The 57671-nt window shown below is 41.2% G+C and carries 42 protein-coding genes (2 of these 42 running past the window's edge); 8 read left to right on the top strand and 34 right to left on the bottom strand.

Annotated elements, in window-relative coordinates:
• From FCN25_RS11250 to FCN25_RS11115, 28 genes are all read right to left on the bottom strand, one after another.
• Positions 1-2226, bottom strand: the 5' portion of a protein-coding gene (locus FCN25_RS11250) for a YhdP family protein (protein WP_137224795.1). It extends 2064 nt beyond the left edge of the window; the window shows 2226 of its 4290 coding nt (coding positions 1-2226); the start codon lies at positions 2224-2226; its stop codon lies beyond the left edge, outside the window.
• Complete coding sequence (gene rng / locus FCN25_RS11245; RefSeq protein ID WP_137224793.1) at positions 2226-3716, bottom strand: ribonuclease G; 1491 nt, start codon at positions 3714-3716, stop codon at positions 2226-2228. The genes FCN25_RS11250 and rng overlap by 1 nt, the downstream gene beginning before the upstream one ends.
• Positions 3717-3798: 82 nt before the next feature.
• The gene (locus FCN25_RS11240) at positions 3799-4389 is read right to left on the bottom strand and encodes a nucleoside triphosphate pyrophosphatase (protein ID WP_137224791.1); all 591 of its coding nucleotides are present in this window, start codon (positions 4387-4389) and stop codon (positions 3799-3801) included.
• 55 nt (positions 4390-4444) lie between these two features.
• The gene (gene mreD / locus FCN25_RS11235; RefSeq protein ID WP_137224789.1) at positions 4445-4936 is read right to left on the bottom strand and encodes a rod shape-determining protein MreD; all 492 of its coding nucleotides are present in this window, start codon (positions 4934-4936) and stop codon (positions 4445-4447) included.
• Positions 4933-5850 carry a rod shape-determining protein MreC gene (mreC, locus tag FCN25_RS11230; RefSeq protein ID WP_137224787.1) on the bottom strand — a complete coding sequence of 306 codons (918 nt, stop codon included), beginning with the start codon at positions 5848-5850 and terminating at the stop codon, positions 4933-4935. The genes mreD and mreC overlap by 4 nt, the downstream gene beginning before the upstream one ends.
• A gap of 63 nt (positions 5851-5913) precedes the next feature.
• Positions 5914-6963, bottom strand: a complete 1050-nt coding sequence (locus FCN25_RS11225; protein ID WP_137224785.1) for a rod shape-determining protein — start codon at positions 6961-6963, stop codon at positions 5914-5916.
• 192 nt (positions 6964-7155) lie between these two features.
• Positions 7156-11748: a DUF6701 domain-containing protein gene (locus tag FCN25_RS11220; protein ID WP_137224783.1), complete on the bottom strand. Its 4593-nt coding sequence runs from the start codon at positions 11746-11748 to the stop codon at positions 7156-7158.
• Positions 11738-12193, bottom strand: coding sequence for an MSHA biogenesis protein MshP (locus FCN25_RS11215; RefSeq protein ID WP_137224781.1), 456 nt, complete (start codon positions 12191-12193; stop codon positions 11738-11740). Before FCN25_RS11215 ends, FCN25_RS11220 begins: the two co-directional genes overlap by 11 nt.
• Complete coding sequence (locus FCN25_RS11210) at positions 12183-13007, bottom strand: type II secretion system protein (RefSeq protein WP_137224779.1); 825 nt, start codon at positions 13005-13007, stop codon at positions 12183-12185. Before FCN25_RS11210 ends, FCN25_RS11215 begins: the two co-directional genes overlap by 11 nt.
• Positions 13007-13543 (bottom strand): prepilin-type N-terminal cleavage/methylation domain-containing protein, encoded by a 537-nt coding sequence (locus FCN25_RS11205; protein ID WP_137224777.1) that lies wholly within the window; start codon positions 13541-13543, stop codon positions 13007-13009. The genes FCN25_RS11210 and FCN25_RS11205 overlap by 1 nt, the downstream gene beginning before the upstream one ends.
• Positions 13533-14012 (bottom strand): Tfp pilus assembly protein FimT/FimU, encoded by a 480-nt coding sequence (locus tag FCN25_RS11200; protein WP_137224775.1) that lies wholly within the window; start codon positions 14010-14012, stop codon positions 13533-13535. Before FCN25_RS11200 ends, FCN25_RS11205 begins: the two co-directional genes overlap by 11 nt.
• A 210-nt stretch (positions 14013-14222) precedes the next feature.
• Positions 14223-14729 (bottom strand): type II secretion system protein, encoded by a 507-nt coding sequence (locus FCN25_RS11195; protein ID WP_137224773.1) that lies wholly within the window; start codon positions 14727-14729, stop codon positions 14223-14225.
• Positions 14730-14801: 72 nt separating this feature from the next.
• A complete protein-coding gene (locus FCN25_RS11190; RefSeq protein ID WP_137224771.1) occupies positions 14802-15407 on the bottom strand; it encodes a prepilin-type N-terminal cleavage/methylation domain-containing protein in 606 nt (201 codons plus the stop codon).
• A gap of 120 nt (positions 15408-15527) precedes the next feature.
• A complete protein-coding gene (locus FCN25_RS11185; protein WP_137224769.1) occupies positions 15528-16115 on the bottom strand; it encodes a hypothetical protein in 588 nt (195 codons plus the stop codon).
• Between the two features lie 33 nt (positions 16116-16148).
• The gene (locus tag FCN25_RS11180; RefSeq protein WP_137224767.1) at positions 16149-17363 is read right to left on the bottom strand and encodes a type II secretion system F family protein; all 1215 of its coding nucleotides are present in this window, start codon (positions 17361-17363) and stop codon (positions 16149-16151) included.
• Positions 17364-17365: 2 nt separating this feature from the next.
• Positions 17366-19126 (bottom strand): GspE/PulE family protein, encoded by a 1761-nt coding sequence (locus FCN25_RS11175; RefSeq protein ID WP_137224765.1) that lies wholly within the window; start codon positions 19124-19126, stop codon positions 17366-17368.
• Complete coding sequence (locus FCN25_RS11170) at positions 19123-20490, bottom strand: tetratricopeptide repeat protein (protein ID WP_175405854.1); 1368 nt, start codon at positions 20488-20490, stop codon at positions 19123-19125. Before FCN25_RS11170 ends, FCN25_RS11175 begins: the two co-directional genes overlap by 4 nt.
• Complete coding sequence (locus FCN25_RS11165) at positions 20487-21431, bottom strand: ExeA family protein (protein WP_137224761.1); 945 nt, start codon at positions 21429-21431, stop codon at positions 20487-20489. Before FCN25_RS11165 ends, FCN25_RS11170 begins: the two co-directional genes overlap by 4 nt.
• A gap of 68 nt (positions 21432-21499) precedes the next feature.
• On the bottom strand, positions 21500-23167 hold the full coding sequence (gene mshL, locus FCN25_RS11160; protein WP_137224759.1) for a pilus (MSHA type) biogenesis protein MshL: 1668 nt from the start codon (positions 23165-23167) through the stop codon (positions 21500-21502).
• A 17-nt stretch (positions 23168-23184) separates the two neighbouring features.
• The gene (locus FCN25_RS11155) at positions 23185-23463 is read right to left on the bottom strand and encodes an MSHA biogenesis protein MshK (RefSeq protein WP_175405941.1); all 279 of its coding nucleotides are present in this window, start codon (positions 23461-23463) and stop codon (positions 23185-23187) included.
• A 25-nt stretch (positions 23464-23488) separates the two neighbouring features.
• Positions 23489-24145, bottom strand: coding sequence for an MSHA biogenesis protein MshJ (locus tag FCN25_RS11150; protein WP_137224756.1), 657 nt, complete (start codon positions 24143-24145; stop codon positions 23489-23491).
• Entirely contained in the window at positions 24142-24762 is a 621-nt protein-coding gene (locus tag FCN25_RS11145) for a fimbrial assembly protein (protein WP_137224754.1), read from the bottom strand. Before FCN25_RS11145 ends, FCN25_RS11150 begins: the two co-directional genes overlap by 4 nt.
• Positions 24759-25640, bottom strand: a complete 882-nt coding sequence (locus FCN25_RS11140) for a biogenesis protein MshI (protein ID WP_175405853.1) — start codon at positions 25638-25640, stop codon at positions 24759-24761. Before FCN25_RS11140 ends, FCN25_RS11145 begins: the two co-directional genes overlap by 4 nt.
• A gap of 290 nt (positions 25641-25930) precedes the next feature.
• Complete coding sequence (csrD, locus tag FCN25_RS11135) at positions 25931-27841, bottom strand: RNase E specificity factor CsrD (RefSeq protein ID WP_137224751.1); 1911 nt, start codon at positions 27839-27841, stop codon at positions 25931-25933.
• 209 nt (positions 27842-28050) lie between these two features.
• On the bottom strand, positions 28051-29298 hold the full coding sequence (locus tag FCN25_RS11130; RefSeq protein WP_137224749.1) for a malic enzyme-like NAD(P)-binding protein: 1248 nt from the start codon (positions 29296-29298) through the stop codon (positions 28051-28053).
• Positions 29299-29854: 556 nt separating this feature from the next.
• Positions 29855-30067: a 50S ribosomal protein L31 gene (gene rpmE / locus FCN25_RS11125; protein ID WP_137224746.1), complete on the bottom strand. Its 213-nt coding sequence runs from the start codon at positions 30065-30067 to the stop codon at positions 29855-29857.
• Positions 30068-30206: 139 nt separating this feature from the next.
• Positions 30207-31463, bottom strand: a complete 1257-nt coding sequence (locus FCN25_RS11120) for a FimV/HubP family polar landmark protein (RefSeq protein WP_137224744.1) — start codon at positions 31461-31463, stop codon at positions 30207-30209.
• Between the two features lie 288 nt (positions 31464-31751).
• Positions 31752-32585: a FimV/HubP family polar landmark protein gene (locus tag FCN25_RS11115; RefSeq protein WP_137224742.1), complete on the bottom strand. Its 834-nt coding sequence runs from the start codon at positions 32583-32585 to the stop codon at positions 31752-31754.
• Between the two features lie 81 nt (positions 32586-32666).
• Here FCN25_RS11115 and priA point away from each other — a divergent pair, with 81 nt between their 5' ends.
• The 7 genes from priA to FCN25_RS11080 all read left to right on the top strand — a co-directional run bounded on the left by priA (position 32667) and on the right by FCN25_RS11080 (position 40316).
• Positions 32667-34862 carry a primosomal protein N' gene (gene priA, locus FCN25_RS11110; protein WP_137224740.1) on the top strand — a complete coding sequence of 732 codons (2196 nt, stop codon included), beginning with the start codon at positions 32667-32669 and terminating at the stop codon, positions 34860-34862.
• Positions 34863-35043: 181 nt separating this feature from the next.
• The gene (gene argS, locus FCN25_RS11105; protein ID WP_137224738.1) at positions 35044-36789 is read left to right on the top strand and encodes an arginine--tRNA ligase; all 1746 of its coding nucleotides are present in this window, start codon (positions 35044-35046) and stop codon (positions 36787-36789) included.
• On the top strand, positions 36789-37391 hold the full coding sequence (locus FCN25_RS11100) for an SPOR domain-containing protein (protein ID WP_254693775.1): 603 nt from the start codon (positions 36789-36791) through the stop codon (positions 37389-37391). The genes argS and FCN25_RS11100 overlap by 1 nt, the downstream gene beginning before the upstream one ends.
• Before the next feature lie 170 nt (positions 37392-37561).
• Complete coding sequence (gene hslV, locus FCN25_RS11095; RefSeq protein ID WP_137224734.1) at positions 37562-38086, top strand: ATP-dependent protease subunit HslV; 525 nt, start codon at positions 37562-37564, stop codon at positions 38084-38086.
• A gap of 25 nt (positions 38087-38111) precedes the next feature.
• Positions 38112-39437, top strand: a complete 1326-nt coding sequence (gene hslU / locus FCN25_RS11090; RefSeq protein WP_137224732.1) for an HslU--HslV peptidase ATPase subunit — start codon at positions 38112-38114, stop codon at positions 39435-39437.
• A gap of 144 nt (positions 39438-39581) precedes the next feature.
• Positions 39582-39968, top strand: coding sequence for a gamma-butyrobetaine hydroxylase-like domain-containing protein (locus tag FCN25_RS11085; RefSeq protein ID WP_137224730.1), 387 nt, complete (start codon positions 39582-39584; stop codon positions 39966-39968).
• A gap of 126 nt (positions 39969-40094) precedes the next feature.
• Positions 40095-40316 carry a hypothetical protein gene (locus FCN25_RS11080; RefSeq protein WP_137224727.1) on the top strand — a complete coding sequence of 74 codons (222 nt, stop codon included), beginning with the start codon at positions 40095-40097 and terminating at the stop codon, positions 40314-40316.
• Between the two features lie 315 nt (positions 40317-40631).
• Here FCN25_RS11080 and acnB read toward each other — a convergent pair whose 3' ends face one another.
• Positions 40632-43229 (bottom strand): bifunctional aconitate hydratase 2/2-methylisocitrate dehydratase, encoded by a 2598-nt coding sequence (gene acnB, locus FCN25_RS11075; protein WP_137224725.1) that lies wholly within the window; start codon positions 43227-43229, stop codon positions 40632-40634.
• A 403-nt stretch (positions 43230-43632) separates the two neighbouring features.
• Here acnB and hxpB point away from each other — a divergent pair, with 403 nt between their 5' ends.
• Entirely contained in the window at positions 43633-44325 is a 693-nt protein-coding gene (gene hxpB, locus FCN25_RS11070) for a hexitol phosphatase HxpB (protein WP_254693774.1), read from the top strand.
• A 151-nt stretch (positions 44326-44476) separates the two neighbouring features.
• Here hxpB and FCN25_RS11065 read toward each other — a convergent pair whose 3' ends face one another.
• The 5 genes from FCN25_RS11065 to aceE form a co-directional block, all read right to left on the bottom strand.
• Positions 44477-46741, bottom strand: coding sequence for a patatin-like phospholipase family protein (locus FCN25_RS11065; RefSeq protein ID WP_137224720.1), 2265 nt, complete (start codon positions 46739-46741; stop codon positions 44477-44479).
• 97 nt (positions 46742-46838) lie between these two features.
• Positions 46839-51314, bottom strand: a complete 4476-nt coding sequence (locus tag FCN25_RS11060) for an EAL domain-containing protein (RefSeq protein WP_137224718.1) — start codon at positions 51312-51314, stop codon at positions 46839-46841.
• A 327-nt stretch (positions 51315-51641) separates the two neighbouring features.
• A complete protein-coding gene (gene lpdA, locus FCN25_RS11055) occupies positions 51642-53072 on the bottom strand; it encodes a dihydrolipoyl dehydrogenase (protein WP_137224716.1) in 1431 nt (476 codons plus the stop codon).
• A gap of 172 nt (positions 53073-53244) precedes the next feature.
• Positions 53245-55254, bottom strand: a complete 2010-nt coding sequence (gene aceF, locus FCN25_RS11050; RefSeq protein WP_137224714.1) for a pyruvate dehydrogenase complex dihydrolipoyllysine-residue acetyltransferase — start codon at positions 55252-55254, stop codon at positions 53245-53247.
• 11 nt (positions 55255-55265) lie between these two features.
• Positions 55266-57671, bottom strand: the 3' portion of a protein-coding gene (gene aceE / locus FCN25_RS11045) for a pyruvate dehydrogenase (acetyl-transferring), homodimeric type (RefSeq protein ID WP_137224712.1). The gene runs 261 nt beyond the window's last position; only the last 2406 of its 2667 coding nucleotides appear in the window; its start codon lies off the right edge, out of view; the stop codon is at positions 55266-55268.

The following is a 57671-nucleotide window of genomic DNA, read 5'->3' as shown; positions in this document are numbered from 1 at the left end:
GGCTAAATTACCTTTTTTATCAGCCGTCGCCACACTAAATGTTAACGGCTGATTAAACAGCTGTGCCTTGATATTTTTAGCATTAATCAATTGATTATTAAAAGTCACTTGGCCAGTCACTTTTTGTAAATCGAGTCCTGGAGTCGTAATAAAAATCGGATTGTTAGTTAAATTAACTTGGCCCTTTATTAGTTGTTCACCGCCTTGGTATAAAGGGATAGCAAGATCCAAGGTAGTATTAATTTGCTGTTGAATTTGCACCACATCTAACGTTGCACCAACGGAGTCTTGCAACGAAGAGGCATTAATCACTTTAGTGGCGGCTTGTGCATCTGTGGTGATATCCGCTACCACTTTTAATAAAGAGTCTTTACCTAAATGCGCAATAGACACTCGGGCCCCGTTAACAGCGACTTTGTCGAGTTTCCCCTGCTCAATAAGCAAATCCATCATGTCATTTTCGAACAGTGCAGAAAGGGTTAAATCACTCACAGCTGGCCAATTCGGTTGAAACTTAAAGATGCCGCTATCAAGGGTAAAACCCGCTTGGAATATTCCGCTATGATCTTGATAAGGATATCCGCTTAATTCACCCTGCCACACAAGCTGTGCATTATTGATTTTCCCAGCAACCAAACCATCATTAAGATAATCGACTAAATGGGGGCTCATGGCCATTAGAGGAAAATAATGTCCCACATGGGCAACGTCATTAATAGTTAGATTCGCCGCTAACGCCATAAAAGGCTGCTCAGAAAATGCTAAATTCAAGCCCGCTTGCAGTGTAATATCATCATTGACCAATTCAATATTAGGGATGGCTAGTCGATGCAGATCAAAATCATAACGGCCCATAATAGCACTGCCATTAAGTGTTAATGGTTGGCTAAAATCATCACTGAAGTCGAGTTTGTATTCCTGCTCTGGCAAGCTAAATTCAAGCTGATTATTGGCCCACGTTAAGTTGGCATCAATAGGGCTTATTCCTGGTATCGACTGATAGGGTTGCCACTGTAATTGTTGAATGTCGACTTTGGCTATCATCGATTTATCTGCGGGCTTATAGAGCCTAATTGGGCCGATTTCCCCTTGAGGATTGAGATGCTGCCAATTGCTCACTTGTTGCTTACCTAATCCAGGAACTAACGGCAACATAGGCTTGAGGTATGACGGAATGATTTGATTAACATAACCAAAAAAATCACCCGCATGAGTGCCAACCGCTATCTTCAACGATGGCCAAGTTTGATCGTTAGTTGATAAATCGAGATCCTGACTCTCAATTTTCCAACCACTAGGTTGTGGGGTCCACCGCAATGCACCTGAATTAATAGCGAACTTTTGTTGGGTGTCACTATCACTCCACTGTAACCAGCTAGGTTTAAAAACTAAGATGCCATCACTAATTTCGCGCTGCTTGAATGTCATCCATGCATCGAGATTTATCACGCCTTGGAATTCAATATTATCAGTATCTTGCTGCGCAGTATGTTGTCTGGAAGCCCATTCGCCCAAATCCAATGAATCAGCAGTAACATAAAGTTGGCCTTCTACAGTATCAGGTTGATAGCCATCGCCTTTAAGATCAATGCGTAAAGTTAGTTGCTCTTGCTGCGACTCAAGCTGATCAACATGGATCATGCCTTGTGCTTGGTGATGATTTTCAGTGTTTAGCCACAACAGGTTATCGATAAAAATCGGTCGATAATCATGTTGTGAACTAATCAGTTGGAGTGATGCATCTGTGATCAAAAAATGTCCCAACTGTTCTAATAATAGGCCATACAACCAATCTAGATTTACATTGTTATCCGTTTCAGCATGTTCATCTGTGGTGGATAATTGATCGAGATTTAACGCTACTTTAACCCCATCAAATACCACGGTTTCAATCTGTGGACGTAAGGAAATAAGCGACTGCCAAAAATCGAGTTTAATGTGTACATTTTCGCTAATAACAGTAATAGGTAGATTATCTTGCGGCGGTATGACTAAATTTTTAACGGTCAGTGCTGGGCCAAATGCTTGCCATTCAGCACTGAGCTCATCCATTTGTACATTTAGGTGATATTCGCTTTTGAGGTAATTAACTAATTCGGTGCGTATTTCAGGAATATGAGGCAATAACCCGCGAATAAGGCTAACAACCAATGCAAATAACACTAGCGTGATAGCCAAAATTTGCCAAGATAATCTATTAATAGTTGCAGCCCGGTTTATAGACACTACATCATCACCACATCATATTTACTTTGAATGTATAAGGGTTCATTTTGCAAACGTATACGCTTACCTATGTAGACTTCTAACTCTGCCAACAAATGAGACTCATCACCGCTAAAGCTCATATACACAGCTGGTGAGCAATACAGTAAAAATTCATCGGCTTTATAAGCACGATTTAAACGAATAATCTCGCGAAAAATTTCATATGACACGGTTTCAATGGTTTTCATGGTGCCGGTGCCTTTACAAGACGGACACTCACCACACACCACGTGCTCTAAACTTTCGCGGGTACGTTTACGAGTCATTTCGACTAAACCTAGACCGGAAAAACCACTAACACTGGTTTTAACGCGGTCTAACGCTAATGCGGCATTTAAGCTTTCGAGCACTCGCTTTTGGTGTTCATTATTGAGCATATCGATAAAGTCGATAATAATAATTCCGCCCAAATTACGCAACCGCAGTTGTCTCGCAATCGCTTGCGTGGCTTCAAGATTAGTATTGAAAATGGTTTCTTCTAAATTACGATGGCCAACAAACGCTCCGGTATTAATGTCAACTGTGGTCATGGCTTCGGTTTGATCAATAATCAAATAACCGCCAGATTTAAGTTCCACTTTGCGGCCTAAAGCCCGCTGAATTTCGTTTTCGACATCATACAATTCAAAGATAGGTGCTGGGCCTGCATAATGCTCAATTTTATCCGCAATTTCAGGCATGAACTCTTGAGCAAACTGTTGTAATTCTGCATAGGTACGACGTGAATCAACTTGAATATGATCAAGTTCTTCCCCCACAAAATCACGAATAATCCGCACCGGCAATGCCAAGTCTTGATACAGTAAAATAACGCCTTTGCGCTTACGACGTTCGCTAACCTTTGACCACACTCGCCTTAAAAAAGCCGCATCTTGGGCGAGTTCGCCTTCACCCACATTTTCAGCCGCAGTGCGTATAATAAAACCGCCGTCATCATCAACATAAGGCAAGGTAATATTTTTAAGACGTTGACGCTCTTCTTCGAGCTCAATGCGTTGTGATACGCCCACATGGCTAGAACCAGGCATAAAGACTAAATATCGTGAAGGTAAGGTAATGTCGGTTGTTAGACGGGCACCTTTGGTACCGAGTGGATCTTTAACCACTTGCACCATGATGTCTTGGCCCTGGCGCACGAGCTCGGCAATATCACGTACAACAAAGTTGCCTTTCTCGACATCGGCAACACATTCGGTATGAGGAACAATATCGGAAGCATGTAAAAAAGCGGCTTTATCTAAGCCAATATCAACAAACGCAGCTTGCATGCCAGGAAGTACACGGCTGATTTTACCTTTATAGATATTGCCGACTAAACCTCGCTTCATACGACGTTCAATATGCACCTCTTGCAACACACCATGCTCGACTAATGCAACACGCGCTTCTGTTGGCGTGACATTGATAAGTAATTCTGTGCCTTTTTTACGTTGTGCTTTTATATTCATAAGCCACCAGTATTCAGGTCATGCTCCAATGATAATAGTGACAGTAGTTGCGCCACCTGTAGTTAACCGTCGAAGCAATATCTTATTGAGAGTACTGCATCATGCAGGCTAATAATTCACGAGTATCAACTAAGGGCAAACCGACAACGGCAGAATAACTGCCTATAATTGATTTAACAAAGCAGCCACCCAGAGCTTGTATACCGTAAGCACCCGCTTTATCCATAGGCTCACCAGAAGCAACATAAGCCTCTATATCGGCTACAGATAAGTCACAGAATGTCACTTGAGTCCGACACAATCGACTAAACGTTTGCTCGCCATCAGTTAATGCTACTGCAGTCATCACCTCGTGAGTTTGACCGGACAGCAATCTCAACATGCGTTTGGCATCATCTTGGTCGACGGGTTTTCCTAATATCTGGTCATTCAGTACTACTATCGTATCCGAGCCCAACACTTTAGGTGCAAAAAAATGCTTACTAAGTGCTAAACCAGCTTGGGCTTTTTCGAGCGCTAAACGGGATACATATTGGGTGGCAGTTTCGGTCGATTGAGGTGTTTCATCTATATCGGGTGCAACTAACTCGAACGAAAAACCCGGATGGCTAAAGCCTGCTTGAAGTAATAATTCTTTTCTTCTTGGTGAGGTAGAAGCCAGTACCCATGTCATCTGATATTTACTCTAGTTAGTGTACATTAAAACCATACTCAGGTTTTGCGTTAGATTAACGAACTTTATAATGACGGCGCATGTTACGTAACACCCAAAAGACCCACCACCAAATAAATAAACTTGAAATAGCAGGCAAAAACATTTCAACATCAAATGGCGTAGACTCGACCACCACAAACTGAGTCACAAATATAACCACATGATAAATACAGATAAAACAAGCCACTAAGATTGATTGTTGCCAGCGTGGATAATTTCGCAATCGCTGACATAACAACACCACAATATAGATAACCAACGACAATGCTAATGATCGGATCCCCAAATGGGCTCCTAATAACACATCAAGCATTACCCCTAAAATCCACGCGGTAAGAATGTTGTAACGATGCGGTAACGCCATCGCCCAATACATCATCACCATTAATAGCCAGTCAGGTCGCCAAGCTTCTACCATTTTAGGTAGCGGCATAATCTGAAACATCATCCCAATAAATAATGTCAGCCAGACCACTAAACGGCCATTGGCAATATGCGAACTCATTGGTTTACCTCACTGATAGCAGGTTTTGTTTCAGTGACAATAGCCTTATCGGCGGTATTCTCGAGCGCCCCTTGTACATCAGCAGGAAGCGTAAAAGGCTTGGTTTCATCAGGCCAAATAAGTAATACATAACGAATACGGTCAAGCGCAGCTAAGGGCTGGGCGGTAATCACTGCATAGTTCTGGCCGTCATCACGCGATACGCTGATAACCCGAGCAACGGGATAGCCTTCAGGAAAACGATTGCCCAACCCTGAGGTCACTAATAAATCACCTACGATGATATCCGTGCTTTTAGCCACATGACGTAATTCAATTTGATCAATGTCACCGGTACCGTTAGCAATAGCGCGCACGTCATTGCGCGTCACTCGTACAGGAATACCATGGCTAGTATCTGAGACCATCAACACCCGACTAGTCAACTCACTCACTTCAACGACTTGTCCCACAACACCTTTAGCATCTACAACAGGCTGACCAACATAGACACCCGTTTGTAAACCGTGATTTAACACCACAAATTGTCGAAAAGGATCGCTGGCAACTTCCATGACTTCGGCCACCATTTTACGAGAATCCATATACACAGGCGAACCGAGCAATGCACGTAAACGTTCATTCTCTTGGCGAACATACTCAAAACGTTGTAACCGCTCAGATATGACCAGTTGTTGGCGTAACAGCTCTTTATTTTGTATTTCGAGCATATTGCGAGTCGCAAATGCTTCTGCGGACCAGTCAAGCATCACACCTGGAACATTGGCTAAATACTGCAGGGGACTTAACACCGAGGATAAGGATTGGCGGATAGGATCTAGGCGTTGATTAGTGATAAGTAATACCACCGACAAAATAATTGCCAGTGTTAGTCTAAATTGAATGGAAACGCCACGAACGAAAATTGGTTTCATAAATTGTTCGCAACTTTGTTAACCCAGTGAATAACGTTAACAAAGCCGCTCAGCTAATAATAATTAGTTCTCTTCGGAGAACAAATCACCACCATGCATATCAATCATTTCAAGCGCTTTACCACCGCCACGAGCAACACAAGTCAGTGGGTCGTCAGCGACCATCACCGGAATACCCGTCTCTTGCATTAATAAGCGGTCTAAATCACGCAATAAAGCACCACCACCTGTTAATACCATGCCTCGCTCAGAAATATCTGAAGCTAGCTCTGGAGGCGACTGCTCAAGAGCAACCATAACCGCACTCACAATACCCGATAACGGTTCTTGTAATGCTTCTAAGATTTCATTGCTGTTTAACGTAAAGCTTCTTGGTACACCTTCTGCAAGGTTACGACCACGCACTTCAATTTCAAGCACTTCGTCACCAGGATATGCGGTACCAATAGTATGCTTAATACGTTCAGCAGTTGCTTCACCAATTAAGCTACCGTAGTTACGGCGAACATAATTAATAATCGCATCGTCAAACTTATCGCCACCGATACGTACAGATGAAGAATACACCACACCATTTAACGAAATAATCGCGACTTCAGTGGTACCACCACCGATATCAACAACCATAGAACCTGTTGCTTCAGATACCGGTAAACCAGCACCAATAGCCGCCGCCATAGGTTCCTCAATAAGATACACTTCACGCGCTCCAGCACCCATAGCCGACTCACGAATAGCACGACGTTCCACTTGAGTTGCGCCTACTGGCACGCAGACTAATACTCGTGGACTTGGGCGAAAGAAACTGTTGTTGTGTACTTGTTTAATAAAGTGCTGAAGCATTTTTTCGGTCACATAGAAATCAGCAATAACGCCATCTTTCATCGGACGAATAGCTTGAATATTACCTGGTGTTCGACCTAGCATTTGTTTAGCATCAGTCCCCACAGCAGCAACTGATTTTGGACCATTACTATTGCGTTCGCCGCGAATGGCAACCACAGAGGGTTCGTTCAGTACGATGCCTTCATCGCGAACATAAATAAGAGTGTTTGCCGTACCTAAATCGATGGATAGGTCGTTAGAAAAAATGCCACGCAACTTTTTGAACATGTATCAGGCCTGTATTCTGTGAAGTCAGAAGAATAAAAATCAGCTAACTCTATCAATGACACCCCCATTCTACAATACCGAACAGGTTAACAATTGCTAATCTGGCATTTTTTTTTCTAAAAATGCTTAAATAAATCCCAATCGTTCAAATTTAATCCTAAAAACCATAAAACCGCTGCTTTTTTATTCAGTTTATTGACTCACTTCGCGCCAATAAATAATTCTATCATGGCCTCGGTAGCGACCAAGGAACGCACTTGCTCTTGGGTCATAAAGTGTTGTGGGGCTTACTTGCTCCCAATTCCAATACCATTTTAACCAATCATCAACTTGTAGCGGTGCTGTCACTTGGCCTCGATATGCTTTAGAACCGGTGTTTTGCCATAATAAGTTCAATTGACCAGCACTAACAATGCTGCCACCGTCACTTCGGGTAACGGTTTGATTGGTTGTTAATGACGGATCATAACTTTCAGAACCATCCAGCGCTGCGGTAACTTGAGTGCAACTATCATTGAAATTGGTCACCCAGTTACTGCCATTCCAATATTGTGCATACATTGGCATGCGTAATATTTCGCTTTCAGGGCCATAGGTATTGTCCATCACCACCCTGCCATGACGTAAATCTTGAGTAGATAAACGTTTTGCCGTGCAATCATTAGTATCAACACAGTTATCAGTGGTGTCGGGACGCATATCTGCTGAAGCAACAAATGAAACACTTGTTGCTTCATTATCAAAAACTTGTACGCCAATATCTAATTGATTAAAGGGTCCATCTGCATTTGGGGCAACAGTGCGATTAAAGTTTGCTTGGTAAGTTAACCCTACACTCGCCTTACCCAAAACCCAATAACTCGCATCAATAGGTAAAGCACTTAATCGGCTGCTTAACTCAATACCATCATTGGCATTTTCGCCCACCAAACTAGCGGTGGCTTTAGCAAAATCACCTTGATAATTTTGAGTGACATAAGTACCGGTATTCAGCGCGCTTAATGTTAATGTTAAATCAAAAGGTTGGTCCATATAGGTAATGCTACCGCAAGATTGCAGCACACTTGAACTACTCACAACAAAACGATCTGGCACAAAACGACCTATGCTAGGAGATTCAGCCAATGGAATATCATAGAAACTCGAACCTAAATAAAGATTTGGCGGATTGGCGCTAAATTTAAATACCCCCACTTCGGTAACTGACTGTGACACAGTATTGGTGTTTGTGGTTTGCGCAATGTGATCATACTCACTAACCCCAACCGCGCCTAACACACCGCCCGATGGCGCTATTAATTGATGTCCTAATACTATATCGTCATGAGCATAATTGGGCGTATTGATGTTATCGCAAAAATTGGTATCGCCGTCAGACTCCCAAGCTTTTCCTTGAATAATTAAGTTAAATGACTCGCCAGCTTTTTTGTACACATCACAAGTACTGTTATCCGCAGCGCATTTTGCATTACTATCTTCTGGTGCAATACACAAGCCCACCGGAAAGCTGACAAACTCATCAGATCCTAACATGATCAATCCCTGCTCATCACCTGTGCCAGTGTACTTCGCATCTAACTGCATTTTTCCTGCGTCAGAGTAGTTAACAATAAGCTCAGCTTTACCATCGGTATCGAATGCCAACTCAAGCGTTGTAGCTGCACTCTCTTGTTTACTCACCACCTTACTATTCACCGTTGTCGATTGACCATTAATTGGAGTAATGGGATCGATATAAGAGCTCCAAAAATCGACATTTTTAGTGGTTTGAGAAAATAGAGGTATACATTGTTGAGTAACATCTGAGGTTTTCACTGCACGGATTGTAATTTTGTCAGTTGGTTTGTTCGCTAGCTTATCTGGCACGTCAAAAATAAAACCACTGTCAGCAAACGTTAGATTACAATTTTCGCTGGCTGCACCACCATTAATACGGCACAAGGTTTTACTAAACGCAATGGTGCTAGGCGTTGAGCCTGAAACACCCAAACTAACGGTGCCAGGAGTATTGCGCCTTAATTGTAAATCCGTTTTTTCTCCGCCACTAAATGTCACCACATTGCCACCAACCCAACCACCGCCATCGGTAATGGTTTCCGGACTTAAAATTGCAGTAACAGAATCGGTTACAGTGGCAGTACAATCGGCATTAGCACAAGCTTTAATAGATAAGGTTTTAGGGGCACACGTTAATCCTACATCAGAATACGAATACTCAAAATGGTGGATTTGAACACCTATGGGACTTGAATTTAATGCACATATTTTGACCCCATCAATTTCATGTATATTCGTTGCTCCCCCCGTAGAACCTGTCAAGGACAATAAAAAATTGTCTGGTAAATCAGCTTGACTATCGAAAGACGCAGCATCAAATTCGGAAATGATTTCAACAAATCCACTACCGCTATCTCGTTCAACTTTTACTAACGATTGATTCGCAATTTGTGAGTCAACAGTGATCCTATATCGATGCGCTGGAGTGACATTATTTTTATCAATAGTTGGCGATAAGCAGTCACCACTCGTGTTAGTTGTACCGTCATTACACGAACCATGTAAATACGGATAACCTGCCGTTCCAGAACCCGACCCCCTAACCGCAACTGATTGCTTGCGACGCCCTGGCCCTGACCCAGACCCACTAGAGCCACCTTCCCTTGAGAAGTTTCCAAATTCATCTATACCAAAGCCTAACCAGCCGCCGGAAAAACCATTCTCATTTGTACGAGCACCATAGCCTAGTGGTCCACCATAAGCTCCAGCTTGAGGTGTAATAGCACTATCTGACAGCACAAAAGCAATACCATCAGCCCCACTTCCACCATAAGCATAATGATCAAATTCTATGGTGACTAAATTGTTTTTGGCTGGAAATAAGCGTTGGTAAGTTGACGAGGTTGCTTGATTTGATTTCGCTTGAGTGACTTGTAAGCGATTACTAACAATAGCGGGCGTAAAACTACCTCGACTATTTGATACAACCCAATCATCACCCAAATCAGTGCGATCAAAATCATCGAGAAAACAGGTCAAGGTGTCTGATTTTTTCTCAAAAGCCACAAAACTGTAATTCTCCCAACGATGTTTACGATCATTATCTTTATAAGTATCTTCATCTATTACCATGCTGACTTTATCGTTAGTCAACTGACAACGTCGAAGCCAGCCGCCATCGCCACCTAAGCGGCTATTTTTACCCGCGACTAATATGGGGGCATCCTTAAAACCAATTAAAGGTGTGGTATAACTACATTGATCACTTACATCTTTAGTACCACTATCAGTAAACGTTTGTGCTTGACCAAAGTGATAATTAGTGTCGACACCATTTAAGGTCATGGTACCGCTAGCCGCGGTTAACGATAAGTAACCTATGGTTTCATTTTGAATTTGATCGTTGTTCAAATTACCTGGTTGGCATTGACTATTGCTATAAACCTCAGAGGTATCCAACGCGAGTTGTAGCACTGAACCGCTGGATGTTGATGTGCTCGTAAACCAACAATCATTATTCTGAGTTTGGATCTGATTCAACACCACATTTTGGGTAGCAGGTAAAGTAACAGAGGTATAAGGGGCACTGGAACCAAATAAAGCCTGATCATAATCAATCGAACCAGCAATTAATGTGATGTCATTTGGCAGGTCATAGCTACCCGCAGTAACCGCAATCCAATGTATTTCCGGCATTTCAATAGGTTTAACATAGCGGTTACTGGGTGAAGCAGGCTCTTTTGGAGACCAAGTAAAACCTTGTGCCGATACGCTCTTAAGCAATACTGATGCGGGGCCATCACTGTTATCGTCTTCGATGGTCGGCATTAAGAAAATTAACGGGGTGACATCATCAGGAAAAGCGCTGTCAAACGTGATGTTATTTGCCGTTGCTTTACCGAATTGAATATGGAACTCCGGCTGAGGGGGTGATGATGTGTCATTGATTTGACCGCCACCGCTTATTGTTAAGTATTTAGATGTTACTCGACCATTAATGATTGAATTATTATTAAGAGTCAAAGTCTCATCGCTATATATATTGCCACCCACTACGGAATCATTATTTAACGTTAAATTTCCATAAGTTATCAATTGTAACGAGTGAGTATTTTCAACATTAATTTTGGCATTATTATTTAATTGGGCATCCTTATTAACAAATAACCTTACATCACCCTGCAATACAATTTCTGAATCTCCACCTAACTTCAAAGACTCAACCCAATAATCACCAGCTGGGAAAACTAACTTAGCCCCATTCCCTGCCTCTATTTCTTTAAAATAATATTCTGGTTGTAAGGAAGACATGGTTAAAGTACATGTAGAATATAATTTGATAGTATCAAATTGATTCAAATCACTATCACCTAAGATAATGTTTTCATTCGCTGAACAGGACCCCACTCCACCGCTTTTACCGTCACTATCTTGAAATTTATTGTTTCCGTTTAATTTTATTCCACGTATATCACTACCAGATACATTACAATAACGATCACCATTAGAAGCTGTATCACAGCTATCAGAGGGTAATCCTGAACCTTCATTATTAGAACAAAAAGCTAAATCCTCCCCCAAAGTACCATTTATTCTAGAGCCACTTTGCATGGTTAATTGAGGTTTATCAATTTGGTGGCAACTATTATTGTTATCTTGATGATGCCCTTGTGCGACATTAGGCCAAACTACAGATTCATCAATATCAAATGCGAATGCTTTAATAGAAAATAAGCTTATAATTACACAAAAATTAGTTAATAATCGAAAGACTGTTTTAATTCCCACGCGCTTCTACCTCCACTTGGCGACTGACTCGCAAACACGTTGAACTGTTAGAGTCGCCGGCACAATTACCGGTTTCGCATACCGCTAAGCTGCTAATTCGATATTGAATTTCACCATCCGCAGTAGCAGTATTACAGCTAACTGATACAGTGCAATTATGAAATCCGACTTCCCCTGTAGGCGGCGCCCATGTAGAACTCACATCAGTACAAGTTGCAGCAGATCCATCAACGGGAAACAGCTCAGCTAACGCAGCATCTGCACCACTATTTGCACTAAACAATGCTCGCGTACCCCACACTTCCATATTAACCGACTCATCAGCATCGCCAACAATACGAATTAAGCTCGCAGCAATGAGAAACATTACCGTCAGCACAAAAACACCGATAATCAGTGCGCTGCCTTGTTGCGAATGTTGGCTTAATTTCAGCTTAGGGAACATTCATCACCTGTACTTGATGGTTATATTGAAATGTTTCACCATTGACGGTAAATACTGGTTGTAAATGCACTATCGCATTGGTCACTAATGATGATGGAGTGACAATAATAGCGGGATTAACCGTTAACGTATTGGTAATGTTTTGCGCCATTAATACGCCATTGCCCATTTCGGTTGGCGACGGTTGACTAACCTTATAACCATAATCTTGGTATAAGCGCAGCTCAACATTATTAACAGTATTAATAAAACAGTAACTCAATGGACTATCGGCTACGTACAAGCGCTGCAGAGGTGATGCCTCAGTAAAGCGCCCGGTTTTAGTTAAGGTGATAGTCAGTTTATCATCAGATTCAGCAACACTTTGTACAATAAATCGTTTAGCCGTTGTCCCTTGAGGATTATAAATTTCATCGGCTGTTAATGGATAAATAACGACTGATTGATCTGCTTCAATTGAATTAATACTTTTAATCGCCGTTAAGCTGTTTTGCCCAGTTTGAGGCGAAAATGGTGCATCAAGATACGATGTACTGGTGCTAATGGGCAATAATTCCAAGCATTGGTAACTTGCATCGCTTGCGGTAAGCAGTCGCGTGCTATTTGGTATTGCGCGGCGAATATCACGCGTCATCCGTTCTATCCCAAAACGACTTTGACTTAGCACTTGATCAACCGCACTCGATTCAACAAAAATTCGGGTGCCAAAAATCACAAAACTACTCAAGCCAACGACGACAATGCCTAATATTAAAATGACCGTCACCATTTCGATCAAGGTGAAACCAGCATTTTTTACAGGGCGAAAAGGCATTAGTAATTACTCCTAATCGCATTGTAAGTGATCACTTCACCGGCAGGTGTTGTCACGGCTACAGTAATTAATTTTTGTACCTTCGTTGCTGAATCTAAATACGTTACCGACACTTGTAATTCATAATTAGGATAGGCTTGGGCATAAGTTTGGCTTGAGTCGAGCATGTTGGCGGTTTGATCTAAACCATTATAATCATCAACATCATTGAAGTTGTCACGGCTTTCACCGTCATTACCTAATGATACAGAACAAGCTAAACCAGATGGAGCATTACACGCAGGAACGCCGCCATTAGGATTGGTATTTTGATCATATCGCTTGCCCCAAATTTCATTCATTACCGAATGCGCTAACTCAGCAGAACGCACTCTATGTAGCGTGGCCGCGGCTCTGTCTGCTTGGGGAAATAACATACTGGTGAGCATGACAATCGCAATACCGATCACCATCATACCGATGACAAGTTCGATTAAGGTAAAGCCGCCATGGGAATGAGACTGCGATAAGTGAGCAGGTTGAGATTTACAGAGCATATATATACCCCTCAGATTCAACCGCAATGGCTAAGGTTTCATCTGCTACAGCATTAAAGCAATGACCTGAACACGCCGGAGATAACATGCGACCTAAGCTGTCAAAAGTAATCGAGAAGACTTGGCTGGCACTACTGGCTAGGGTGATATACGCGCCGCCGCTAAAGGTTTGGGGTTGTTCTTCGCGAAATATATTACTACAGCTATTACCGCTGCGATCACTAAAATAACGCAATGTATAACCTGCGTTATCAACATCGATTTGATAACACTGATCGGTATTTTGCATTGCTGTTAGTTGGACTTGGCGCAATTCACTAATAAATTCATTACGTAAGGTATAGGCACTGTAGGATGAATCAGACAACAGGCGTGGCAACACCGCCACGGCTATAATACCAATCACAATCATGGTGGTAACCAATTCAACCAAGGTGAAGCCGGCTTGAATATGATGTTGTCGATTCACTATGATGATGTCCTCATTCAACCTGATGAACATTAATAACGTTCAATATTCATTAAACCATAATGGTGTCAATAACTTATATTAACGCATTCAGTATCGCAAACATAGGTGATATTGTCTGTTTATTCTAATGTCAGATCTGATTGCTATAAATAAAATTTATAAAAAAACCTGCTTAAAGCAGGCTTCTTATTTTCAATAAAAAGCGCTTTAACAAAGATCAGGATCTGTTATTGCTACATAAGTTGGAATAGTTGTTGCGTTAGTAGCTTGGGTATAAATCAAGGTACAAGTATCTGGTGCACCACGTTGATAAATCGTTACTTGCCCTGCTGCAGGTGTATCTGCTTGAATAATCCAATCATTAGTACCTGTTTGTGGATCCGCTTCTACATCAAATGCAACATCAACAGCATTTTGAATATCCGCTTGATCTGCAGCCATATAACCGTAAACAATATTTATATTAGCAGCTGAACCAATATCGATAGTTGCAGTACCATCAGCAGCAGCCCCCTTTTCTTCACCAGCTAATGCGGCTTTTGAATAAACTAACGTGTTCGCACCTTGAATAGATGCCTTTAAACCTTGTAACGCTGACGCACGAGCATCGCCTTGTAAGTTAATAAACTTAGGCGCTGCTGTTACCGCTAAAATACCAAGAATTATGATCACAACCACTAATTCAATTAAAGTAAAACCTTGTTGCTTTTGCATATTAAAAAACCTCTATTAAAATAAATCTCTATCCATTACTTAATGGACTAATCGACTTGGTTGCTAAATAAATTAATCATTGGTAAAGGCAACAACTTGCCCTGTACCTGGGTTATATGTGACGCCTTTAGCACCCGATGTAGATAAATCAGGGGTGGGTGTTGCTACACCCGATGTTTGGTCTAATGTTAATGAAGCAACCTGATGATATACGCATACATCAAGGTTATTTACTGTCACACCATCAATACTCGTTGCTGTACCACCCGCGCCGTCTTGCACACTAACGATATAGCGTACATCACTTGCATCTTGGTTAATCAGAACGTTTCTTGGGGCATTTTGTAAAACGGATTCAAAGACTTCTTGGCATCTAGCGTTATTCATCGCAGTGACACTAGTATTTGTTGTACCAGTAGGAAAACCAAAACGAGTATCTAATGACACACTAGTGCCATCTAATAACACACTGTCATTACGACGCCCATCAACTTCCCACTGTGCACGCACAAAGCTTACCGCTGTTGCTAAGCCACCAGCAACACCGTCTACGCTGGCATCTTGCGCATCTTCTGTCACATTTAAAAAGCGTGGGATTGCCGTAGCGGCCAATAAGCCGAGAATAACAATTACAATGACCAACTCGATTAATGAAAAACCTTGTTGTTTAATTTTCATAATACCTCACTCTTTTTATAGTGTTTATAACAGGAAAGCTGTTAATTCTGTTATAAGCGTCTTTATATAATCTTCTGATTTTAGCAGTTTATTATAGGTTTAACATCTGTAATAAACGATTTACGTCTCACCTGTTAAAAATATTACTCGGCCAGTTTGCAACTGATAACTTAAACTGGCTTTATCATCTGAATAATAGCGGCATACCTTTGTTTCAGCTTGATATTCTATGGTCAAATCTAACTCTTCAACTTTTGATGCCAATAATTGTTGCCATAGTTTTTTGCATCCATTTACGTCATCAGTATCTAGAACCGGCCATCCATTAGATGACAATGTAATCCAGTTGTTAGCACCCATTAACTCGGCTTCAGCTTTATCTTGGGCACGATGTAAAGTACTATTTTCTAATTGGCTGCTTTTTGACGTTTCAACAGCACTAGTATCATCAAGCACATTTGGTGCCACATTGTACCAAGATAATAACATCTTGTCGGGTCTACCCGAAGTTAACCATTGACTTCGCACCATAGCTAAGACATTTAAAAGTCGATTATGTTCAAATGCTAAACCTTGTTTGGTTAAATTAGGGATAGTACTCATATAACGAGCTCCTAAAATAGCGAATACAATAAGCAGCACTAGAATAGCCATCATTTTGCCATACACTTTAAGCAAGTCATCATCTGCTTTTTGCTGGCTTTTCATTAAGTAGTCCAATTTTCCGCAAACATGATTAATTTAACCACCTTTAACGACGTTTAGCATATCCCACATCGGTAAATAAATACCTAGCGCAAGAATTAATACAATACCAGCAACAAAACCAATTAGAATAGGTTCCAGCTTTGCGGTGAGGTTTTTTAAATCGTAATCCACTTCACCTTCATAAAAATCTGCGGCATCATTTAATAACTGATCAATTTGGCCGGTCTCTTCACCGACAGCAACCATTTGCAATACCAACGGGGTAAACAGTTGGCTGCTATTGGATACCCGCAGCATTGATTCACCCGATTCGATACCACGGCGCATGCCCACTATCTTGTCATGCATATAAGCGTTGTCGACCGCATCGGCGACCAAACTTAATGCTTGTGTCATGGGCACACCCGCACTGAGCATCATCGAAAAACAGCGACAATATCGTGACAAGGTTGAGCGCTCAATAATAGATCCAATAACAGGTATGTGCAGCTTCCATAAATCCCATTGCTTCTCGCCCTTTTCAGAGTGATGCCAATAGCGAATACCGAGCACAACACCAATTAATACCACGATCATATGAGGCCAAAAATTAACAAACAGATTCGAAGTACCAATTAATATTTTTGTCGCCCACGGCAATTCAGCACCAAAACGAGAGAACATTTCGGCAAATTTAGGAATCACCATAATATTTAAAATAACCATCGCGATAGTGATGGCGATCAAAACAAACATAGGATAACGCATAGCGGCTTTTATTCGGCGTCGAGTTTCTTGCTCTCGCTCTATATAGCCGGACAATTGAATAAAGGCATCTTCCAATTTACCGGTATTTTCACCCACGTTAATCATTGAAACAAACAATGAATCAAATACATCTGGGAATTGATTCATTGACGATGATAAAGACCGACCTGACGTAAGCTGTTCTGAAATATTATCTAAAGCATTTTTCATTCGTTCAGAATGAGTGGTTTCGGACAAACCCGCTATTGCCCTTAGAATAGGGATGCCAGAGCGAGTTAATGAATACATTTGTCGGCTAAAAATTTGCAACTCTTCAAGCGACACTTTGCTTTGAAACAAACTCATCGAAAACGATTGCTTGGTTTTCACTTCACGTAATTCTAACGGAATAATGCCGCGGGATAGCAACGCATCGGCCGCAGAGCTTTCATTGGCAGACTCAAGTAGTGCACTGACAGCTTGCCCCTGTGAATTACGACCTCGATATTGATATATAGGCATGATTACAACCCAATATCTTGTTGACTAACAAGATCTTCAGACAAGGCAACTGTTGATTCGCTGACATCTTCCACCAGCTTGGACACTTCTTCTAGTGTTGTGGTGCCAAGGAATAAATACTCCATGGCAGAATGCGCGAGTGGAATAAAATGAGGGCTGCGTAGCGCTGCCCGGGCAAAGTCTTGCGGATTACCTGTACGCATGGCATCGATCATATTTTCGTCTAATTCGAGTATTTCAAAAATACCAATTCGACCACGATAACCAGAACCATTACAGGTTTGGCAACCACTACCCACTTTAAAAGTTGCGCTGTTAATATCTCTTTTAGTCACACTCGTAAGCCAACTACGTTCAGCCGCGGTTGGCTGATAATCCACTGCACAATTGTGGCAAACACGCCTAACAAGACGTTGAGCGATAATGACGCGCAATGCACTGGCAACCAAATAACTCGCCGCGCCCATATCGAGTAATCGTAGTGCACTGGTAACGGCATCATTGGTATGTAAAGTCGATAATACAAAGTGACCAGTTAATGCACCTCGTAAACCAATTTCTACGGTTTCTTGGTCACGCATCTCCCCCACCATGATAATGTCGGGATCTTGACGAAGCGTGGTACGCAGTACGTTAGAAAAGTCCAAACCAATTTTGTGATTAACCTGAACTTGGTTAATTCGCGGTAATTGATACTCTACCGGGTCTTCTACGGTAATAATCTTTCTATCCGCAGTATTAAGCTCATTTAAAATCCCGTATAGGGTTGTCGTTTTACCGCTACCGGTTGGTCCTGTCACTAACAACATACCGTGAGGACGCTTAATTTGTTTACGAATTCGCGCCACAATATTGGGTGGCATGCCAGTTTCATCTAAGGTACGCAGGCCGGTGGTTTGATCTAACAAACGCATTACCACAGATTCACCATGATAAATGGGCATGGTTGACATCCGCACGTCGATTTGATGACCTTTTATTTCTATATGAAAACGGCCATCTTGTGGCATACGTTTCTCTGATATATCCAAGCCCGCCATCAATTTAAGTCGTAATACTAATGCCGAAGCAATATTAACTTCACTTAAAATATTTTCATGTAATTGACCATCAATACGCTGGCGGATCCGCAGGACTTTCTCGCCTGGTTCAATATGAATATCTGACGCTCGCATTTGCACTGCATCTTCAAAAATAGACTGCAGTAACTTAACCACTGTGGTTTCATTATCGCTATCACTTTGAGTCAGGCTCGCTAAATCGAACATGTCATCTGCGGCATATTCTTCTTCAAGCTTGCCGGCGATTTCGGCTATTTGTCCGGTACGACGATAAAGATTATCAAATGCATCGAGTAACTGTTGCTCTGGCGCCACCGCGAGCATTAACTGCTTAGGGGCAACTAGTGCTTCTATATTATCAATCGCCTGCAAGTCTGCAGGATCGCTCATGGCAACAAGCACATGATCGGGGTGACTTTCCACCACCAAGGCTCGATAGCGTCTTGCTTGTACTTCAGGGAGAATATTCACCACGTCATCGGCTATCGGACGGCGGCTAATATCAAGATAGGGTAAATTAAGCTGATGCGACAAAAACTGAAGTAACTGATCTTCAGTAATACACTTTAAGTCAATTAAGGTGCGACCGAGTTTTCTACCTGAGTTACGTTGTTCCGTTAAGGCTTGCTTTAATTGCTCGTCGGAAATAATCAGCTCTTGAACCAGAAGATCCCCTAACCGCATTTTTAACTTAGGCTTCATCGGTTTTCCCCTAACTGAACTAAACGTTTTTCAATAAATGACATGGCGGAAGTGGATAATCCTTCATAACTTAATGCAGATCGGTAAGCTTGAGCTGCTTGGGAATATTTTTTCTGGGAATCAAGTGCATAGCCTAGGCCCATCCACCAGCGAGATTGAGTCGACTCGGAAACTAATAAGTGACGATAAGCTGATTCTGCTAAAGAGAAGTTTTTTGAGCTTTGCGCCAATTCAGTTTGAGCAACCCACTTATCTCGAGCCCACGAGGAGTTATCTGGGATCATCGCTAATGTCGACAGTGCTGCATCATAGGATTTCAATTCGGTTTGAATTCGCGCCAAAATCACATAAAACTCCCATTGTTGCGGAAACATACCAATACCACTTTCCAATAATCGCATCGCTGTAGTTGGATTGTTTTGTTTATAATAAATATCAACCAATTGTTTACGGGCTTTATGTAAACTAGGTTGTAGAATAATGGCTTCTAAAAAATATCCCGCGGCATCATCAAGGCGCTCAGCTTGCTCTGCATCTATCGCTTTACGATATTGTAACTGTGCCATTTGCGCCTTGGTCAATACCACCTCTTTTATCGACATTTCCGCAGGCTTTTGTTTAACGGCTGGAGCAGGTTCTGATTTACGCGCTATTTGTACTTTTATAGGGGCTGGTGAGGTTGAGCCTTGAATAGCTTGTGTGATCTCGGAGTTATTTGAAGCACTCGGACTTGCCAACGCGTTATTCGGCGAAGTGTTAGAAGGAGTCATCTGATTTAACGTCATACTGTTAAGACTTGCTGCTTTGGGGTTGCCTGTGGCTACTTTTGTGGTTAACAATGCTTGGGCTTGGATGGCATCAGACGTTTTATCACTCGTTTGCGTCACCATTATTTGCGACTTATCATTCGTCTCAGTATGGTTAACAGCTGTAATAGTTGTTTGTGCGGTCTCGATTGTAGATGTTTGATCCACTACTGGATTGATGTTTTGATCTGCCACAGCCGTTATCACCTCGGCGGGTATTGATTTTACATCAAAGTTAGCTTGCACAACACCTTCATGGTTTGATGATGGCTGTTTTTTCAACAACTCAATATCACCATTAGCGGAAACCTTGATTGTTGCTGGCTCACTAGCTGTTTCAATACTGGCTTGACGATACATTGATACACCAAACCACAATGTCGGGAGCAATAGCACCGCTACCACAATAATACCAATAATGGGTGAACGGGATTTAGCAACTGAGTGATATTGAATTTCAGGGCGTACAAATTCTCCCGCAAGGTTTTGTGGTGGAATTTCTGCTCCAGGCTGTTGGCGCTGCTCTAAATCTTGCAGCATTTTAATAATCACACTCATATAAGCTCGCCTATTTGCGCCATCCATTCACCACAACAGTTTTCAACGCTTAATCCAACAAACAACATCATTGCTGCCAGCAATAAAATGAGCAACATATTGACACGAGAGAACTGCACTTTATGTTGTACATTAATATCTTCTGTATCCGCTATTGCTGCCAGACAATCGCGAGTTAACACTTTCCGCCTGTTTTGGCCGTAACATAATAATAAACTCTTATGTGCCAATATATTCACTAAGCGCGGAATACCTCGAGCGGCTTTGGCAATGAGCTTAATATCTGATGCACTAAACAAATCAGGCCCTTTATAACCAGCTACCGCGAGTCGGTAATGAATATAAGCCTGTATCTCATCCCAGGTTAACGGACGTAAATTATAACTAAAGGTAATACGTTGTCTTAATTGTCTGAACTTGGGTTGTGCTAGGCGTTGATCTAATTCGGGCTGACCAAACAACACCACTTGCAATAGCTTACGGCTTTCGGTCTCTAAATTGGTAAACAATCGTAATGCTTCAATACTGTCATCTGGTAATGCTTGTGCTTCATCTAATACAAGAATCACATGAAAACCTTGATGATTAAGCTCTAGTAAACGCTCATGAATAAGCCGAGTTAACTGTTGTTGATCTATTTTATTTGGCAATGCTAAACCAAGCTCTCCCGCCACTGCCCAGCGTAATTCTTTTGGGTTTAAATATGGGTTAGGTAAATAAGCACAATGGTATTGAGTCGGTAAGTCATTCAACAGCTTGCGACAAACCAAGGTTTTACCAGTGCCCACTTCACCCGTGACCTTAATAAAACCTTCACCTGTTTGTAAGGCGGTTTGTAATACTTGCAATGCTTCCACATGCGGGGATAACCCAAAAAAGAAACCTGTATTTGGGGTAAGTGTAAAAGGCAACTGACTTAAGCCAAAATGCTCCAAATACATAATTACTGGCTATCCATTTTCAACTATCAACCGCCTATATTATCTGACAACTATCATTATCAACGGGCCTACTTAGAAGGATACCAGCGCTCAATTAAATCTTGTGAGCGTTTTAACTCGCCTTTCCATGTATCACCACCAACGACGGTTGGTTTCAACATAATAATCAATTCAGTTTTTTGCTTTGATTTAGAACGGCTAGTAAAGGCTTCGCCCAAGAAAGGAATATCACCCAACAATGGAACCTTGGAAACCGTTTCAATATTTTCGCTCTTCATTAATCCACCAATAACGACAACATCACCAGAAGCTGCACGGATCACCGTATCAGATTCACGAATTTCGCTTTGCGCTAAAGGTAATTCTAAAGTCGAATCACTTATTTTTATTTCTTTAGTTTGTTCTTTCACATCAATAACAGAAGGATGAACATGCAATATTACATTGCCATTTTCATCTATTTGAGGAGTGACATCTAATGCAATACCAGAAAAGAATGGTGTCAGTTCAACATCTGGAGTTGTTACCGTGGTCGTTGATGAAACGGTGGTCGTCGACACATCTGTCACAAAATACTCGTCAGTACCCACTTTAATAACCGCTTTTTGGTTATTTGAAGCGGTAACTCGAGGGCTTGAAAGCACATCAACATCACCTTGAGTATCGAGTAAATTAATAATGCTACTAAAATCACTTCCGCTGAAGTTAATTGAGGTTACGCCGCCAATAGCGGTTGTAATCGCATCGCTTATACCTTGTCCTGCTGATGTACTAAAATTAATATTGGTATTGCCAGCATGACCTAAGACATTCTCCCATTGAATCCCCTGTTGGTAGCCGTCTGATAAGGTGACTTCGATAATTTTAGCTTCTAAAATAACTTGGCGCTGTAAATGACTTTCCGCTATTTTTAAAAAGCTGCGAACTTGGCGTAACTCATCAGGAAAAGCGCGAATAGTGACTAAACCCGCTTGAGGCGTTACGACAACTTGGCGTCCGCCGCCCGTTTCACCCATAATAGCCATTAGTGTAGTTTGTAATTCACCCCAAAAATCTGTCTTGGTTGTTGAGCGAATAAAAGTACCATTAGTATTATCGCTGCTGTTTGAATTACTGCCACTTCCACTGTTACTCGAACTACTGCTATTGCTCGAACTATTATTGCTACTACTGCTACTTGAATTATCATTTTGATCTGAAATACGCCCAGAGTTGACTGAAGTTAATGACAAGCCTTCGCGTTGCATGTAGATATAATTCAACGGAAACGTTTCGGTTCTCATTCCCGATGGGAATACCCGTAAAATACGTCCTTCACGATTAACTTCGTAACCATAAATATCTTCAACAACTTGGATGGCCTCTGACAAGGTTACCGCTTTTAAAGATAACGAGATTTTACCTTGTACATCAGGATGTACCGCAATGCTTAACGGGGTATCTTTCACTAAACTGGGGAAAAAGACTCTGGCATCCACTTCATTTGCTGATACATCAAAACGGCGTTCCGCTGGTAACGCTCTCACGGATTGATTTAAAATACTATTACCATTTAGTTCACGCTGAACATCTTCCGGCATCGAGGCTAAAGGTGGCGTAGTAACTTGATTTTGTTCAGCTTGTTGTCTTGATTCATTCAAGGTTGTTTTAGCAATTTGTGGATCCGGTCTATCTGTTGTTTGGCAAGCAACTAAGCACAGCGACATCAAAGGAGTAACATATTTAATCACATTCATTTTTTATTCTTATCCTATCACTCTGTTATCGACTGAAAAAGCTGAAGTTTTCTTCCATCTGACAAGGTAACATAGTCTTTACTAATTTTTGATACTCGTAATCCACTACCGTTAACTGCATCACCCACCGACAGAATAATATTATTAATAATCGCATAGGCATGTTGACCGTTAACAATACTGTTTAGCACCAAAGCTTGATTATCATCAAGGGCCTTAACAGCAAGAAACCCCTGACTAGGTAGGGTAGGATCACGTAAAGTTTGTGCATTAGTCGCGGACATTAGCAGCATCATTAGGCTCACTGCAAATGCCACTGTGTTAATTTTGTTTTGCAACACTGATAAAGTCCTTATTCACACTCAGTGTGTAAAGTTCTAATTCAACTAAGGCATCCGGATGAACGTCTACAAGATAGTCCAACCGTTTCCAATACAATTTATCAGGCATACTTTCGACAGCCTTAATAAACGCTAAAATAGAAAAGTAATCACCTTTTAAGGTTAACTTAATGCCGTGACGATAGAGATTAATTTTATCAACATCTCCAACTTGCAATAAGGCTTGAGGAGCAATTGAGGCAAATGAAATGAGCGAGACTCCTTTCACATTACCTAACAAATTGGCTAATACCGTTGGCATATAATCAGCTGGCACCATATCAACCATTTGGTTGGTTAAATCAGCATCGATCAATTGCATCTGTTCAGTAATTAATTGTAATCGCTGTTGATAATCTTGATTAGGATCTAGCTGCAATCGCTCTTCATAAAGTGCCACTTGTTGCATGGAAATCGAATTTTCTTGCTGTAGCCCTTTTAATTGATTTGTCACACTTTGCTGTTGTTTCCAAAGTGATTCAAAAGGCATAAACAACAACATTCCCGCTACTACAAATAAAGCAACAGCAATCAATACTCGTTCACGCTGGCTTAATTCATTAAATTTTTCAGACCATATCAACCATTGTTGTTTCATTGTGCTAACTCCTTAGCACTAGGTTGGCTTATTAATTTAAATGCTAACGGTTGCGCTTCGCCGCGGTCCATCGTCATAGCCGAAAACGCGTACCCTTTTAATGTTGCAGTGTTTTTAAGTTTATCTATCCAAAGGGGAATACTTTGTGGGTTACGTCCATAGCCTTCAAATTCAATGCGCTGAACATCATTGCTTTGTTGTTCTATTGTAATATGGCTCAACCACAAACTATTGTCGGCAACGGCAGCTAAATCGGTCAACATTGGCGAGTAACCTTGGCTAATTAGCATATCCATTTGACTAAGTTTATCTTTTAATAATTTATTAAGGTCTAAACGTTGCTGTTCAAGTTCAACCTTTGCGACCAATTTAGCATCGGGTTTACGTTCAGCAATCTGTTGCTCTAACTGATTTTTTTGTTCAGTTAAGCTATTATTTTTGCTGTTTTCCTGCTGGTTGAGCGCCTGCAATTCATCGGTATTCCAAAGTCCTACGCAATAAAGTAGCGCACTGCATCCTATAAATAAGGCTAATGCGATTATCATTCCAGAAAACGTCAGTCTTTGCTTTTTAGGCAACAAATCTGCTGTATATAAATTAACGCCGGTTTTTATCACACTTCACCTCGCGTTAATTCTTGCAGTGCCAACTGAGCGAGTAAACTCGATACACCATCATGAGTAATCGCTGTCACTTTTTGATTAAAGTTGGCCGCTACAAGATTGGCCAATGAAGCACTATCGCCTTCAACCAAAATACTAATCGATGCTACTGGAGCTTGACGAAACTGACTTTCGAAGTAGTCCATAGACCGTTGAATCTCTAAACTGAGATTATCGGCTAAACCTAGCTTTAATTCTTCTAAAGTTGCCTGATTCAGTTGATTAAATCCTCGTACTCGACGTTGCATTAACACTTCGCCTGCTTTAACAACCAGTAACAATAATTCCTGTTGTGGTAGGTGAGCAACCAACATATGTGCCATGTTATCGTGGGCTAATAAATGACTTAACGCCAATTCTTCAATGCTTATCCCTGCAACCTCTAACCCGCTAGCATTACAAGCACCCGCTAACTGCATTAAAAATTGACGACTACTTACCACTACATTCACTTTTGAACTAGGAATAAGGCTAGACTCAAAATAATCCAGATGAATATTAGCGACAGGCTCTGACACCATGTCCTTAACAGACCAAATCAATGCTTGAGTCACTTCAGTAGGTTCAACATTCGGTTTGTCAGCTTGTACTAGCTGATAATATTGATGAGACAGTACCAATTGTACTCTAACTCGACCAAACTGATGCTTTAGTGCTTCAAAAGCTTGATCCCAATCGTTTTTATTTACTGAAAACTGACTAATAACAGCAGCCGAATGCTCTTGCTTTGGCTTGTACGCCCACAGGTAATTATCGGCGACAAATACGCCTAAATCTCCCATTGATTTGGAAGTCTGCCAAAAGGCTAGTTTACTCAAAAAACCATTATCCATTGCGTGGCCCATATTCGCTGACATATTAATTATTTTAGATTCCTGGCTAATGGTACATTATCAAATCAACAGGATCATTAATTCAACACATCATCACTACACATCAAGGCGATTCAATTTGGAATCCATATTTATTTTGGGGAAAATATGTCGCGATTAAACTTAGCACTAATGCGTCGATTCTATAACTAATCAATAAAAATACCGAATATTTATTTAAGATAAAAGTTAATGTATTGATAAATAAGCTTTAACATTAGTGTATTAAAACAAACATAGCACTAAAATCGTTAAACTTCAGATCTTTGCCCTAAGAAATCGCCCTGCGCAGCACTCACACCTAGAATTTTTAACGTTTGCCACTCCTCGAAACATTCAACCCCTTCAGCAATCACTTTAACTTCCGCTCGATAAAGACCACCAATTAAGCTGCGAATAAATAGTTGATTCTCCGGTCGTTGATGCACTTGCCGTACGATAGAACGATGTAGTTTGACTAAATCAAAATGATATTCTTGAATATAGTGAGTCCCGACAACATACTGACCAACATTATCGACAGCCAATTTCGCCCCCATTTTCCTAAGCATATCTAAGGTTTTAAGCAATAAGGTATTCTTTTGATTTTTAACAATAATGTCTTCCGACACTTCGAAAATAAGCCGCGATGCTAAAGGACGATGCTCAAGTAATGACGATTGTATCCAACGAACAAATGCTCTACTGATTAAACTATCAAGACTTAAATTGATGCTATAAATGAGTGTATTATCGTTCATTAGCCTAAAGAGTACTTGCTCCAATATTTGCCGCTCAATCTGTGGCATCAAGCCACATTTGTTAGCCATTGGAATAAACAAGGTCGCGCGAATATCGTTACCGCGTAAATCTCTAGCACGACTAAAGATTTCATAATGTAAGATCTGATCATCACTATCGACAATCGCTTGTTGTAAGGTAAAAAAACGTTTTGATACTAGCGTATTTTCAAGAAAGCTGCGCCAACGGACAGAACCTTTGGCAATTTCTTCATCTAATGCACCTTTATCATACATAAACCAGTTATTAACACGTTGCAGCTGTGCAGCTCGAAGTGCCATTTCAGCCTCTTCAACAAGTTTAATTTGTAAATCGCCAGTTTTAAAAAATGCACAGCCTAAGTGGAAAAAATTATCAGGATCACCGATGCCATAAAAAGGTAATGCGAGACAGGTTTTGAGTATTCGCTGGGCTAACTGATCGGCTTCTATAAGCGATAACTGGGGGACGACTATGGCTAATTGAGAATAACTACGTCGGGCAAAAATACTGTCTTCATATTGAGTTAACGCTGCAGTAATCGCTTCTGTTGTTAGTGATAGCATCGCCTTCATGCCACCTTCACCGAATTCATTTTCAACTAAATCAACATCATCAAACTCAATAAACATCAATACACCATGAGCCATCATTTTTTGATCATGGCTTAGCGCATCTAGACGATTTTGAAAAAATATAGGATTGCCAATTTGAGTTTGTTTATCTAAAAAAGTATCTTTACGAATAAACTGATCTAAGCGACCACGTTCTTTATGAGCATCATCCAGATCGGCGAGTAATTTACTGAGCGCACGATTGATCATGCGTGGTTTACCATTGGTAGGCACTTCGGCGGCTTGCTTTAATTTACCGTCTAAAATAAGTTTGCTCCGCAGTGCAAGTTGCTCTACTCCATCTAATTCTCTGGAATACCAACCATAACCAAAGCAAACAAAAATCCCGATACTAATAAAACCGATAAAAAGAATAATCAGCTCATGCCAGCCTAAATCATACAAAGAAAAAGGCGGTGGCATAACCAACTTCATGGATAATTGACCAGGGTTCAACTGGGTTTGATATACCGTCAAGTTGCTCTGAGTGGTATCGACTTGTTCTCGATGAAATTGGTAAACGACTTGGTGTTCATTAGACAGAGAAAAATCGACCGCTTTATAAGCTGTCAATAATGGGGGTAACCAACTTGAAAATTGATTGCTGCCATGTTGCTGGTAATCCTCGATTAACATGGTCTCTAATTCAGCGACTTTTTGTTGCTGAAAATTATAGGTTAATTGAGTAAAACCCATCACTGCACACAACAAAAATACAAAAGCAACTGCGGCCAATGAAAGCAACCAAAAGCTGGTCATTTTTTTAGTAAGGATCTTGGTGTGTTTCATGTATCCGCTATCCTGCTGGATTTATTTATTTTATTAATGTCTCCAATGTAATTTAGTATAACGATTGTACTCCACAACTTCACTAAGCGTTTTATTCACTTTATATCCGGCGCCATAAAAAAAGGGGCAAAAGCCCCTTTTGTTGAAATGCAATCTCGCTAACCCATCTATATTTGAATTAACGAATCGATTTATCTATTTCCAATATTCTATACCTGATATTCAGTCGGCAATGTGGTTATTTTTGCCACTCCGGAGTCTATTGCCGCTTGTGACACCGCGCGAGCAACAATCGATAACAATCTTGGATCCATTGGTTTTGGCAACACATATTGTGGACCAAAACTTAAAGATGACACGTTAGGATAAGCAGCAAGCACTTCAGTAGGAACCGGCTCCTTGGCAAGATTAGCGATTGCATATACAGCAGCCAACTTCATCTCGTCATTAATCACCGATGCACGAACATCTAGTGCACCTCTAAAAATAAACGGAAAGCACAATACATTATTGACTTGATTGGGATAATCACTACGACCGGTACCCATAATTAAATCTTTGCGGATATTGTGGGCTAATTCGGGTCTAATTTCAGGATCTGGATTTGAACAAGCAAAAATAACAGGATTAGGCGCCATTAACGCAATATCGTCAGCGGTTAATAAGTTCGCTCCCGACAAGCCTAAAAATACATCGGCATCTTTAATCACGTCTTGCAACGTACGTTTGTCAGTATTATTGGCAAATAATGCTTTGTACTCATTGATATCTTCACGACGAGTATGGATAACACCTTGTCTGTCGAGCATATAAACATTTTCACGTAATGCACCACATTTAACAATCATCGTCATACACGCAATGGCAGCGGCACCAGCACCTAAACAAACAAATACTGCATCACCAATTTTTTTACCTTGGATTTCGAGCGCGTTTAACATCCCTGCTGCAGTCACAATAGCAGTACCATGTTGATCGTCATGAAATACGGGTATATTACATCGCTTAATGAGCTCTTGTTCTATCTCAAAACATTCAGGCGCCTTGATGTCTTCTAAGTTAATTCCGCCAAAGGTATCAGCAATAGATTCAACGGTATTAATAAAGTCTTCAGTTGTGCGGTGTTTCACTTCAATATCAATTGAATCGATATTAGCAAAACGCTTAAATAGCAGTGATTTGCCTTCCATAACAGGCTTTGAAGCTAATGGACCTAAATTACCCAAGCCCAAAATAGCCGTGCCGTTGGTAATCACCGCAACAGTATTACCTTTATTGGTATATCGATATGCATTTTCAGGATTCAATGCAATTTCTCTAACGGGCTCCGCAACGCCTGGACTATATGCTAAAGCAAGGTCATGGCTTGATTGAGCGGGTTTTGTTAGACAAACAGCCGTTTTCCCTGGTACTGGAAATTCATGATAGTCGAGAGCTTGTTGACGAATATCTGACATTTTATACATCCTGAAATGCGCTATATTGAAGAAAGATATGGTCAACAGTACACATTAGTTGTGAACTTGATCACCATAGAAAATTTTAACAACAATACGCTAATACTGGGACGATATAAATCAAAAACTTAATAATAGAACCCGTTGCAAGTCAAAACATAGGCTACGTTTTATAAAACTAACTAAACCAACATGAATATATATAAATCAACAAGTTAAAAATGTAGGAATATAACAAGATTTACACTAGCAATCGGATGTAGATGACGTTATTTGCGGTTTATTTTGTCTAAATTACAATAAAGTGTCTTTTATGGTTTTTGGCATTGTTTATGACTAAAAAATTAGTTTTCTTCTCAGCACAATACTCGTTGACGATTATTTACCTTTGAAACGGGATTCGAGATGGGATAAGTAAACTAAAATCAAAATAGCTCACGTTTTAAAGTCAACTCTGCGCAGGTTCGATACTGTTAACAACGTCTAGCTGAAGTTATTTAAATTTAGGACACAAAAAAGGCGCCAAAGGCGCCTTTTTAGAGTAATTGAATAACAATTACTTTTTACCAACCATACCAAAACGCTTGTTAAACTTGTCAATACGACCACCAGTATCAACAACTTTCTGAGTACCAGTGTAGAATGGGTGACATGCACCACATACGTCCAAGTGTAGGTTTTTGCCTGCAGTTGAGTTTACTTTAATGATGTTACCACAAGTACAAGTTGCAGTAATTTCAGCGTAATTTGGGTGTATATCTTTTTTCATTTGGAGTTACCTTAAATTGAAGGCCATGTCGCTCTCCCAACCCGAAGCTGAGCACCACATGTAGTTAATAACGGTACGTTATAGGCGCGACATAATACAAGGTCTCATATAGACAAACAAGTAGAATTTCTAAACGATACTACAATTTCCGCTGTAAACGTTCTAACGCTTCATAAGTTTCTTGGGCTTTAGAGGGATTCTGGTATTGCATTAATATTTGGTTGGATGGGCACTTCAAACGGCTATCAGACATCAGTAAGTAAATTTTATTATTCACAAATGCGTTCGGATTTGCATCATAAATCGCGAGCATTGCGCCATATCGACTGATTTTCCATTGTTGATAATAACGATCGGCAACTCGCCATAACGTATCTTGTGGAGATTTATCAATTAAGCAGATTTTATCTTGCCCATAAGTCTGTGTATCTATTTTAATCGGTATAGATGTCTTGGCTATATTCTTGATTGGCACTGGCTGAGGCGACATTTTCGTTTCATGAATAGCTGCCAATAACTCATTACTTTCAGATTTTTTACTGTCCATATCATTCATTGAGCCATTATTTGATACTGGCAAAATAGCGGGAACGGGTGCATTTATTAGTGGAGTCTGCGTTGATACTACTTGGGGCTCACCGCGTTGGCTCGCCACTAAATTTTCGAATGTAATCTTATCTACAGCGACATTTTGATAGCGCGAAATAGTCGCCATTGATGGACAGCGTAACGAGCTACCTAATTCCAGGAAACTAATTTTATTTTGATAAAATGCTGATGGATTCGTTTGATAAAGCGCAAGCATTGCACCATAAATGTTTGAATTCCATTGTTTACGATAACGTACTGCTATTTTCCACAAAGTATCATTAGGCAACTGATTGATATTACAATCATTCAGATTTTTTTGTGTTGTCGTTAACTGAGGTATAGCACTAGCCTTGCGACTTATTGGTGTTGATATAGAAGTCGACAATGCCGAAGCTGACTTCATTGTTTTAATTGCGACTGGTTGATGTTGGCTCTGAGTCATTGGGTGGGTAAATAAAGGTACTGGTGAATATTGTAACCATTTAGCATTACGGTATTCAGAAACAATGAGCGCCGCATCTTTATCGCGTATTTTTTCAGTACCGCTTAATACAAAGACATCACCATCACGCTGTTCAACCTCAAGCTTTTCTAACACAATATTATCTTGGTAAATTTGGCGTAAATAAAATGTCAGTCGCGATAAGTCATGCTGATCGGTTATAATATTCACGGTTAACCGAGGAGATTGTCCGCTTTCAAATGGAATAGTATCAATACTGATATGACTGACTTGTGCAATGACCATTGAAATACTATCAACTGCCAATAATGCTAATATTGCTAGCACTTTAAAGCTTTTCATTAAATCAATCCTTTCGATTATAAACCGCTTCAGCACAGCGCAAAACGCGCTGAAAAATAATGATGTTAAATGCACTTATACACTGACAAATAAAATGCTAAAGCTAAGCTCATCAGGTGGTAATTTATTATTATTGTTTACTTTTTTAATCTTCTCATCGAGCGAAATAATAAGTATTAACCGTCGCAACTATATAAACTAACATAACTAGCTGCAACTAATTACTGATAAACAAAAGTAAATACCCAGTTAAGTACTACTGTTTATCATTAATTACGATAAAAAACCTTATTTAGCCGCATGCTTTGCTTCAATAACCTCAAATACTTTTCTATCTACCCCTTTATTGTTGTATTCAGACAAAATAGCAGTTGATGGGCAATGCAACGGAACATCTTTTAATAATAAGTGAATTTTTTGCTTGGAAAAAGCCAGTAGGTTAGTCTCAAATATTGCTAACATCGCACCATAAACACTAGTATGCCATTGTTCTTTGTAACGGTTAGCGATACGCCATAATGTGTCACTATTATCTCGTTCAAGCAAACATCCCACCTGTTGAGATGATTCGGCTTGGGATGGAGCAGATTGTATATCTGATAATGATGACGGCTGATCTAAACGGCCATCAACTTGGCGTCTTTGGGATGCTTTTACACTAGTTTTTGCACTAGCAGTACTAGCGGTGTCTTTTGTTACTGGCAATACTCGAGGCGTATCAACATTAGATACTAAGGTTGCACTATTCACCGAGTAGGGGGCATCAAATAAGGCGATTGCCGCTAACGTAATAGCTCCTGCGGCAGTAGCTTCGGTAATAATCAGCTGTGCATTACTATCATTAATGACATCGGTGCCATTTAGTTGTAGTAAAAATCGGTTAATACTCTGTACGCTTAATTTTTGCTGTTGAAATTGGCCATCATCTAACTGGCGAATATAAAATTCTAACCGTGACACATCATCATTTTGTGCCACAATATTCACCTTTAATTGCGGTACACTATTCAAATCAAACTGACGACTATTGATACTGACATGATTCACTTGAGCCATTGCCGCCGTCACATAACCCAATAATCCAAAGACTAAGATGATGACCTCAATAAGTCCTTTACGCATATATGTTGCCCTATCTCTTTGATGACACTTAGAGGTAAACTAATCCACAATCCACTATAAAATTGAAAATGATGAAGTCTTATGCCCGTGTTTGTTGAAGTTGCCTTACCCGTTCCATTACGCAGAAACTTTAGTTATCGCGTAAAAGACGAACAGCAAACGGGATTACAAATTGGTCTTCGAGTTAAAGTCCCTTTTGGACCACAACAACTCATCGGCTTAATTACCGCTATCACCGATAGCTGTGACTTAGCACCACAACAAATAAAATCGGTTACCGCTGTATTAGATGATGCCCCATTGTTACCTGACTCGCTATACAAATTAACATTATGGGCAGCCAGATACTACTTTACATCTCAAGGACAAATGCTCAGCCAAGCGCTACCTGTTGCATTAAGAAAAGGGCTTGAAGCAGCGCCGCAAGCAGTGATTGAATACCATTTAAGCCAGCAAGGACGCAGTGCAGATTCAAGCGTACTCAAACGAGCTCCGGCACAGAAAAAACTTTACGAGCTATTGCTTGCTGGGCCCATTACCCAAGATAACTTCACCACTCAGGCATTAAGCAAACCAGCGCTAAAAGCTTTAGAGCAAAAACAATGGATTGAGCGGCAACAAAAACCACTCAGCCATGATTTAAGTTGGCGTCAACAGTTGGTCATGAATGAGTCACCTCATAAGCTCAACAAACAGCAAGCTGTCGCTGTTGCTGTGCTCACTCAACAGCAAGGATTCCATTGCACCTTATTAGAAGGCATTACTGGCTCGGGCAAAACCGAAGTCTACCTAACCTTGCTTGAGACCATTTTAAAACAAGGTAAGCAAGCACTGATCCTCGTGCCTGAAATAGGTTTAACGCCGCAAACTATTAATCGTTTCAAACGTCGCTTCGAAGTTAATGTTGCCGTGATCCATTCAGGACTAACCGACAACCAACGACTTGAGGCTTGGCGCCAAGCTCGTGTGGGTGAAGCGGCCATTATCATAGGCACTCGTTCAGCACTTTTCACTCCTATGGCCTTTCCTGGATTAATTATTCTCGACGAAGAGCATGACAGTAGCTTTAAACAACAAGAAGGGGTGCGTTATCACGCAAGAGACCTAGCAGTTATGCGCGGTCATCTTGAAGATATTCAAGTGGTATTAGGTTCAGCGACTCCATCTTTAGAAACCTTACAAAATGCACTATCTGGACGTTATCACCACCTTGAACTCAGTGAACGAGCAGGTGCAGCCCAAAAAGTTAAGCAAGGTATTATCGATATTACTTCGCAGCCACTTAAAGCAGGCTTGTCGACATCATTAATTAACGAAATGCGCATGCATCTTGACGCGGGGAATCAGGTGCTGCTGTTTTTAAACCGTCGTGGATTTGCCCCTGCTTTGCTTTGCCATGAGTGCGGTCATTTGCATGAATGCGACCGTTGCGATGCATTTTTCACCGTACATCAAGGATTAAATGAAATTTGTTGCCATCATTGCGGCAATCAATACGCTATCCCACGCCAATGCCACGAATGCGGCAGCACCATGTTAATGGGTCATGGTTTAGGTACCGAACAGCTGGAACTTGAATTAATAAAGTTATTTCCCAATTATCCTGTTGTCCGTATTGACCGCGATACAACTCGTCGCAAAGGTTCACTCGAGCAGCAATTGCAAGGTATTCATATGGGGAAATATAAAATTCTGGTTGGAACCCAAATGTTAGCCAAAGGCCACCACTTCCCAGATGTCACCTTAGTCGGCTTACTTGATGTAGATGGCGCATTGTTCAGTGCAGATTTTCGTGCCCCTGAACGTTTTGGGCAGCTATACACCCAAGTATCAGGCCGTGCAGGTCGAGCTGACAAACCCGGCAAAGTGCTATTACAAACCCATCAAAGTGATAACCCCATTTTACGTGATTTATTGAAACGCGGTTACGGTGAGTTTGCTCGTAGTCAGCTAAAAGAGCGTCAGCAAGCATTATTACCGCCCGCATGGCACATGGTATTAATTCGTGCAGAAGCACATTTAGCTGAAGATGCCGATGCTTTTCTAGCACGCGCCAGTGAGCTATTGCCACAAGATAAAGACTTTGAAGTAATTGGCCCAATTCCAGCCCCTCTTGATCGAAAAGCAGGAAAATACCGACGCCAATTAATACTCCAAGCTAAAAGCCGTCAACGTCTCCAAACCGAATTTGAACAAGTATTAGGCCAAATAGAGCAAATACCGGAAGGTAAAAAATGCCGTTGGAATATCGATCGTGATCCGCAGGATTTAATGTAATGAAGCCGTATTACGGGCAAGCCAATCAAGCTTAAAGCTGCCATAAACTTCACTTAGATTAATATTCAGCATAAAAAACCGATATTTCCGCTAAAGCAGATAGCAATTACCCCCCATAAACGGCTAAAATATGCGGTTCCGTCATGTCATTCATTTAACGAATTAGTGCAAGCAAACGCCCATGAAATCACATATTGAATCTTTACTAGAACAAACCATCGAATCCTTCAAACAACAAGGAATTGTGCCGGCTGATTTTCAAGCTCGCATTCAGGTCGATCGCACTAAAGATAAAAGTCATGGTGACTTAGCGACTAACCTTGCAATGATGCTGACCAAAGTAGCGAAAAAGAACCCGCGCGAATTAGCACAACTGATCATCGACACCTTACCTGCATCATCTTATGTGGCCAAAGTAGAAATCGCTGGCCCAGGTTTTATTAACTTTTTTATCGATGACAATGCGCTAGCCAACCAGCTACAACAAGCACTTAACGATGACCATTTAGGTGTGGTATTACCCGCAAAACAAACCATCGTTGTCGATTATTCTTCGCCAAACTTAGCCAAAGAAATGCACGTAGGCCACTTACGCTCAACCATCATTGGTGACAGCGTAGTGCGCGCACTTGAATATTTAGGTCATAACGTCATTCGTCAAAACCACGTAGGTGACTGGGGTACTCAATTTGGTATGCTACTGGCGTTAATGGAAGAGTTACGTGCTGCCAATGGCGAACAAGCCAAGATGGAATTATCTGACCTAGAGAGTTTTTATCGTGCCGCTAAAGTACGTTTTGACGAATCGGCCGAATTCGCTACGCGTGCCCGTCAGTTAGTCGTCGCGCTTCAATCAGGTGATGAATACTGTAATAAATTATGGCGCGAATTTAACGACATTTCTTTAAGCCATTGTCATGATGTATATAAGCGTTTAGGGGTTAGCTTAACCCGCGCCGATGTTCATGGCGAAAGCGCCTACAATGCCGACCTAGCTCAAGTGGTTAAAGATTTAGACGCCCAAGGCCTGTTAAGTGAAAGCAATGGCGCTAAAGTGGTATTCCAAGAAGCATATCGCACCAAAGAAGGTGAGCCTCTACCGGTTATCATTCAAAAAGCGGATGGTGGCTACTTATATGCAACGTCAGATCTTGCCGCCATGCGTTACCGCTCAAACGTATTAAAAGCCGATCGCGCCATGTACTTTGTCGATTTACGTCAAGCCTTACACTTCCAACAAGTGTTTAGCCTTGCCAAATTGGCTAAATTTGTTCGCCCTGAAATGTTGCTGGAGCACACTGGCTTTGGCACCATGAATGGTGAAGATGGTCGTCCATTTAAAACCCGTTCAGGCGGTGTGGTTAAATTAGTTGATTTACTTGACGAAGCCGATGTTCGCGCACTTGAACTGGTTCGCAGTAAAAACCCAGATATGGACCAAGAAACACTGACTGAAATCGCTCGCGTAGTTGGTATCAGCTCTGTTAAGTATGCCGATCTATCTAAAAACCGAACCAGTGATTATATTTTCAGTTTTGAACAGATGTTAAGTTTTGAAGGTAATACTGCCCCTTACTTACTTTACGCCTACACCCGCGTGGCAGGTATTTTCAAACGTGCAGCAGATATTGATCTTAGCCAAGCTAAGATTGTGCTCGAACATGAAAAAGAAAAAGACTTAGGCACAAAATTGGCACAATTTGGTGAAGTATTAACCCGCATGACCGACAAGGGTTTACCTCATGTATTGTGTGGTTACCTTTATGAACTTGCGAGTGAGTTTTCAAGTTTCTATGAAGCTTGTCCAGTGCTTGCTGCCGAATCAGAAGCGCAAAAGCAGAGCCGTTTATTACTGTCGCAACTCACTGCCAAAACCTTAAAAACGGGTTTGTCGCTACTCGGCATTGAAACCCTAGAGCGGATGTAATCATGAGTCGTGACTACGCAAATCGCAAACCTCGCTCGGGTACTAAAGCCCGCGCGCCACAACGGAAAAAAGCCCCTAAGCGCTCTTTTCCATATCTGGCTGTTTTTGTGGTACTCACATTGATCATCGGTTTTGGCTATTTTTTATGGTCCATTAATGGCAGCTCAGACTCATCAGCCACAACGGAACCGGTTCAACAACCGAAGCAGAAAACAACACAAGCTGTGGTCGCTGAAGCACCGAAAAAAACCGTAAAGAAAGATCCAAATGCATTACCACCGAAACCGCAGGAAGAATGGACTTATTTAAAAGAACTTGAAAATATGCAAGTTGAAGTCGACGTGCCTCAGTCTGGTGTAGTGTCTAGCGGCATCTATCAAATGCAATGTGGCTCATTTAGGCAAGAATCACAAGCAAATGAAATGAAAGCCAGAATTGCCTTCCAAGGTGCAGAGGCGCAAGTGCGTCGCAGTGAAGGAACCAATGGCGTATGGTATCGCGTGGTGTTAGGGCCATACCCAAACAAGCGTGAAGCCGAAACCAATCGTCATAAAATGCAGAGCGCAGGTTTAAATGGTTGTCTCATTTGGTTATGGGAATAAACAATCTATTATAGTCGTAATGCATAAATCACATCGCCCTGTTCTTTTGAACAGGGCTTTTTATTAAGCATCGCTTGATATCTGCCATTTTGACCCCATATCCTTTTTAACAATCAACAATTGCATTCACCCTAATGACCCCGTTGATGTATTAGTTAAGAGGATTTACCGTGACTACTATCGTATCTGTACGTCGTAATAATCAAGTTGTCATCGCTGGTGATGGCCAAGTGTCTTTAGGCAATACCGTAATGAAAGGTAATGCGCGTAAAGTGCGTCGCCTTTACCACAACAAAGTATTAGCTGGTTTTGCTGGCGGTACCGCCGATGCATTTACTCTTTTTGAGCTTTTTGAAGCCAAGCTCGAAATGCATCAAGGCCATCTATTAAAATCTGCCGTAGAACTTGCCAAAGATTGGCGTACCGACAAAATGCTACGAAAGCTCGAAGCTATGCTGGTCGTTGCTGACCCTGAAACATCATTAATTATTACCGGTAATGGTGACGTGGTTGAACCAGAACATGACTTAATTGCGATTGGTTCTGGCGGAAACTATGCCCATGCATCAGCTTTAGCATTACTGCAAAATACCGAATTAAGCGCAGAAGAGATTGCCGAAAAATCATTAACGATTGCTGGCGATATTTGTGTATTTACCAACCAATTTAAAACTATCGAAAAGTTAGACTACTAATTCGAGCGTAAAGAAAGGAACCGTTATGTCTGAAATGACACCTCGTGAAATTGTTCACGAACTAGATTCGCATATCATCGGCCAACAAAATGCTAAACGCTCAGTTGCAGTCGCGCTTCGAAATCGCTGGCGCCGCATGCAATTAGAGCCCGAGCTTCGTCATGAAGTCACGCCGAAAAACATTCTAATGATAGGCCCTACTGGTGTCGGTAAAACTGAAATAGCGCGTCGCTTAGCTAAATTAGCTAACGCACCCTTTATTAAAGTCGAAGCCACCAAATTTACTGAAGTCGGTTATGTGGGCAAAGAAGTTGAACAAATCATCCGAGATTTGACTGAGTCAGCGGTAAAAATGACCCGCGAACAGCAAATGAAAAAGTGCCGTCATCGCGCCGAAGAAATGGCAGAAGAACGCATTTTAGATGCCTTATTGCCAAAACCAAAAGATGACTGGGAAACCGACAAAAAAGACGACTCAACCACCCGTCAGGTTTTCCGTAAAAAATTGCGTGAAGGCCAGTTAGACGATAAAGAAATCGAAATCGACGTTGCTGCGCCTCAGATTGGCGTAGAAATTATGTCGCCTCCAGGCATGGAAGAAATGACCAATCAGCTACAAGGTTTATTTCAAAATCTAGGTCAGAGCACGTCTAAGCGTAAAAAACTTAAAATTAAAGATGCTTATAAGCAGTTAGTTGAAGATGAAGCGGCAAAATTAGTCAATCAAGAAGACTTAAAAGAACAAGCCATCGAGCTAGTTGAACAAAATGGTATTGTGTTTTTAGACGAAATTGACAAAATTTGTAAGCGCGGCGAAAGTTCAGGCCCCGATGTATCTCGTGAAGGGGTACAACGTGACTTATTGCCATTAGTGGAAGGTTGTACCGTAACCACTAAACACGGCATGGTGAAAACCGACCATATTCTGTTTATTGCTTCTGGTGCATTCCAGATGTCTAAACCCTCAGATTTAATTCCAGAGCTTCAAGGTCGTTTACCTATTCGTGTTGAATTAGACGCCCTTACCGCTGCCGATTTTAAGCGTATTCTCACAGAGCCATTTGCCTCACTCACTGAGCAGAGTATTGCACTAATGAACACTGAAGGTGTGACTATAGAGTTTACTGAGTCGGGTATTGATCGCATTGCAGAAGCCGCATGGCAAGTGAACGAGCGTACTGAAAATATTGGTGCTCGCCGGTTGCATACCGTGATGGAAAAATTAATGGAAGATATTTCCTATGATGCTTCTGAAAAATCAGGTTCAACTTATATAATTGACGCAGATTATGTCAACGACCATCTAGATACCTTGGTACAAGATGAAGATCTAAGCCGCTTTATTTTATAATCGATTCAATGGCCATTTATGTCAGATAAATGGCCATTAGAAATCGCCAGCGGATATCACGAACTGGTATAACAAAAATGGGATTAACGAGCGTATGATGATAATCTGCGATTTAGCGTTAATCCTTTTTTTATAGGTGATCCAATGACACAAGCAACACCTAACGTGACTGGCGTTAAACTTAAACGCCAATCTAAGTTACTCGAAGTGACTTTCGACAACGACCAGACTTACAACATTAGTTGTGAAATGCTGCGGGTGTTCTCGCCCTCTGCAGAAGTACAGCGTCATGGCGACCCAATATTAGTGACTCATAAGAAAGCCGTTAATATTAAAGCACTCGAACCTGTCGGCCACTACGCGGTAAAAATCACCTTTGATGATGGCCATGATACAGGCTTGTATTCTTGGCAAGTGCTTTATAACTTGTGCAGTAATCAGGCTGAATTATGGCAACAGTATTTAGCAAGATTGCGTGCGGAAAAGGGTTCAAGAGAAGCGTTGATTGATATGAATATTAAGTATTCATAATTCGTTACTTTTTAACGATAGACGTTCATTTCAACACCATATTTGCATAACTTTACGCATCACGATCGGCAATTGACATTGAGAAGATTATATTAAGTAGTAACCTTCACTTGTACCGAGGTGTGTATGAAAAAGTCAATTCAATTTCCGGTGATTAAAATGCTATTGGTGGGATTCGCAATGATAAGCTTGAGTGCTTGCGCCCCACTATTTCACCATGGACATGCCAAAGCTCTGACGAATAAGACGGCAGTAACTAAAGTGGTCGTTGTTAAACCAGCGGCATATCGCGTCGTTAATGTTGATAACGTTCTTAGAAAGGATGTGGTCATTATTCGAAAACGTTAAATGACTCTACTATAAATGCCAGCTATTTTGCTGGCATTTTTAAATAATGGGTATGGTTAATTATCGATGAATATTTAATATTCATTATTTTTAACAATGGCCTGCGGCCACTAACGTCGTGGCGCTTCACCCACACCAGATTAACATCGCAAGGTTCCACCCTGCACAGGCCAAAAACTTTTTTAAGATATGGCCTGCGGCCATATCTTAAATACACTTTTGTCTAAAAATAAGTTACCAACAACATGATTTTACACCAATAAAAATGCCAGCATTTCTGCTGGCATTTTTGATCAACTATTAACTAGTTCAAGCTTATACAGCAGATTGAAAAATCACGCTATCGGCTTTCTTAGTGTAAGAATCGATTTGATCGAAGTTCAAGTAACGGTAAGTATCAGCTGCAGTTGCATCTAATTCTTTAGCGTAGTTTTGATACTCTTCAACTGAAGGTAAACGACCCAATAGCGCTGCTACTGCTGCTAACTCAGCTGATGCTAAGTAGACGTTTGCACCAGTACCTAAACGGTTAGGGAAGTTACGTGTAGAAGTTGATACTACAGTAGCACCTTCTGCAACACGTGCTTGGTTACCCATACATAGAGAACAACCAGGGATCTCAATGCGAGCACCAACACGACCGAAGATGGCGTAGTAACCTTCTTCAGTTAATTGATCGCGGTCCATCTTAGTTGGTGGTGCAATCCATAAACGAGTCGGTAATGTTGTAGCAAACTTTTCTAACATCTTACCGGTCGCACGGAAGTGACCGATGTTAGTCATACAAGAACCAACAAACACTTCGTCAATCTTAGTTTGTGCAACGCTTGATAATAATACTGCATCATCAGGATCGTTTGGTGCACAAAGGATTGGCTCTTTGATGTCGTTTAAGTCGATTTCGATAATTTCAGCATATTCTGCATCTTTATCAGCTTTCATCAACTCTGGGTTAGCAATCCATTCTTCCATCGCTTTAATACGACGTTCAATAGTACGACGATCGCCATAACCTTCAGCAATCATCCACTTCAACATTACGATGTTCGAAGTGAGGTATTCAATGATAGGCTCTTTGTCTAGCTTAATGCTACAACCTGCCGCTGAACGCTCAGCAGATGCATCAGATAATTCGAATGCTTGTTCAACTTTAAGCTGTTCAAGACCTTCGATTTCTAATACGCGGCCAGAGAAAGCGTTGATTTTGCCTTTCTTCTCAACCGTTAGCAGACCCATTTCAATTGCTTTTAATGGGATAGCATGGACTAAATCACGTAAGGTAATACCAGGTTGCATTTCGCCTTTAAAGCGCACTAGCACTGACTCAGGCATATCAAGAGGCATAACACCTGTTGCAGCAGCAAATGCCACTAAACCAGAACCGGCTGGAAATGAAATACCAATAGGGAAACGAGTATGTGAATCACCACCAGTACCTACGGTATCGGGTAATAACATACGGTTTAACCACGAGTGAATAACCCCGTCACCTGGACGTAAAGCAACACCACCACGGTTCATAATGAAATCCGGTAGTGTGTGGTGAGTCGTAACATCAACAGGCTTTGGATAAGCCGCAGTGTGACAGAATGACTGCATGGTTAAATCAGCACTAAAGCCTAAACATGCTAAGTCTTTTAACTCATCACGTGTCATAGGGCCGGTAGTGTCTTGTGAACCAACAGAAGTCATCTTAGGTTCGCAGTATTGACCAGGACGAACACCTGATACGCCACATGCTTTACCAACCATTTTCTGAGCTAAAGTAAAACCTTTATCAGAAGCGGCGATATCTTGTGGACGAACGAATACTTTCGATGCTTCAAGACCTAAGGTTTCACGCGCACGGTCAGTAAGGCCACGACCAATGATCAACGGAATACGACCACCAGCACGAACTTCATCTAACAATACTTCAGTTTTTAATTCGAACGTAGAGATGACTTCATCAGTGCCACCACGTTTAACAACACCTTCATAAGGGTAGATATCGATAACATCACCGGTATCCATTTTATCAACGTTTAGTTCGATCGGTAATGCACCTGCATCTTCCATGGTGTTGAAGAAAATAGGCGCAATTTTGTTACCTAGACAGAAGCCACCAGCACGCTTGTTAGGAACAAAAGGAATGTCATCACCCATAAACCATAACACTGAGTTAGTGGCAGATTTACGTGAAGAACCCGTACCGACAACATCACCAACGTAAACTAAAGGATGACCTTTACCTTTTAACGCTTCGATTTCTTTGATTGGACCCACAACACCTGATTCATCAGGCACAATACCGTCACGCGCATTTTTTAACATTGCTAATGCGTGTAGTGGAATATCTGGACGAGACCATGCATCTGGCGCAGGAGACAAATCATCAGTGTTGGTTTCACCAGACACCTTGAAAACAGTTAATGTAACTTTGTCAGTCAATTTTGGACGATTTAAGAACCAATCTGCATTGGCCCAAGCATCAACCACTTGCTTAGCAAAATCATTACCCGCTTGCATTTTTTCAACAACATCGTGGTATGAATCAAACATCAACAAGGTATTAGACAGTGCTGTAACGGCTAAAGGTGCCAATTTAGCATTGTCTAGTTGGTCGATTAACGGCTCAATGTTGTAACCGCCTTGCATAGTGCCAAGCAGTTTAACAGCGTGTTCTGTGCTTAATATTGGAGATGACACTGTGCCTTTAGCGACAGCATCAAGGAAAGCAGCCTTTACATAGGCAGCTTCATCTACTCCTGGTGGAATACGATTTTCGAGCAAGTCGAGGATGAATGCCTCTTCACCTGCTGGTGGTGTTTCAAATAACTTAACCAGTTCAGCCACTTGTTGTGCATTTAATGGCTTAGGGACTACACCCTCTGCAGCACGTTCTGCGACGTGTTTACGATATGCTTTTAGCACGGCAACATTCCTCTTTGTTTGACGCCTAACGGCGAAACTCAACGTCATTATGATTACGCTGATAATTCCACTGGTTCGGGCTTGAAATCCGACCACCAGTATACTACAGCTTTATAAAAGTATGAATCAGCTCACACTATTAGCGGTATGAAATCAACGCGATTTATCAACCTAACAATCAATTTAGCGGGAAGTTAAATAAATTAAAATTAGACAATAGTTTGAAACAGCCTAAAAAACACTTAAATACATTAACTTACACAACACCTACTGATTAAACTATACACAATGAAATATCTACTTTTTTAAATGAAATATTTTTTAAAAAAGTGTGTTTTGATTGTGTCTCATCAGCAACAAAGTAATAATTAACACTAAAGGTTATGCCGTTTATGGAGCCAGTATTGTGTCAACCCAAATAAAAGCCGTTATTTTTGATATGGATGGAGTATTAATTGATTCCGAACCCGCTTGGCAGTTAGCCGAGCAAACTGTACTAAATAGTTTTGGGTTAAATCTCAGCCTCGAAGAAATAGAACAAACTACTGGCTTGCGCATTGATCATGTAGTTAGCTATTGGTACCAACGTTTTCCTTGGCCAAATTACGACAACACAGCCTCGGCAAATAAAATTGTTAATGAAGTTATCGCCCAAATCCATGCCAATGGTGAACCGATGCGAGGTGTCATTGAGTCGCTAGACGCCTGTAAACGTTTAGGGCTTAAAATAGGGTTAGCAACATCTTCGTCGTCATTAATTATTGAAGCTGTGCTGCATAAACTGGCCATAGGCCATTATTTTGATGCGATTGAATCTGCTGAAAATCTAGAGTATGGCAAACCACATCCAGAGGTATATTTGAATTGTGCTAAAGGGCTTGGCGTGCCACCGAGTCAATGCATCGCTATTGAAGACTCTTTTAATGGTTTAATTGCCGCACGAGCAGCCAGTATGCAAACCGTGGCGATTCCTACACCTCATACCGTTAATCAGCCCAAATGGATTATTGCGCATAATCAACTTGCTCACGCAGGATTATTGCCTGCACTGCTTAACAAGGTCGCTTCGCTGCTAGAGCGGACTGCGTCCTGCTAGGTTCTAGGTCGCTGGGACAGCTTCGCTGCTAAGATTAAATAGCCTCTGCAGCGTCCTAGTTTTTAGCTTGTATAGCTTCTAGAAGCGAAGCGCTCTAGCCACCAGGCTTTTTAGTTCGTACGCCTCTGGGCTTTTGGCTTAGATAGACTGCCTAAAAATTCTTACCAACAAATAAGTAGAATGCTGTTTCACCGCTGTCAGTAAAACCAAACCCTAATGCCGCAGGGCCCCAGTCAGTATCAGTACCTAAATACAAACTGCTGGCAAAAATCAAATCGTCTAAATCCACATCATCACGATCAAACCACACATTACCAGCTTCAAGGCTTGTGCCTAAATACAAAGGTAAATCGGTGATCAATACGTCACGGCCAAGATCATATTGATAAATCACTGCGCCAAATACTTTATGAGCGCCTGCTAGGGTATCTTTACGATAACCAGACAAGTTTAAGAACCCGCCTAAATCGGCAACGTGTAAGGTAAAGTCACCATCATTTTCAACAGTAGCCAACTCCATTTTGCCCACAATGGCATGGTTGCCGAGTTTTAATGCACCCTTCCAATCCGCCTCAAATTGCCAAGCGAGATCGTCACTAAAGGTTGTATCGACATTAGTTAATCCGCTGTACGATTCATCTCGAAAATAACTGACAAAGGTAATTCGATTTCCTTCTGTTGGGAAACTAATACTGTTTAAATTGTCATAGGCAATTTTAAAATAACCGCCGGTTGAATGATAACTAAGTGAATCAACCGAACCAAACTCACTGCTGACACGTCCATCTTCCGCAATAAAGCCTAGTTCGATAATACCATCTGAATTAAAATTATAACCCGTACCTAAAACAATTTGAGCCACATTATGTTCGAGCTCAACATAACTGCCATCTTGATTAAACAAATCCCAATCTTTCATTTCATATTGGAATCTCGCTAGGCTATAAAATGTTTGATCACGATCTAATGGTTGATAAAATTCCGTCGCGACTAATTTTTTAAACCCTAGTTCTAATTCGTTACGCCACTCTCCGCCATTTTCAGTTAAGTCGGTCATGGTATACGCTAGACTTAATGTAATCGCTGAGTCGAGAGTGAAGTCATCTTCCCAGTTAAAACCTGCTTGGAAATAATTCGGACCCCATGATTTTGCTTTGGTGGTAATCGTTAAAATTCGGCCTTGTTCAACATCTTCAAATTCGGCATCGACACGTTCAAATTTATTCAGCGAATACACTCGATTAAGGGCGGAATCTAATTCATCTTTACTGAGTGCAACCCCTTCGACAATCCCTAAGCGATCTCGCAATAATTTCTCACTGACTTTTGACTGGTTATCAAAGGCGATTTTATAAATGGGTTTTTTAAGAGGATCTACCCACAATAAACTTTGTTGTAATTTACTCGCTTGGTAAGCCAAATAATCGTGTTCACTAATCCCAAGCGGCTCTAACTTCACCAACTCTAATATGGCGGCATCTTCACCTAATTTAAGTGCTAATGGCATGATTGAAAAATCGGTAGTACTTAAGCTATCAATGGCTGGACGAATTAAAATATCGCCAGACGTCAGTAAGGTTTTTTGGCGGGCGGTACTGGCTTGAGTCAAAATAGTCGAAAGTTGTTCTAGCACAGCAATGGTACTGTCTAAGTTTTCTTGTTTAGTCAATGCAGAACCAATATCAACTGCAATAATAATATCTGCGCCCATGGCTTTCACTACATCAATAGGCATATTGTTAGCAATCCCGCCATCAACGAGTAAACGACCATTAATCAATGCTGGTTGCAATGCGCCTGGTACAGTGGCAGAGGCTTGCATTGCCTGTACTATACTGCCGCTTGATAATACCACCGCTTCGCTGGTTGCTAAGTCAGTTGCTACAGCCCGATAAGGAATAGCCAACTCATCAAAGTCGCCAAACTGTTCAACTAATCCCGTTGAATGACGCAGTAACTGCGACATGCTTTGTCCACGCAACAATCCGCTTGGCGACGTTAAGCGATTATCGTTGTAACCAACCGTAAGAGGGATATTAAATTGATCACGCTGTTGCTTGTCTCGGTAACTTAATTTGTCACGAGGAATGGTATCGGAATAACCTTTTGACCATTGGCCATTAAGCATTAATTCTTCAATTTGATCAGCGTTATAGCCCAGCGCATACATACCGGCGACGTATGCACCAATACTGGTACCAGCGATATAATCTACTGGGATATGATACTTTTCCAATACTTTCAACACACCGATATGTGCAGCACCTTTTGCACCACCACCACTGAGCACTAAGCCAATGGTAGGTCTTTCTTTAGCCGTTTTTTTAGCCGCATGTACAGGTTGTACTACCAAGCTAAAGCAAATACAGCTAGCCAAAAACCAAGTAAACAAGTTAAGGCGCAAAATTTGTTGCATAAATCATTCCGAAAGTAAGTAAAAACGGCTCATTCTAACAAAATTTAACCAATACCTATACTAGTGAATGGCAACAACAATATTACAATCAGTATCGTTAAACATCGCGTGACTTATCAATCAACATTTGTTGTTTTATTTTATGTTCAATCTCGCTTTTGGGCATAGGCTTAGCGAAATAATAACCTTGAATAATATGACATCCTCGCTGAACAACTTGATTCAATTGCTGTTCCGATTCAACCCCTTCAGCAATCACTTCAAGGGATAAATTACGTGCTAATTCAATAATACTGCTCAAGATAGCTTGATCTGCTTTGTTAGTATCAATATGAATTAAAAAGGATCGATCAACTTTTAAGACATTAACTTGAAATGAGCGTAAATAAGCAAGAGAGGAGTAACCAGTCCCAAAATCATCTATGGCAACATCAATACCTAACTGTTTCAAAGCGAGCAAATGCTGACTGGCAATATCAATTTCTTTCATCAATACACCTTCAGTAATTTCCATCGATAAGCAATGAGCGGGCATGCCAGTTTGATGCAATGTCGCAGTCAAAAAGTCGATAAAATCAGTCTGTCTAAAGTGCATAGCAGATACGTTAACTGATACTTTTATCTCACTTTGATACTGTTGATGCCAGTAAGCTCCATCGATACAAGCTTGAGTTAACACCCAGCGATCGATCTCAACAATTAGGCCGCACGATTCTGCAATCCCAATAAATACATCGGGGTTAACCATGCCATCTTTTGGATGTTGCCAACGAATTAATGCTTCTACACCGACTAAACGATTTTGTTGCTGAACATCAATTTGAGGTTGATAGTACAATTCAAATTCGTTGCATTGTACTGCTCGGTGCAAATCAGCTTCTAAGCGTAAATGATATAAGGCTTCTGCGTTACGCTCAGCGGAGTAATATTGAAAATTACCACGGCCTTCTTCTTTAGCATGATACATGGCTAAATCAGCATTTTTAATTAAGGTTTCAGGGGTTTGATCATCATCAGACCAAATGCTAATTCCGATACTGGTCGAGATAAAAAACTCTCTACCATACAGTTTGAATGGCATTTCGATTTGCTTTAGTAATTGTGTTGCTATGTGATTAATAGTATCGACATCGTTTGCGTCACGCAGTAAAAGCACAAATTCATCACCACCAAAACGGCATAATAAATGTTTTTCTGACAAGCAAGACTGAAGCCGATTAGCGGCTTCAACTAATAATGCATCGCCCATACTATGGCCGTATGAATCATTAACATGTTTAAAGCGATCGAGGTCTAAAAATAGCAGTGCCAAGGTTTCTTTGTGTTTTTTAGCGGTTTCAATTGCTTCGCCCAGTCGACGCGAAAACATCGCCCTATTAGCCAAACCGGTTAACGTGTCGCTGTTAGCTAAACGGCGTAAATGCAACTCATTGTGCTTACGTTCGGTGATGTCAGAAAAAACCACCACATAATGCAATGCCGTACCATTAGCATTGAGCATTGTCGATACGTTTATCCAAACAGGACAGCGGCTACCATCAATACAGTTAAACTCACATTCCCCAGTCCAAAAATGCTCTTTATTGAACACATCCTCCATATCGAACGGCTCTGGGGCTGCAAACACCAAATCGGCAAAATGCTTACCTGCTAAATCACTTCTTTTAGAGGTTAAAATTAAATTAGCGGCAGCATTACTAATTTTAATATTTTTATTATCATCTAATATCAGCATTCCTTCGGAAGTATTTTCAAATGCCTGAGCTAATAAATTAACTTCGCTTTCCAACTCACGCTGTTGCGATATATCAGTATACATACCCGCAGCATGAGTCACGCGACCACTACTGGGATCAAATTTAATCGCTCGGCCTTTAATCCGTAGCCAATGCCATTGATGATCATACTGATTGCGATATCGGTACTCGGCATCAATCATTTCTTCTTGACCTGTTATAAGGTCTTTCCACACAGATTGCATCCGATCAATATCATCTACGTGTATGGGTATATCGTCTAGTTTGACACTAATATTTTGCTCTGGCCCTAACACACCACTCTGGTTATCTAGCGACAACATTTGAGTAGAATCATGCCACTCCCATAAATCAGAATCGCTGCCTTTTAAGGCTTGATGTAAGCGCTCATCACTTTCAACTAATGCATGGTTAATTTGTTTAAAGCGATGAACTTGTCGCTGTCTAAACAACAATATAATAGAAACAATTAACAAAATAATAAGAATGAGAGCAACTTCAAATTGCTGAGTGCGCCACCAAAGCTGCTTTACGGCAAATGGATATTGGAATGGTTCACTCGACCAAATACCATTTCTTTTATACAAAAGTTCAAGTACATACGCCCCAGCACTTAACCCTGTTATATTAATTTGTGACTGGCCTTCTAATAACACGTAGTTTCCTGCCGCATTATCATCCTTAACGAGCCGATACTGTATGGCCATGGGTTTATCATCAAGATAATCGAGTAATGCGATTTGAAAACTAATTAAGCTAGCGCCCGGCTCGACTTGAGTAAGTTCGCTTGGAATTAAATAAACTGCGGTATTATTTTCGTAAAACACAGAGACTGACTCGAGTATGACTTTGTCACTGATTGTGCGAGACGCTAATTCATCGAGATTGATTAACATTGCCCCATCTGGCGTACCAATGAAAAAGCCTTTGTTAGGATCATAAAATTTTGCCGATTCATTAAATTCATCGGAAATTAATCCATCTTGATGACTAAACGAACTGACCTTACCAGACTTTTTATTTACTTTAATGATGGCAGTAGCACAACCTACAATGTGGTCAGTAATCGTATCTTGAAGAAAGAACACCACTTTACAATTGATCTTCCATTGTTGATCAAGCGAAATAATGTCATCGGTTTTAGTATTGAATTGATAAATACCATGCTGGGAAGTGCCCAACCACATAATGTCTGGTGCCACTTGCATAAAACTATTCATCGTAGGGAGGTTAGTAAAGTCAGAAAACACCTCCAATTTTGAAACGTATTCACCCGCCGCGGTTAAATAGCCAAAATGTTTACTGCCACTGAGCCATAAACGATCGGCATCGTCTCTCAATATGGCTTTATACAATGTATTTGTGAGTGACTGTTCGCCATTGGATAATTCTTGTAGCTGTAGTTCTGAATTACCCTCTTTCCAATAATACAATCCATGATTAGTTCCAAACCAAATCACATCGCGATAAAAGTCATCATGATAAATACCAATGACCACTTTATCTTTCAGTGACTCCTTACCACCACTCCAGTCAGCAAAATTAGAACTGGCATTGGTGATTTTATTCACCACATAAAGCCCGCTTGATGAGGCTAATACGATATGATCTTTGTCTAGGGATTCAATTCGGTAAATACTGTCATTAAGCTCAAACCCTGGTGGAGTGATCATTGTTGACGTTTGGTGTTGAGTATCGACCACAGACAAACCACCATCGGTACCCATCCACAGCTGATCACCTTCACTGTATATTGACCACACCATTTCATTATCCAGTTGATAAGGTGGTGCTTTAGAGTACTCTTCAATTAAAAACTTAGGTTTTTCAGCAATGACCGCAAGACCATCACCAGAACCACCAACCCATAACAGACCGTCGGCATCAACAGCCATGTCGTGAATATAATCAATATTGGCATCTTGTTTAAGTTCATCATGATAAATCGTAAATTTATCATTAGATGGATTCCAAAAAATAAGCCCTGCCCGACTCGATATCCACAAGTTTCCATCAAGATCTTGTTCCATTTGATCTACGTAATAAGAGATGTTATTCACAGGTTGTAAACGTAAATTTTCGACATCAACGCGAAATAACCCCTTAGAAGTCAACATCCATATCCGCTGTTGTTTATCTTGGAACAATTCTCTAATCGAACCATTTTTATCTGTCCATGGAAATGCGCCAATAAACGCCCCATCAGCCTGATGAAGTTCCAATAAATGATCGGTTGAAAATAGATATTGAGATGAGTGTAATTCTAGCGCGTTGCGCCAAGGCAGTTGATGATCTAATGAGTGGCTTGCAGATAAAGACAATTGTTGAGAAACATCATCAAAATAATAAACTTGTCCCGAATAGGCTAATATAAGTAATCGCCCATCGAGTTGACGTTGAGTAGCCACTACACGAATACTGTTGTTGATATTAGTGACGTCATTATCTTTAGGCTTAAGCAATAAACTAAAGTGATTATTTAAAATACTGTATAAATATAGCGAGGTATTGCTGCCAACAAGCAAATGATCTTGACCCGAATTAACCACTGTAGTGATAAATTCATCATCAAGAACCGAATCAAAACCGACTTTATCAATACGTCTTACTTTGCTATTGCTAACCCGATACAAGCCTTGTTGAGTCGCCAGCCAAACAAAACCATAATGATCAAAGCTAATATCTTGAATACTGGCATTGGCTAATCCATCTCGCGCAGTAAATACCCGCTGTACTACATCCCCTGCATTAGCAGGTATAGCAGCGAGTAGATAAAACCCCATACAGACGAACCAATAGATTACCGCTCTGATCATAAATAAAACCTATACCTCAAAAGATAATATGTTTACTAATTGCCATGACTTACTGATAAACACAATAACACCGACACTAACCAATACAGTGGTTTCATACCCCAGTAAAGAGAAGTCACAGTATAATCATTCATACACAAAAAAATAACAATTAACCAACTATTCTTAGGGTATTTCCGAGTAATTTTATAAACATTATTAATGTTTTAACATTATTTAGTAGAGAAAGTAATACTCACCTATAACACTAGTCTAAAAATCAAACTACAGGTAAAAAAAAGCACCCCTAAATGGAATGCTTTTTTATCGCTATATTGCCAGTGTAAATTACTTCTTCTTAACCGCTTTAGGGTTAGGTAAATCAGTAATTGAACCTTCATACATTTCAGCCGCTAAACCAACTGATTCATGTAAGGTTGGGTGAGCATGAATCGTTAGTGCTAAGTCTTCAGCATCACAACCCATTTCAATCGCTAGGCCAATTTCACCTAATAATTCACCACCGTTAACACCAACAACCGCACCACCGATAATACGATGAGTCTCTTTGTCGAATATTAACTTGGTCATACCTTCACTGCAATCTGATGCAATTGCACGGCCGCTAGCAGCCCAAGGGAAAGTAGACGTTTCAAAAGCAATACCTTGCTCTTTGGCTTCTTTCTCAGTTAGACCAACCCATGCTACTTCTGGATCAGTGTAAGCAATCGATGGAATCACTTTAGGGTCAAAGTAATGCTTCATACCCGCAATTACTTCAGCCGCTACATGACCTTCATGCACACCTTTGTGAGCTAACATTGGTTGACCAACGATGTCACCAATTGCGTAAATGTGTGGCACATTGGTACGTAATTGTTTGTCTACATTGATAAAGCCACGCTCATCAACATTTACACCCGCTTTTTCAGCAGCAATTAACTTACCATTAGGTGAGCGACCAATTGCCACTAATACGGCATCGTAACGAACAGGTTCAGCAGGTGCTTTCTTGCCTTCCATTGTGACATAGATACCGTCTTCTTTAGCTTCAACAGCTGTCACTTTAGTTTCAAGAATAAGGTTAAACTTCTTCTTAATTTGTTTAGTGAATACGCGAACAACGTCTTTATCTGCAGCAGGGATAACTTGGTCGAACATTTCAACTACGTCAATTTCACTGCCTAAAGATGAATACACAGTACCCATTTCTAGGCCAATAATACCGCCGCCCATTACCAATAACTTGCCTGGTACTTCTTTCAATTCAAGTGCGTCAGTCGAATCCCAAATACGTGGATCGTCATGCGGAATAAATGGCAGTTTAATTGGACGAGAACCTGCCGCGATAATAGCTTGCTCAAACTGAACCACGGTAACAGTACCGTCTTCAGCAGTCACTTCTAGGCTATTAGGGCCAGTGAACTTACCAAAACCGTTAACCACGTTAACTTTACGCATTTTAGACATTCCGCCTAATCCGCCCGTTAATTGACCAACAACTTTGTCTTTAAAACCGCGTAATTTTTCTAAATCGATTGTTGGCTCACCAAATACCACACCGTGACTCGCAGCTGATTTAGCTTCTTCAATCACTTTAGCAATGTGTAGTAATGCTTTAGATGGGATACAACCTACGTTCAAACATACACCACCTAGGGTGCTAAAACGTTCAACGATAATGGCATCTAAACCTAAATCAGCTGCACGGAATGCTGCTGAATAGCCTGCAGGGCCTGATCCTAATACAACTACCTGAGTTTTAATTTCGTTACTCATGTTTTCCTCTATTCTTTGCATATGTTGGCGAACAAAACCGATTCAACAATCAATGTGGTCAGATTGTGATAACTGACCGCATTTTACCCTTTGTTTGATAACGATCACAATCAAACATTAGTGATAATCATCGACATAAAAAAGGCCACTCTATTAGAGCGGCCATATTTGTTTACAATATCATGGTACGAATGTCAGATAAGATGGCTGACAATGTCACACTAAAGCGTGCGGCCATTGCACCATCAATCACACGATGGTCGTATGATAATGACAATGGCAACATTAATTTAGGCTCAAACTCTTTGCCATTCCACTTAGGCTTAATTTCAGATTTAGACACACCTAAAATCGCCACATCAGGGTAATTAACAATCGGCGTAAATGCCGTACCGCCAATGCCACCTAAACTTGAAATCGTAAAACAGCTGCCTTGCATATCAGCCGACTTTAACTTGCCGTCACGAGCACGGATCGAAATGTCAGTTAATTCACGCGACAGTTCAACAATGCCTTTTTTATCAACGTCACGTACAACCGGAACCATTAGGCCATTAGGCGTATCAACAGCCACACCAATGTGGAAGTACTTCTTCTGAATCAGCGACTCACCATCACTGCTTAAGCTTGAGTTAAACACAGGGAACTCAGCCAATGCTTTCGCGACAGCTTTCATCATAAACACCAGAGGCGTGATTTTGTAATCTGCTTTCTTCTTCGCTGCAAGCTCATTTTGCTGCTTACGGAAGGCTTCCATCTCAGTAATATCAGCTTCGTCGAACTGGGTAACATGCGGAATCGTTACCCAGTTACGATGTAAGTTAGGTCCAGAAATTTTCTGGATACGGCTTAGTGGTACTTCTGCCACTTCACCAAACTTACTGAAATCAACTTTAGGAGCAGCAATCACACTTAAGCCACCTGCACCACCAGCAACCGCCGTAGCAGCTGTCGCTTTAGGGCGTGACAACTCATATTTCACAAATGCTTGCACGTCTTCTTTCAAAATCCGCGCTTTACGTCCAGTACCAGTAACCTTGGTTAAATCTACGCCAAATTCACGCGCTAAACGGCGCACTGAAGGTGATGCGTAAGCAACTCCGGTAGACTTAGGTGCCGCAGCACTAGGGTGATACGGTACCGGCGGAGTCGATGGACGACTGGCAGCTATTGTTGGTGCAGGCGCTACTGGAGCAGACTCCGTTTGAACAGGAGCAGCTTGAGCAGGTGCGGCACTAGTCGTTTCAATAGTCGCAATTAAGCTACCTTGAGACACTTTATCGCCCACGTTAACCGTTAACGACACTAACTTACCGGCAAATGGTGCTGGTACTTCCATGGTCGCTTTGTCAGTTTCAAGGGTAATTAAACCTTGATCTGCAGTGATTTCATCACCAACAGCAACCAGCACTTCAATAACATCGACATCATTAGCGTCGCCAATATCAGGTACATGAATTTCTTGTACTTGGCTTGTCGTTACTTCTGCCATTGCTTGAGAAACAGGAGCCGCAGCCTGAGGTGCAGCGGCTTGAGCTTCCGGGGCTGTTGCTTGTGGCGCTGACACTGCTGGTGCTACTGGTTCAGAACCAGCAACTTCTAGCGTAATAACTAATGAACCTTCAGATACTTTGTCGCCAACGGCCACTTTCACTGATTTAACCACACCCGCTTTAGGTGACGGTACGTCCATGGTGGCTTTATCTGTTTCTAAGGTAATTAAACCTGTATCAACATCAATGCTATCACCTACAGCAACCAACACTTCGATGACAGAGACATCTGTATCACCGCCAATATCTGGCACTTTCACTTCAATCACTTCAGAGGCACCAGCACTTGGTGCGGCAACAGGCGTCACTGGTGCAGGAGCCGCAGCTTGTGCGACTGGAGCTTCAGCTTTAGGCGCTGGTGCTGCAACGTCTGCTTTGGCAGGCGCGGCATCAGCAACACTCATCATCGCAATTAACGTGCCTTCTGACACTGTATCACCCACAGCAATTTTTAATTCTGCCAAGGTACCAGCAAAAGGTGCTGGAATATCCATGGTTGCCTTATCGCTTTCTACTGTAATGATTGACGCTTCTTTCTCAAGAAAATCACCCACTGCAGCACAAATTTCAATAACTTGTACAGCATCAGTATCGATATTAGGAACCAAAACTTCTTTTAATTCAGCCATTTTGTATCCCCTTACGCGAGCTGTGGGTTGATCTTGTCAGCATCAATGCCATATTCAGCGATGGTTTTAGTCAACACATCCACTGGCATTTCATTACGGTCAACAAGTGACTTCAACGCCGCAATGACAATAAACTTGGCATCAACTTCAAAATGATGACGTAAGTTTGCGCGGCTATCGCTACGACCAAAACCATCTGTACCTAGCACTTTATAGTCAGTTGGCACGAATGCACGTAATTGCTCACCGTATATCTTCATGTAGTCAGTCGCCACAATCGCTGGCGCATCTGCAGATAATACTTGGCTAATATATGCTTGCTTAGGTTTTGCTGTAGGATGCAACATGTTCCAACGCTCAGCAGCTTGACCATCACGAGTTAGCTCATTAAAACTGGTCACACTGAATACGTCTGCAGTTACGCCAAAGTCTTTGGCTAATGCTTGCGCGGCTTTACGAACTTCTTCAAGAATCGTACCGCAACCCATTAATTGCACTTTGCCTTTACCGCTACCAGCAACTGATTCAAGCTTGTAAATACCTTTTACAATACCTTCTTCGGCACCGGCTGGCATTTCTGGCTGAACGTAGTTTTCGTTCATTGTGGTTAAGTAGTAGAAGATATCTTCTTGGTTTTCGCCATACATACGACGAATACCATCTTGTACAACTACCGCAATTTCATAACCGTAAGTAGGGTCATAAGAAATACAGTTTGGAACAGTGTTAGCCAATACGTGGCTGTGACCATCTTGATGCTGTAAACCTTCGCCGTTCAATGTTGTACGGCCAGAAGTACCGCCCACCAAGAAACCACGTGCGCGCATGTCGCCAGCAGCCCATGCCATGTCGCCGATACGTTGGAAACCGAACATAGAATAGTAGATGTAAAACGGAATCGTTGGCATGTCGTTGACTGAGTAACTGGTTGCAGCTGACACCCAAGATGACATTGCGCCTAATTCGTTAATACCTTCTTGTAAAACCTGGCCAGTTTTAGCTTCACGGTAGTACGCCACTTGATCAGAATCTTGTGGTACGTATTTTTGGCCTTCGTGAGCGTAAATACCCACTTGACGGAATAAGCCTTCCATACCAAAAGTACGCGCTTCATCAGGAATAATTGGCACAATACGTTTGCCAATGCCTTTGTCTTTTAACAATGCAGTTAATACGCGCACAAACGCCATTGTTGACGAAATTTCACGGCCATTAGAACCTTTCAAAATCGAATCGAAAATTTTCAATGAAGGAATATCTAACTCTTCAGTGAACTTTTCACGACGCTGCGGTAAATAACCTAATAACGCTTCACGGCGGCTCTTCAGGTATTTCACTTCTTCAGAGTCAGGACCAGGATGATAGAAAGGCAAATCTTCTAACTTGTCATCAGGGATCGGAATATTGAAACGGTTACGGAAGTGTTGAATAGCCTCTATGCCCATTTTTTTCACGTTATGAGCAATGTTTTTACCTTCACCCGCATCACCTAAACCATAACCTTTAACGGTTTTAGCAAGAATAACCGTTGGACGACCTTTGGTTTTCTGTGCATGTTCAAGTGCAGCGTAAACTTTTACAGGATCATGGCCACCACGGTTTAAACGCCAAATGTCATCATCTGACATATTAGCCACCATTTCTGCGGTTTCAGGATATTTACCAAAGAAATGCTCACGAGTCCATGCACCGCCTTTGGCTTTACAGTTTTGGTATTCACCGTCTACGGTTTCTTCCATTAACTGTAATAACTTACCACTGGTATCACGAGCCAATAAAGGATCCCAATAACGACCCCAAATCACTTTAACCACTTCCCAACCTGCGCCGCGGAATTCGCCTTCAAGCTCTTGGATAATCTTACCGTTACCACGAACAGGACCATCTAAGCGTTGTAAGTTACAGTTAACGATAAACACTAAATTATCTAACTCTTCACGCGCAGCTAAACCAATTGCCCCCAAAGCTTCTGGCTCATCACACTCACCGTCACCTAAGAAACAGTAAACTGTTTGCTTAGAACAATCTTTTAAACCACGGTCAGTTAAATACTTTAAATAACGTGCTTGGTAAATGGCTTGAATAGGACCTAGACCCATCGATACCGTCGGGAACTGCCAATAGCTTGGCATTAACTTAGGATGCGGGTAAGAAGACAAGCCTTTGCCATCGACTTCTTGACGGAAGTTAGCCATTTGTTCTTCAGTAATACGCCCTTCAAGGAAAGAACGCGCATAAATACCCGGTGCGATATGACCTTGAAAATACACCAAGTCACCACCGTCTTGCTCATTTGGTGCACGGAAGAAGTGGTTAAAACACACATCATAAATTGTCGCGCTAGAAGCAAAACTGGATATATGGCCACCAAGCTCTAAATCTTTCTTAGAACCACGTAATACCATTGCCAAGGCATT

It is taken from the genome of Shewanella sp. MEBiC00475, assembly GCF_005234075.1.
Lineage (GTDB): Bacteria > Pseudomonadota > Gammaproteobacteria > Enterobacterales > Shewanellaceae > Shewanella > Shewanella polaris.
Note: the sequence above shows the minus strand (reverse complement) of the source record. Positions and strands in the feature narration are given on the sequence as shown.

Coding starts and splice junctions, on each gene's coding strand:
- lpdA (WP_137224716.1), bottom strand. CDS start 53,072: ATGAGTAACGAAATTAAAACTCAGGTAGTTGTATTAGGATCAGGCCCT.
- FCN25_RS11170 (WP_175405854.1), bottom strand. CDS start 20,490: ATGAGTGTGATTATTAAAATGCTGCAAGATTTAGAGCAGCGCCAACAG.
- mshL (WP_137224759.1), bottom strand. CDS start 23,167: ATGAATGTGATTAAATATGTTACTCCTTTGATGTCGCTGTGCTTAGTT.
- FCN25_RS11060 (WP_137224718.1), bottom strand. CDS start 51,314: ATGATCAGAGCGGTAATCTATTGGTTCGTCTGTATGGGGTTTTATCTA.
- mreC (WP_137224787.1), bottom strand. CDS start 5,850: ATGAAACCAATTTTCGTTCGTGGCGTTTCCATTCAATTTAGACTAACA.
- FCN25_RS11065 (WP_137224720.1), bottom strand. CDS start 46,741: ATGCAACAAATTTTGCGCCTTAACTTGTTTACTTGGTTTTTGGCTAGC.
- FCN25_RS11120 (WP_137224744.1), bottom strand. CDS start 31,463: ATGAAAAGCTTTAAAGTGCTAGCAATATTAGCATTATTGGCAGTTGAT.
- rpmE (WP_137224746.1), bottom strand. CDS start 30,067: ATGAAAAAAGATATACACCCAAATTACGCTGAAATTACTGCAACTTGT.
- FCN25_RS11195 (WP_137224773.1), bottom strand. CDS start 14,729: ATGCAAAAGCAACAAGGTTTTACTTTAATTGAATTAGTGGTTGTGATC.
- FCN25_RS11165 (WP_137224761.1), bottom strand. CDS start 21,431: ATGTATTTGGAGCATTTTGGCTTAAGTCAGTTGCCTTTTACACTTACC.
- FCN25_RS11215 (WP_137224781.1), bottom strand. CDS start 12,193: ATGTTCCCTAAGCTGAAATTAAGCCAACATTCGCAACAAGGCAGCGCA.
- FCN25_RS11205 (WP_137224777.1), bottom strand. CDS start 13,543: ATGCTCTGTAAATCTCAACCTGCTCACTTATCGCAGTCTCATTCCCAT.
- FCN25_RS11185 (WP_137224769.1), bottom strand. CDS start 16,115: ATGAAAAGCCAGCAAAAAGCAGATGATGACTTGCTTAAAGTGTATGGC.
- hslU (WP_137224732.1), top strand. CDS start 38,112: ATGTCTGAAATGACACCTCGTGAAATTGTTCACGAACTAGATTCGCAT.
- FCN25_RS11240 (WP_137224791.1), bottom strand. CDS start 4,389: ATGACATGGGTACTGGCTTCTACCTCACCAAGAAGAAAAGAATTATTA.
- FCN25_RS11190 (WP_137224771.1), bottom strand. CDS start 15,407: ATGAAAATTAAACAACAAGGTTTTTCATTAATCGAGTTGGTCATTGTA.
- FCN25_RS11150 (WP_137224756.1), bottom strand. CDS start 24,145: ATGAAACAACAATGGTTGATATGGTCTGAAAAATTTAATGAATTAAGC.
- FCN25_RS11210 (WP_137224779.1), bottom strand. CDS start 13,007: ATGCCTTTTCGCCCTGTAAAAAATGCTGGTTTCACCTTGATCGAAATG.
- rng (WP_137224793.1), bottom strand. CDS start 3,716: ATGAATATAAAAGCACAACGTAAAAAAGGCACAGAATTACTTATCAAT.
- FCN25_RS11085 (WP_137224730.1), top strand. CDS start 39,582: ATGACACAAGCAACACCTAACGTGACTGGCGTTAAACTTAAACGCCAA.
- argS (WP_137224738.1), top strand. CDS start 35,044: ATGAAATCACATATTGAATCTTTACTAGAACAAACCATCGAATCCTTC.
- FCN25_RS11225 (WP_137224785.1), bottom strand. CDS start 6,963: ATGTTCAAAAAGTTGCGTGGCATTTTTTCTAACGACCTATCCATCGAT.
- csrD (WP_137224751.1), bottom strand. CDS start 27,841: ATGAAACACACCAAGATCCTTACTAAAAAAATGACCAGCTTTTGGTTG.
- FCN25_RS11180 (WP_137224767.1), bottom strand. CDS start 17,363: ATGCCTATATATCAATATCGAGGTCGTAATTCACAGGGGCAAGCTGTC.
- aceF (WP_137224714.1), bottom strand. CDS start 55,254: ATGGCTGAATTAAAAGAAGTTTTGGTTCCTAATATCGATACTGATGCT.
- FCN25_RS11080 (WP_137224727.1), top strand. CDS start 40,095: ATGAAAAAGTCAATTCAATTTCCGGTGATTAAAATGCTATTGGTGGGA.
- FCN25_RS11140 (WP_175405853.1), bottom strand. CDS start 25,640: ATGGATAATGGTTTTTTGAGTAAACTAGCCTTTTGGCAGACTTCCAAA.
- mreD (WP_137224789.1), bottom strand. CDS start 4,936: ATGAGTTCGCATATTGCCAATGGCCGTTTAGTGGTCTGGCTGACATTA.
- FCN25_RS11175 (WP_137224765.1), bottom strand. CDS start 19,126: ATGAAGCCTAAGTTAAAAATGCGGTTAGGGGATCTTCTGGTTCAAGAG.
- FCN25_RS11130 (WP_137224749.1), bottom strand. CDS start 29,298: ATGTCAGATATTCGTCAACAAGCTCTCGACTATCATGAATTTCCAGTA.
- priA (WP_137224740.1), top strand. CDS start 32,667: ATGCCCGTGTTTGTTGAAGTTGCCTTACCCGTTCCATTACGCAGAAAC.
- FCN25_RS11115 (WP_137224742.1), bottom strand. CDS start 32,585: ATGCGTAAAGGACTTATTGAGGTCATCATCTTAGTCTTTGGATTATTG.
- FCN25_RS11155 (WP_175405941.1), bottom strand. CDS start 23,463: ATGATGCTGCTAATGTCCGCGACTAATGCACAAACTTTACGTGATCCT.